This window comes from Amycolatopsis sp. CFH S0740 (genome assembly GCF_004522315.1).
Classification (GTDB): Bacteria; Actinomycetota; Actinomycetes; order Mycobacteriales; family Pseudonocardiaceae; genus Amycolatopsis; species Amycolatopsis nivea.
The window spans coordinates 57,672-113,443 of record NZ_SDLS01000013.1 but is presented as its reverse complement, the minus strand read 5'-3'; the positions used below and the strand labels follow the sequence as shown (position 1 = coordinate 113,443).

Annotated in this window: 51 protein-coding genes and 2 tRNA genes (1 of these 53 only partly in view); 25 read left to right on the top strand and 28 right to left on the bottom strand. The window is 69.5% G+C overall.

Features of this window, described 5'->3' with window-relative positions:
* A protein-coding gene (locus tag EIZ45_RS22580; protein ID WP_037813975.1) for an MFS transporter crosses the window boundary here: on the top strand, positions 1–110 show its final stretch. The gene continues 1,231 nt to the left of window position 1, outside the view; the window shows 110 of its 1,341 coding nt (coding positions 1,232–1,341); the start codon falls outside the window, past its left edge; its stop codon occupies positions 108–110.
* Between the two features lie 49 nt (positions 111–159).
* Here the strand turns inward: EIZ45_RS22580 and EIZ45_RS22575 are convergent, their stop codons facing one another.
* Positions 160–822, bottom strand: coding sequence for a fasciclin domain-containing protein (locus EIZ45_RS22575; protein ID WP_134663107.1), 663 nt, complete (start codon positions 820–822; stop codon positions 160–162).
* 64 nt (positions 823–886) lie between these two features.
* Entirely contained in the window at positions 887–2,404 is a 1,518-nt protein-coding gene (locus EIZ45_RS22570; RefSeq protein WP_167756526.1) for a molybdopterin-dependent oxidoreductase, read from the bottom strand.
* Between the two features lie 194 nt (positions 2,405–2,598).
* Between EIZ45_RS22570 and EIZ45_RS22565 the strand changes: the two genes are divergently transcribed.
* Positions 2,599–3,909 carry a PQQ-binding-like beta-propeller repeat protein gene (locus tag EIZ45_RS22565; protein WP_167756525.1) on the top strand — a complete coding sequence of 437 codons (1,311 nt, stop codon included), beginning with the start codon at positions 2,599–2,601 and terminating at the stop codon, positions 3,907–3,909.
* Here EIZ45_RS22565 and EIZ45_RS22560 read toward each other — a convergent pair.
* Positions 3,899–4,393 carry a DinB family protein gene (locus EIZ45_RS22560; protein WP_134663185.1) on the bottom strand — a complete coding sequence of 165 codons (495 nt, stop codon included), beginning with the start codon at positions 4,391–4,393 and terminating at the stop codon, positions 3,899–3,901. The two genes, EIZ45_RS22565 and EIZ45_RS22560, sit on opposite strands and share 11 nt — an antisense overlap.
* 50 nt (positions 4,394–4,443) lie before the next feature.
* On the opposite strand from EIZ45_RS22560, the gene EIZ45_RS22555 reads away from it, so the two are divergent.
* Positions 4,444–5,622 (top strand): DUF6236 family protein, encoded by a 1,179-nt coding sequence (locus tag EIZ45_RS22555; RefSeq protein WP_134663105.1) that lies wholly within the window; start codon positions 4,444–4,446, stop codon positions 5,620–5,622.
* Between the two features lie 12 nt (positions 5,623–5,634).
* Here EIZ45_RS22555 and EIZ45_RS22550 read toward each other — a convergent pair whose 3' ends face one another.
* From EIZ45_RS22550 to EIZ45_RS22535, 4 genes are all read right to left on the bottom strand, one after another.
* Positions 5,635–8,427, bottom strand: coding sequence for a BTAD domain-containing putative transcriptional regulator (locus EIZ45_RS22550; protein ID WP_240690632.1), 2,793 nt, complete (start codon positions 8,425–8,427; stop codon positions 5,635–5,637).
* Between the two features lie 62 nt (positions 8,428–8,489).
* Positions 8,490–9,317 carry a MarR family transcriptional regulator gene (locus tag EIZ45_RS22545; RefSeq protein ID WP_134663104.1) on the bottom strand — a complete coding sequence of 276 codons (828 nt, stop codon included), beginning with the start codon at positions 9,315–9,317 and terminating at the stop codon, positions 8,490–8,492.
* Between the two features lie 7 nt (positions 9,318–9,324).
* Positions 9,325–9,750, bottom strand: coding sequence for a HutD family protein (locus tag EIZ45_RS22540; protein ID WP_134663103.1), 426 nt, complete (start codon positions 9,748–9,750; stop codon positions 9,325–9,327).
* A gap of 58 nt (positions 9,751–9,808) precedes the next feature.
* Positions 9,809–10,387: a TetR/AcrR family transcriptional regulator gene (locus EIZ45_RS22535; RefSeq protein WP_240690640.1), complete on the bottom strand. Its 579-nt coding sequence runs from the start codon at positions 10,385–10,387 to the stop codon at positions 9,809–9,811.
* A gap of 103 nt (positions 10,388–10,490) precedes the next feature.
* Between EIZ45_RS22535 and EIZ45_RS22530 the strand changes: the two genes are divergently transcribed.
* Positions 10,491–11,444 carry a hypothetical protein gene (locus EIZ45_RS22530; RefSeq protein ID WP_134663101.1) on the top strand — a complete coding sequence of 318 codons (954 nt, stop codon included), beginning with the start codon at positions 10,491–10,493 and terminating at the stop codon, positions 11,442–11,444.
* A 30-nt stretch (positions 11,445–11,474) separates the two neighbouring features.
* Here EIZ45_RS22530 and EIZ45_RS22525 read toward each other — a convergent pair whose 3' ends face one another.
* A complete protein-coding gene (locus tag EIZ45_RS22525; RefSeq protein ID WP_134663183.1) occupies positions 11,475–12,299 on the bottom strand; it encodes an SAM-dependent methyltransferase in 825 nt (274 codons plus the stop codon).
* 259 nt (positions 12,300–12,558) lie between these two features.
* On the opposite strand from EIZ45_RS22525, the gene EIZ45_RS22520 reads away from it, so the two are divergent.
* From EIZ45_RS22520 to EIZ45_RS22510, 3 genes are all read left to right on the top strand, one after another.
* A complete protein-coding gene (locus EIZ45_RS22520) occupies positions 12,559–13,596 on the top strand; it encodes a M48 family metallopeptidase (RefSeq protein ID WP_134663100.1) in 1,038 nt (345 codons plus the stop codon).
* 365 nt (positions 13,597–13,961) lie between these two features.
* Complete coding sequence (locus EIZ45_RS22515; RefSeq protein ID WP_134663099.1) at positions 13,962–15,473, top strand: S1 family peptidase; 1,512 nt, start codon at positions 13,962–13,964, stop codon at positions 15,471–15,473.
* Positions 15,474–15,608: 135 nt separating this feature from the next.
* A complete protein-coding gene (locus EIZ45_RS22510; protein ID WP_134663098.1) occupies positions 15,609–16,565 on the top strand; it encodes an RNA polymerase subunit sigma-70 in 957 nt (318 codons plus the stop codon).
* Here the strand turns inward: EIZ45_RS22510 and EIZ45_RS22505 are convergent, their stop codons facing one another.
* Both EIZ45_RS22505 and EIZ45_RS46160 read right to left on the bottom strand, forming a co-directional pair.
* The gene (locus EIZ45_RS22505; protein ID WP_134663097.1) at positions 16,566–17,135 is read right to left on the bottom strand and encodes a dihydrofolate reductase family protein; all 570 of its coding nucleotides are present in this window, start codon (positions 17,133–17,135) and stop codon (positions 16,566–16,568) included. It abuts the gene before it with no gap.
* Positions 17,136–17,226: 91 nt separating this feature from the next.
* A complete protein-coding gene (locus EIZ45_RS46160; RefSeq protein WP_167756524.1) occupies positions 17,227–17,652 on the bottom strand; it encodes a hypothetical protein in 426 nt (141 codons plus the stop codon).
* Between the two features lie 299 nt (positions 17,653–17,951).
* On the opposite strand from EIZ45_RS46160, the gene EIZ45_RS22495 reads away from it, so the two are divergent.
* From EIZ45_RS22495 to EIZ45_RS22485, 3 genes are all read left to right on the top strand, one after another.
* Positions 17,952–18,413 carry a hypothetical protein gene (locus EIZ45_RS22495; protein WP_134663095.1) on the top strand — a complete coding sequence of 154 codons (462 nt, stop codon included), beginning with the start codon at positions 17,952–17,954 and terminating at the stop codon, positions 18,411–18,413.
* Between the two features lie 32 nt (positions 18,414–18,445).
* Positions 18,446–18,694, top strand: a complete 249-nt coding sequence (locus tag EIZ45_RS22490) for a hypothetical protein (protein ID WP_205669915.1) — start codon at positions 18,446–18,448, stop codon at positions 18,692–18,694.
* Positions 18,695–19,323: 629 nt separating this feature from the next.
* A complete protein-coding gene (locus tag EIZ45_RS22485) occupies positions 19,324–19,752 on the top strand; it encodes a hypothetical protein (RefSeq protein ID WP_043828275.1) in 429 nt (142 codons plus the stop codon).
* Between the two features lie 979 nt (positions 19,753–20,731).
* On the opposite strand, the gene EIZ45_RS22480 is transcribed toward EIZ45_RS22485, so the two are convergent.
* A tRNA-Pro gene (locus tag EIZ45_RS22480) sits at positions 20,732–20,805 on the bottom strand.
* A 125-nt stretch (positions 20,806–20,930) separates the two neighbouring features.
* Between EIZ45_RS22480 and EIZ45_RS22475 the strand changes: the two genes are divergently transcribed.
* Positions 20,931–21,004 (top strand) — tRNA-Gly (locus EIZ45_RS22475).
* Here the strand turns inward: EIZ45_RS22475 and EIZ45_RS22470 are convergent.
* Positions 20,956–25,611 carry a HAMP domain-containing protein gene (locus EIZ45_RS22470; RefSeq protein ID WP_051729026.1) on the bottom strand — a complete coding sequence of 1,552 codons (4,656 nt, stop codon included), beginning with the start codon at positions 25,609–25,611 and terminating at the stop codon, positions 20,956–20,958. The two genes, EIZ45_RS22475 and EIZ45_RS22470, sit on opposite strands and share 49 nt — an antisense overlap.
* Positions 25,612–25,853: 242 nt before the next feature.
* On the opposite strand from EIZ45_RS22470, the gene EIZ45_RS22465 reads away from it, so the two are divergent.
* Positions 25,854–27,365: a PP2C family protein-serine/threonine phosphatase gene (locus EIZ45_RS22465; RefSeq protein ID WP_043828263.1), complete on the top strand. Its 1,512-nt coding sequence runs from the start codon at positions 25,854–25,856 to the stop codon at positions 27,363–27,365.
* Positions 27,366–27,395: 30 nt separating this feature from the next.
* Here the strand turns inward: EIZ45_RS22465 and EIZ45_RS46155 are convergent, their stop codons facing one another.
* Positions 27,396–27,545 (bottom strand): hypothetical protein, encoded by a 150-nt coding sequence (locus tag EIZ45_RS46155; protein WP_158691356.1) that lies wholly within the window; start codon positions 27,543–27,545, stop codon positions 27,396–27,398.
* 96 nt (positions 27,546–27,641) lie between these two features.
* Positions 27,642–28,946 carry a serine/threonine-protein kinase gene (locus tag EIZ45_RS22460; protein WP_134663093.1) on the bottom strand — a complete coding sequence of 435 codons (1,305 nt, stop codon included), beginning with the start codon at positions 28,944–28,946 and terminating at the stop codon, positions 27,642–27,644.
* Between the two features lie 249 nt (positions 28,947–29,195).
* On the opposite strand from EIZ45_RS22460, the gene EIZ45_RS22455 reads away from it, so the two are divergent.
* Positions 29,196–29,648, top strand: coding sequence for a MarR family winged helix-turn-helix transcriptional regulator (locus tag EIZ45_RS22455; protein ID WP_037813922.1), 453 nt, complete (start codon positions 29,196–29,198; stop codon positions 29,646–29,648).
* Between the two features lie 200 nt (positions 29,649–29,848).
* Here the strand turns inward: EIZ45_RS22455 and aspS are convergent, their stop codons facing one another.
* Both aspS and xylA read right to left on the bottom strand, forming a co-directional pair.
* A complete protein-coding gene (aspS, locus tag EIZ45_RS22450; protein ID WP_134663092.1) occupies positions 29,849–31,093 on the bottom strand; it encodes an aspartate--tRNA(Asn) ligase in 1,245 nt (414 codons plus the stop codon).
* 289 nt (positions 31,094–31,382) lie between these two features.
* Positions 31,383–32,531, bottom strand: coding sequence for a xylose isomerase (gene xylA / locus EIZ45_RS22445; protein WP_134663091.1), 1,149 nt, complete (start codon positions 32,529–32,531; stop codon positions 31,383–31,385).
* Between the two features lie 79 nt (positions 32,532–32,610).
* Between xylA and EIZ45_RS22440 the strand changes: the two genes are divergently transcribed.
* The gene (locus EIZ45_RS22440) at positions 32,611–33,744 is read left to right on the top strand and encodes an ROK family transcriptional regulator (protein WP_134663090.1); all 1,134 of its coding nucleotides are present in this window, start codon (positions 32,611–32,613) and stop codon (positions 33,742–33,744) included.
* Here EIZ45_RS22440 and EIZ45_RS22435 read toward each other — a convergent pair.
* The gene (locus tag EIZ45_RS22435) at positions 33,741–34,463 is read right to left on the bottom strand and encodes a dienelactone hydrolase family protein (RefSeq protein WP_134663089.1); all 723 of its coding nucleotides are present in this window, start codon (positions 34,461–34,463) and stop codon (positions 33,741–33,743) included. The genes EIZ45_RS22440 and EIZ45_RS22435 overlap by 4 nt on opposite strands.
* 134 nt (positions 34,464–34,597) lie before the next feature.
* Here EIZ45_RS22435 and EIZ45_RS22430 point away from each other — a divergent pair, with 134 nt between their 5' ends.
* Entirely contained in the window at positions 34,598–35,827 is a 1,230-nt protein-coding gene (locus EIZ45_RS22430; protein WP_134663088.1) for an alkaline phosphatase, read from the top strand.
* On the opposite strand, the gene EIZ45_RS22425 is transcribed toward EIZ45_RS22430, so the two are convergent.
* From EIZ45_RS22425 to EIZ45_RS22415, 3 genes are read right to left on the bottom strand one after another with little or no spacing between them, the layout of a single operon-like run.
* Positions 35,822–36,451 (bottom strand): dihydrofolate reductase family protein, encoded by a 630-nt coding sequence (locus tag EIZ45_RS22425; RefSeq protein ID WP_134663087.1) that lies wholly within the window; start codon positions 36,449–36,451, stop codon positions 35,822–35,824. The genes EIZ45_RS22430 and EIZ45_RS22425 overlap by 6 nt on opposite strands.
* Positions 36,451–36,921, bottom strand: coding sequence for an SRPBCC domain-containing protein (locus tag EIZ45_RS22420; protein WP_134663086.1), 471 nt, complete (start codon positions 36,919–36,921; stop codon positions 36,451–36,453). The genes EIZ45_RS22425 and EIZ45_RS22420 overlap by 1 nt, the downstream gene beginning before the upstream one ends.
* The gene (locus EIZ45_RS22415; RefSeq protein WP_134663085.1) at positions 36,918–37,253 is read right to left on the bottom strand and encodes a helix-turn-helix transcriptional regulator; all 336 of its coding nucleotides are present in this window, start codon (positions 37,251–37,253) and stop codon (positions 36,918–36,920) included. The genes EIZ45_RS22420 and EIZ45_RS22415 overlap by 4 nt, the downstream gene beginning before the upstream one ends.
* 622 nt (positions 37,254–37,875) lie before the next feature.
* Between EIZ45_RS22415 and EIZ45_RS22410 the strand changes: the two genes are divergently transcribed.
* The gene (locus EIZ45_RS22410) at positions 37,876–39,330 is read left to right on the top strand and encodes an amidohydrolase (RefSeq protein ID WP_134663084.1); all 1,455 of its coding nucleotides are present in this window, start codon (positions 37,876–37,878) and stop codon (positions 39,328–39,330) included.
* Here EIZ45_RS22410 and EIZ45_RS22405 read toward each other — a convergent pair.
* Positions 39,327–40,328 (bottom strand): hypothetical protein, encoded by a 1,002-nt coding sequence (locus EIZ45_RS22405; RefSeq protein WP_134663083.1) that lies wholly within the window; start codon positions 40,326–40,328, stop codon positions 39,327–39,329. The genes EIZ45_RS22410 and EIZ45_RS22405 overlap by 4 nt on opposite strands.
* A 191-nt stretch (positions 40,329–40,519) precedes the next feature.
* On the opposite strand from EIZ45_RS22405, the gene EIZ45_RS22400 reads away from it, so the two are divergent.
* The 5 genes from EIZ45_RS22400 to EIZ45_RS22380 are packed head-to-tail and all read left to right on the top strand — an operon-like array spanning position 40,520 to position 47,082.
* Positions 40,520–41,512, top strand: coding sequence for a LacI family DNA-binding transcriptional regulator (locus tag EIZ45_RS22400; RefSeq protein ID WP_240690630.1), 993 nt, complete (start codon positions 40,520–40,522; stop codon positions 41,510–41,512).
* A 9-nt stretch (positions 41,513–41,521) separates the two neighbouring features.
* Positions 41,522–43,138: an FAD-dependent oxidoreductase gene (locus EIZ45_RS22395; protein WP_134663082.1), complete on the top strand. Its 1,617-nt coding sequence runs from the start codon at positions 41,522–41,524 to the stop codon at positions 43,136–43,138.
* A gap of 28 nt (positions 43,139–43,166) precedes the next feature.
* On the top strand, positions 43,167–45,299 hold the full coding sequence (locus EIZ45_RS22390; protein ID WP_134663081.1) for a hydantoinase/oxoprolinase family protein: 2,133 nt from the start codon (positions 43,167–43,169) through the stop codon (positions 45,297–45,299).
* Positions 45,296–45,808 (top strand): hypothetical protein, encoded by a 513-nt coding sequence (locus EIZ45_RS22385; protein ID WP_134663080.1) that lies wholly within the window; start codon positions 45,296–45,298, stop codon positions 45,806–45,808. Before EIZ45_RS22390 ends, EIZ45_RS22385 begins: the two co-directional genes overlap by 4 nt.
* Before the next feature lie 2 nt (positions 45,809–45,810).
* On the top strand, positions 45,811–47,082 hold the full coding sequence (locus EIZ45_RS22380; protein ID WP_037813899.1) for a transporter: 1,272 nt from the start codon (positions 45,811–45,813) through the stop codon (positions 47,080–47,082).
* A gap of 1 nt (position 47,083) precedes the next feature.
* On the opposite strand, the gene EIZ45_RS22375 is transcribed toward EIZ45_RS22380, so the two are convergent.
* A complete protein-coding gene (locus EIZ45_RS22375) occupies positions 47,084–47,848 on the bottom strand; it encodes an SDR family oxidoreductase (RefSeq protein ID WP_134663079.1) in 765 nt (254 codons plus the stop codon).
* 101 nt (positions 47,849–47,949) lie between these two features.
* Between EIZ45_RS22375 and EIZ45_RS22370 the strand changes: the two genes are divergently transcribed.
* Positions 47,950–48,789 (top strand): helix-turn-helix domain-containing protein, encoded by an 840-nt coding sequence (locus tag EIZ45_RS22370; RefSeq protein WP_134663078.1) that lies wholly within the window; start codon positions 47,950–47,952, stop codon positions 48,787–48,789.
* Here the strand turns inward: EIZ45_RS22370 and EIZ45_RS22365 are convergent.
* Positions 48,786–49,163 carry a helix-turn-helix domain-containing protein gene (locus tag EIZ45_RS22365; RefSeq protein WP_134663077.1) on the bottom strand — a complete coding sequence of 126 codons (378 nt, stop codon included), beginning with the start codon at positions 49,161–49,163 and terminating at the stop codon, positions 48,786–48,788. The genes EIZ45_RS22370 and EIZ45_RS22365 overlap by 4 nt on opposite strands.
* Positions 49,164–49,252: 89 nt before the next feature.
* Between EIZ45_RS22365 and EIZ45_RS22360 the strand changes: the two genes are divergently transcribed.
* Positions 49,253–50,095 carry an NAD(P)H-binding protein gene (locus EIZ45_RS22360; RefSeq protein WP_134663076.1) on the top strand — a complete coding sequence of 281 codons (843 nt, stop codon included), beginning with the start codon at positions 49,253–49,255 and terminating at the stop codon, positions 50,093–50,095.
* Here EIZ45_RS22360 and EIZ45_RS22355 read toward each other — a convergent pair whose 3' ends face one another.
* The 5 genes from EIZ45_RS22355 to EIZ45_RS22335 form a co-directional block, all read right to left on the bottom strand.
* Entirely contained in the window at positions 50,096–50,644 is a 549-nt protein-coding gene (locus EIZ45_RS22355; RefSeq protein ID WP_134663075.1) for a phosphoribosyltransferase family protein, read from the bottom strand.
* 40 nt (positions 50,645–50,684) lie between these two features.
* Positions 50,685–51,554, bottom strand: coding sequence for an SAM-dependent methyltransferase (locus EIZ45_RS22350; RefSeq protein ID WP_037814214.1), 870 nt, complete (start codon positions 51,552–51,554; stop codon positions 50,685–50,687).
* 32 nt (positions 51,555–51,586) lie between these two features.
* Complete coding sequence (locus EIZ45_RS22345; protein WP_240690629.1) at positions 51,587–52,465, bottom strand: helix-turn-helix transcriptional regulator; 879 nt, start codon at positions 52,463–52,465, stop codon at positions 51,587–51,589.
* Between the two features lie 140 nt (positions 52,466–52,605).
* Positions 52,606–52,872, bottom strand: a complete 267-nt coding sequence (locus EIZ45_RS22340; protein ID WP_043828224.1) for a DUF397 domain-containing protein — start codon at positions 52,870–52,872, stop codon at positions 52,606–52,608.
* Positions 52,873–53,451: 579 nt separating this feature from the next.
* The gene (locus EIZ45_RS22335; RefSeq protein WP_134663073.1) at positions 53,452–53,787 is read right to left on the bottom strand and encodes a hypothetical protein; all 336 of its coding nucleotides are present in this window, start codon (positions 53,785–53,787) and stop codon (positions 53,452–53,454) included.
* A 486-nt stretch (positions 53,788–54,273) separates the two neighbouring features.
* On the opposite strand from EIZ45_RS22335, the gene EIZ45_RS22330 reads away from it, so the two are divergent.
* Together EIZ45_RS22330 and EIZ45_RS22325 are read left to right on the top strand one after the other, a co-directional pair.
* The gene (locus EIZ45_RS22330) at positions 54,274–54,900 is read left to right on the top strand and encodes a maleylpyruvate isomerase family mycothiol-dependent enzyme (RefSeq protein WP_205669913.1); all 627 of its coding nucleotides are present in this window, start codon (positions 54,274–54,276) and stop codon (positions 54,898–54,900) included.
* Between the two features lie 556 nt (positions 54,901–55,456).
* The gene (locus EIZ45_RS22325; RefSeq protein WP_043828220.1) at positions 55,457–55,687 is read left to right on the top strand and encodes a zinc finger protein; all 231 of its coding nucleotides are present in this window, start codon (positions 55,457–55,459) and stop codon (positions 55,685–55,687) included.
* Positions 55,688–55,772: the final 85 nt, after the last annotated feature.

The following is a 55,772-nucleotide window of genomic DNA, read 5'->3' as shown; positions in this document are numbered from 1 at the left end:
CGACGATGTACATCGCCGCCGGGATCGCCGCGCTGGGCGCGATCGTGAGCGCGTTCATGGCCCCGGAGACCAAGAACGTCGATCTGCACGTGGCTTCTTCGCTCAGCTAGAGGTGGAAACCGGGCCCGGCGCCGGGGAGGCGCGCCGGGCCCGGTGGCTTCAGTTCTTGTTGGTGCCCGGGGTGAGGACCTTGTCGATGACGAAGACGGTCGCGTTCTTGGTCGGGATGTTCCCGCACAGGATCTTCGCGCCGTTGACGGTCATGTTGTCGCCCGAGCCCTCGATTTTCAGCGGGCCGCCCGCGGTGTTGAGCGAGGTCACGGTGCCCGCAGCGGCGAGGCCCTTGGCGTCGTAGCGCTTGCCGACGACGTGGTACTGCAGGATCGGCGCGAGCTGGTTCGGGTTGGCCGCCAGTTCCTTGAACTTCGCGTCGCCGAGCGCGTCGAACGCCGGGTCGGCCGGGGCGAAGACGGTGATGGCCTGCTGGCTGTTGAGGGTGTCGACCAGGTTGGTGGCCTTGACCGCGGCGACCAGCTTCGTGAGCAGCGGGTTCGTCGAGGCGGCGGACGCGACCGGCTGCGGGCCCATCGAGTCGAGCGAACCCGGCGCGTTGCCCTGCGGCAGCTTCGAGCAGGCCGGGCCGAACACGTCGGCGTTGGTGGTGACACCGGAGTCGCTGCTGGACATCGGCGCCGAGGACGGCATCGACGAGGGCATCGCCGACGGGGAGCTTCCCGAGGCGTTGTTGTCGGTGCTGGTGCCGCACGCGGTGAGGGCGAGGGCGGCAGCGGCGCCGATACCGGCGAGGCGAAGGGTCTTCACGGCAATTCTCCGTTCACAGTGGATTGTTCGACAGGGATTCGGCGCCGGACCGGCACCGGATTGGTCAGGAAGCGATAAAAGTCGTGGAATGCCATCCGGTCGCCCCGTCGGGCACGGTTCCGGCGCGGGCTTCGGTCTGGGTGTAGCCGGATTTGTCGGTCGCACGCACGAAAACCTGGTGCGTGCCGGGCTTGACGGAAATCTGGGTCCACCACATCCGCCAGGTGTTCCGGTTCACCTCGGCGGACAAGGTGGCCGGCTGCCAGGGCCCGCCGTCCACTTTGGTCTCCACCTTGGCGATCCCGGTGTGCTGGGCCCAGGCGACGCCGGCGATCCGCACCGCCCCGGCCGGAACGGTGGCGAATCCCTTGGGCGTGTCGATCCGGGATTCGGTCTTGATCGGCGCCTGCTCGCCCCAGCCCCGGCGAAGCCAGTACGCCTGCCGGGCCTTCCACGTGGTGACCTCGATGTCGACCACCCATTTGACCGCCGAGACGTACCCGTAGAGCCCGGGAGTGACCAGCCGCGCGGGAAAACCGTGCTCCAGCGGCAGCGGTTCGCGGTTCATCCCGATCGCCAGCATCGCGCCGCGCGAACGGTCCAGCGCGGCCGCGACCGGGGTGCCGGACGTCCAACCGTCCACACTGGAGCAGAACAGCTGCTCCGCGCCGGACTGGACCCCGGCTTCGGCCAGCAGATCCGCGAGATCGACGCCGACGAAGTTCGAAGTGGACACATAGTCGCCGCCGACCTCATTGGACACGCACGTCATCGTCACCGTGCGCTCGACCAGCGGCCGGTCGCGGAGATCGCGGTAGCGGTACCGGATTTCCCGGTCGACCATCCCGTGGATCCGCAGGCTCCAGTCCTCGGTGCGCACCTGCGGAACCGACAACGCGGTGTCGACGCGGTAGAAGTTCCGGTTGGGCGTGAGGAACGCCGGGGTGCCGAGTTTGGCGAAATCCGCGTCGGCGGGAATGGGCGGAGCCGAAACCGCGGGCACGAGCGGCCCGACCGCCTCCCGGGACGCCGCGGCATCTCTCGTTCCGCTGATGGCCTGCCCGGCACCGCCGAGAACTCCGGCCCCGACGACCGTGCCGACGCTGCCGAGCAAGAACGACCGGCGCGACGAGTCCGTCGCCTGCTGTCGCGCCGCGATTCGGTGCAGCAGCAGGAAAACCGCGACCCCGACGACGAGACTGGCCAGCGGAGCCAGCAACGCGACCGCGGTCAGATCCGGCCGCGCGGCGACTGCGACCCCGCCGATCAGTCCAAACGCGACAATGATCGCGACACCCGGCCACGGCTTCCGCCGGGACAGCAGCCCCGCCGCCGCGGAGACGACCACCAGCACCGCCGCCATGCCGCCGAGCAAGACGGCTTTGTCGTAAGTGCCGAAGGTCCGCACCGCGAAGTCTTTCAGCGGCAGCGGGGTCAGGTCGATGGCTCCGTTGCCGACCGCGAGGTACGGCGAGGCGTTGACGTTGCCGAACGATGCGGCAAGGTGCCCGGCGGCCAGCGCCGAGACCAGGGCGAGCACGCCGGACAGCGCTGCCGGAAGGAACCGCAGACGGGAGGTCATGCCAGGCATTCGCAGCCGGACCGGGCGCGGATGGGTGGGTGTGCGTCACCCGTCCGGGGGTCCGCTCGGGCCGGTGGCGCCTTTCTCGGCGCATTTGCGTGATTTCGTGCGCAAGCGGCTGTTCCGTCGGCTAAATTCCCGGACGACTCCGGATGGAGCAGTCATTCGGGAGAATGGGGACACCGATGCGGCGAATGTTGATCACTGCGGCCTGTCTGGGGGTGCTGGCAGCCACGGCCGCGTGCGGCGGCGGGGCGGCCCCGGCCCTGCCCACCGACCAGGCCGGACCGGCCGGGCAGCCGCCTGCCTCGTCCGCAGAGCCGGAAGCGGTCACCGCCGATCCGCCGATGGCGTTCGACACGAGCAAGGGCGTCGCGCTGCCCCGCACGGCGCTGCAGGCCAACATGGGCGGCTCGGTCACGTCGAAGTTCATGACGCTGCGCGACCGCACTGGCTACATCATCGCCCCCGAATCGCTGAGCGCGGTCGACGTCCTCACCGGCCGCGAGAAGTGGAACACCAGGATCGAGGGCCCGGCCGCCGACCCGAACGCGCACAAGGGCCCGTTCGTCGAGCAGAGCGGACCGCGTCCGCCGCTCGTCACCGACCAGCTCGCAGTCGGAGCCGTCCCGCTGCGGATGCCCGAGCAGGGCACGACGCCCGGCTACCTCGCGCTCGCCGTCATCGCGGTGAATCCGCAGACCGGGGCCAAGGTCTGGCAGACGAACACCAAGATCGCCGACGACCAGTACGGGATCAGCGGCGACCGTTCGGTCACGCACGTCGTCGCGGCCACCGGCAAGGCCGTGATCGCCAGCTTCGCGCAGTCGGAGGGCAACCTCACCGTCGCGCTGGACCCGGCGACCGGGAAGCAGCTGTGGGTGCGCAAGGACTACGACGCGGGCAGCGTGAACGGCGACGTCGTCGTCGGGGTCGACTCGAATGTCGCCGAGAACGAGTCGATGGTCCAGGCGACCGCGCTCGACATCGCCACCGGCCAGCAGAAATGGGTCGGCGCCGCCAAATCGAGCGCGGTCGAGATCCTGCCCGCCGATCCGGCGATGGTGGTCCTGAAGGCCAACGAGTACAGCAGCGGCCACGCCTTCCTGAAGTTCCTCGACGCGGCGACCGGCGCGGAGAAGTTCTCCGTGGAAGGCACCCGGAACCTGGGCCCCGACTCGTACGGCGACTGCCTGTACGACGAGCAGTCGGTGCTCGCCTGCACCGACTCCGGCGTGCTGACCGCGTACGACGCGAAGGCCGGGACCAAACTGTGGAGCCTTCCGGACCAGGCCGCGAACCGCGTCGCGCCGGGCGGCCTAACCGTCGCCTGGCACGGCGCGCTGTACGGCTACACCAACGGAAGGCAGCCGATCGTCCTCGACGCCAAGACCGGCAAGGACCTGTCCACCGAGGTGGGCTTCGTGCCGGACTGGGTCAGCAAGTACGCCGCGGCGGGCGTCGACCAGGACGGCTCGCCGAAGGCTTATCCGGTCAAGAAGTAGCCGATGCGCCGTCCTCCGCGAGGATCTGCTCGCGGAGGATGTCCGCGTGCCCGCAGTGCTGCGCGAGTTCCCGCAGCACGTGCAGGTAGACGAACCGCAGCGGCAGCGGGCCGCGGCGGTTGCCGGGCAGGACGTCGGTCAGTTCGAGCGGCGCGGTGGCTGCACGGGCGGCTTCGCACGCCTCGCGGTGCGCCTGCTGAATGGACGCGATGGTGTCGTCGTCGGTGAGGACGAACGATTCGTCGGGCGTCTCCGGGATCCCGATTTCGGCGCGCGAACGTCCGGTGACGGCCTCGTCGAACCAGACTTTCTCCACGAAGGTCACGTGTTTGACCAGCCCGAGCAGCGTGGTCTTCGACGGCACGAGCGACCGGCGGGCCTGCTCCTCGGTGAGCCCGTCGAGGCAGTGCTGGAGCGCTTCGCGGTGTTCGTCGACGAAGTAGTCGAACTGGGCCTTGGCGTGGTTGTCGATCGCTGATTCCATGGGCACGGACCCAGCTTGCCGGATGTCGGAATCCAGGTGAAGGAGCAGGCATGCCGTCGTTCGGCCTGTACTACCCGTGGACGCACTTCCAGAACGACAACTGGCTCAAGCTCGCGCTGCTGACCTGGGACCGGCTGGCCCGGATGCGCCCGCCCGCGGCGCCGGACCGCGACGGGGACCTGGTCCGCCGTCTCCGCGGCGAGACCGATTTCCTGGTGGAGACCGCGCCGAGCGCCGCCGTGCTGAACGTCGTCGCCGAGTCGTTCGGCGAGATTTTCGATGCCGACCCCGGCCGCCTGCTCGACCGATACGGGCTGGACGAGCCGCGGGCGTGCGACGGAGACCCGAGAGGGCCGGGCTGGCGAGGGTACGCGCCGCCGATCACCCAGCACATGGTGATGGGGCCGCCGCCGGTCGAGGTGCTGACGGCGGTCCCGGTCGGCGGGCCGGGCGCGAAAATGACCGGCGGGCTCCGGGACGGGCTGGTCCGGCTCGGCCTCGCGGTGCCGATGGACGGACAGTGGGTCGGTCTCGACCCGGAACTGGCTTCCATCTACCTCGCGGTGCTGGCCGACGCGATGAGCCACCGCGAAGCGCTGTCGCCGGTCACCGACGACCCGCGCATGCATCACGCGACCGGTGCGCTGGACCGGTTGGTGTCGCTGGTGTTCGACGAGCACGTTCCGGTGCCGGCGGTGGAGAACGTCTCCAGCGCCTACCTGCAGATCGCGCTCGAGACGGTGCTCGAACCGTCCCATGTGGACCGGGTTCCTGTGGACGAGCTCATCAGTTTCCGGGAAAAGCACCGGGCCGAACTCGCCGCGTTCCAGTCGCACGTGGCGAGCCTCGGCCCGGAGCTGCAAGCCGCCGCCGAAGCGGACAATCTGGAAGTGGCGGCGGCGCATCTGCGCGCGTTGTACGAAACCCGGACCCGGCCGCAGCTGGACGAACTCCGCAAAGCGTTGCGCGGCATGGGCATCGAGGCGTCCGCGGGAACACTGGTGCAGAAGATCGACCTCAACGCGGCGGCAGGCACCGTGCTCGGCAGCGTCGCCGCGGCGGGCGGACAGCTGGCGGTAGCGGGTGCCGCAGTCGCGGTGACGCTCGTGCCTTATCTCGCGGGGAAGACGAAGGCACGGCGGCAGCAGATGGCGAAATCGCCGGTAGCGTATTTGCTTGCGGCGGACCGCAAACTCACCGGACGCGCGCTGCTGCGGCGCGATCGCTAGGGGACGCGCGGTTCAGTGCGGCGCGGACCGGGTCTTCCCGGCATCGAGCCGAGCCAGCGCCGTTTCCACCGCGTTGACCTCCGCGAATCGGCCCTGGGCGCGGAACAGGTCGAGCGCCAGCTGCCACACCGAGCGAGCCTTGCCGGAGTCGCCCATTGCGCGGTGGGTGTGGCCGAGGTGTTCGAGGGTGTCGGCTTCCAGGTAGGTGTTGCCGGATTCCCGGTACAGCGCAAGCGCTTCGCGATAGTGCTCGATGGCGTCGATGTGGCGGCCGGTGTGGTGGGCGATGTGCGCGAGGCTGTCGAGGACGTCGGCCACCGCCGGGTGGTTCGCAGTCCGGTAAAGCTGGAGCGCGCGTTCGCAGTGCGGCCGGGCCTGCTCGTGCTGGCCGAGGAGGGTGAGATACCAGCCGACGCCGTTCTGGGCCTGCGCTTCCCACACCGGATTGCCGAGCGGGCGGAACAGCTCCAGCGAGCGCTGAGCGTGTTCGAGCGCGGCGCGCTGGTCGCCGTGCAGCTCCCAGGTTTGGGCGAGGTCGTGTTCGATGATCGCCCGCACGCGCTGGTCCTCGCCGCGGTCAGCCAGGTCTAGCGCTTCGGAGAGATGGGCGAGGGCGTCGTCGTGCCGGGCCCCGCGGGCGCAGGCCAGGCCGTAGCGGCGGTGCGCGAGGACGCGGGTTTCCGGAGTCCCGAGCGCGTCGGCGGCTTGCACCGCGATGGGCCAGACCGCGAGGTCTTCGTGCAGGAATCCACGCCGGTAGTGATAGGCGGTCAGCGCCAAGGCGATCTGCCACGCGGGTTCGTGCCACCCGTGTGCGGAGGCGACGCGCTGGGCGTCGAGAAGGCAATCGTGGTCCGCGTCGAACCAGTCGAGAGCTTCGCCGGTGCTCGTCGGCGGATGCGGATAGGGATGGTCGTGTCCGGTGTCGATGCCGGGCGGGAGGACGCCGTGCGGATGCAGGACGCGGTTTCCGGCCAGCGCGGTGCCGGTGTAGTAGCCGATGACGCGTACCAGCGCCGCGGTGCGCGCCTCGGCGGAAAGGCTGGTGTGGGTCCTCGCGAAGAGGCGGACCAGGTCGTGCATCCGGTAGCGGCCGGGCGCGTCCTGCTCCACCAGTGAAACCCGTTCCAGCGCAAGGAGAATCGCCGCAGTGGCGTTCGGGGACAAGCCGGTGAGGTTGGCGGCCGCGCGGACGCTGATGTCCGGCCCGGGGGCGAGACCGAGCAATTCGAACACCTCGGCGTGCTGCGGCGGGAGAGCGCGCAAGGACCACGACAGGACTGCGGCGACGCTGGCATCGCCGTCGTCGAGCGCGCTCACGTCGGTGAGTTCGGCGGCCAGCGCGGCCAACGGGAAATCGGGGTGTTCGGCGGCCCGGGCGGCCAGGATTCCCAGTGCCAGCGGAGAACCGGCGCAGCGGGTGACGAGTTGTTCGGCGGCGTCGGGGTCGGCGTCGAGGTAGTCCGGGCCGAGCCGGTCGATCAGGACGCTTCGGGCGTGTGCCGCGGGCAGCGGCCGGACCGCCAGCGGGGTGGCGCCGTGCGTGGTGGTCAGGCTGGTCATGCGGTTGCGGCTGGTCACGACGACGGCGCAGCTCGGCTCGCCCGGCAGCAGCGGCGTGATCTGGCTGGGGTCGCGGGCGTTGTCGAGGACGACGAGGACGCGTTTTCCGGCGAGAAGGGTGCGGTAGAGCGCGGTCTGCGCGTCGGGTTCGGCCGGGATGGCGGAGCCGGTGACGCCGAGCGCGTGCAGAAAACCCCGCAACGCGACGTCGGGCGCGGTCGGGTCGCCGTCCGGGCTGAAGCCGCGCAGGTCGACGTAGAGGCGGCCGTCCGGGAACGCAGTCGCTTGCCGGTGGGCCCAGTGCAGCGCGAGGGCGGTTTTGCCCATTCCGCCACCGCCGTGCAGGACGGTGATGGGCACCGTGGCGTGTGGTTCGGCGAGGGTGTCGAGGTGCCGGAGTTCGTCTTCGCGACCGGCGAATCGCGGCGGCGGGGACGGGAGTTGCTGGGGGACCGGCGCGGCCCACGCCCGGAGCGGTGCGGGGCCGGGAGTTTGGGCGGCGAGGATTTCCTCGTGCACCGCGCGCAGGTGCGGCGACGGGTCGGCGCCGAGTTCGTCGACGAGCATCGTGCGGGTGCGCTGGTAGCGCGCGAGGGCTTCGTCGGTGCGGCCGCTGTGGTGCAGGGCGCGCATGAGGGCGGCGGCGATGCGTTCGTCCAGCGGGTATTCGTCCGCGCGCCGGGCCAGGAGACCGAGGACGGTGCCGTGCTGTCCGCGACGCAGCTGCCGGTCGGCGTAGTCGAGTTCGGCGGCAGTGCGCTGGCGGGCAAGGGAATGCCGGACGTTGTCGGCCCACGCCGAATCGACCCCGAGCAACGCGTCGCCCTGCCACCTGTCGAGGGCGCGTTCGTACAACCGCGCGGCCTCGGCGTCGTCGGCGGTCGCGCGGGCCTGGCTGACCAGGTCGGTGAACTGGTGCAGATCGAGCGCGTCCGGACTGGGCAGCGGGATGACGTATCCGCCGGACCGCCGTTCGATCCCGCCGCCGTGCGGATGCAGGACCCGGCGCAGGCGGGCGACGTAGGTCTGCAGCGCGTTCGCGACGCGGGACGGCGGATGCTCGCCCCACACCCGGGTCACGAGCTGATCGGCCGGAACGACGCGCCCGGCGTCGAGCAGCAACGCGGCCAGCACGAGCCGCTGCCGCGCGTGCCCGACCGCCAGCACCTCGCCGTCCGCGGTCGCGCCGACCTCGCCCAGCACCCGGAACTCCAGCGCCATCGCGTAGCCTCCCCGGTCCACCGGACGAGGCTAAAGCATTGCCGAGCGGGCATGAATCGAAAATGAGCCGGACTCTTGCCGCGTCACCGCGATCCGGCGGCCACCAGCTTCTCCGTGATCGGTTCCAGCGCGGCGATCAACTCGTCGAGTTCGGCCGCCGACAGAGCTTCGTACGGCGCGGCGGCAAGCTCGTCGGTCAAGCTCTCGATGCGCTGCTTCACTTCACGGCCCGCGTCGGTGAACCGACCCTCCGCGTCGACGAGACCTCGTTCGCGCAAGCCGTCCATGATCGCGGCCAGCCGCTTCTTCGGCAGGTGATGCACGCGCCCGAACGACTCCGGCGGGTGGATGCCCATCTCCAGCGCGGACAGGATGTGCGCCTCCGCACCGCCGATCCGCGCGCTGACCAGCGCGGCGATGTGCCCGTCCCCGCGATGCTCGCGCAGCATGGTCGCGGAATGCCACAACCGGGCGACCGGATCGCTCGGCATCGGCAGGGTGCGCATCCCGGCGTACATCATCCGACCCACGGTGGGCGCGCTCGTCGCGGCCTTGGCGGTCAGGTCGGCGGCGCGCACCAGACCCGGGGAACCGGCGAGTTCGTCGCCGAGGATCCGGCGCACCGACGCGGCGCTGCCTCGTTCCCGCGCGGCGACGGAAGCCTCGGGCGGGATCGTCTCCCACGCGCTCGGGATGTGCCGCGCGGCCTCGCCTTCGGCGAAGTTGTAGAACGCCGCGTGGACGACCTCCGCCGGCACCCGCCCCAGCGGCGCGGCGCGGCTGGCGAAGTATCCGTCCCAATAGGTGCGGTGGCCGAGTGCGGCCAGTTCTTCGTTGCACTCGTCGGCGAAGAAGGTGACGAGGCAGATCGGCTCCAGGAGCTCGAACATGCGCCGGGCAGTGCTGGTCATCGCTGCATCATGCCAGCGTCGTGAGGAAAATATCGGCGATTTGCTCGCCGAGGTCGACCGACGCGACCGCTCCGTCCGGGTCGTTCTCCGCAGGGGAGCGAAGGACGACCTCCGCTCGGTACAGCCCGCGCCGGGTCATCACGTTGAGCGCGCGGGTCGGCTGATCGAGGGTGACGCTGACGGTGTCCTCTCCGGCGAACCGGAGCTGGTCGCCGCGCTCGAGGTCCGTCGTGGTTCCGTTGACGGTCAGCCGGAGCGGCCCGAGAGCGGTGAAAAGCCGGTCGATTCCGGGGAAAGACGAGAACGGCGCGTCTTCGAGAAGGTCCGCGACGCTGATCCGCCACCGGGAGGGATCGGCGTCGGCGGCGAGTTCGCGGGTGGTGCCTGCGCCGTTGCGCCAGGGGACCGGGGCGACTTCGGACGGGTTGAGCATCAGGGCATCTCACTCGTTCTCCGCGACAGATGCAAACCTGCCGGGTGCCAAGCGGGGTTCACTGCGGCAACAGCGTGCGGACCGCGTCCGGGAATCCGGCCACTCCGTCCGGTCCGGACAGTGCCAGGTTGAAGAGAAACCCGGGCAGGAGCGCCAAAATCGCCTGTGCGAGCGCCTCGGCCGGCACACCGGTCCAGGCCCCGGCCTCCTGGCGGCTGCGCACGAGACCGGCCACCTCGGCACTCATCTCGGCCGACGCGGCGGCGAGGCGCTCGGCGAGTTCCGGATTGCGCTGGGCTTCCGACCAGACCAGCACCGCCATGCTCGCCAGTTCCCGGTCGCGGTGCAGGCCAGTGACGGCTTCCAGCAGCTCCGCCATCACCTCGCCGACCCCGCGCTCGCCGCCGCGGGCGAGGGCAGCGCGCAGCACCCCGGTGACGTCGTCGAGGTTCTGCGCGGCGACCGCGACGATCATGTCCTCCTTCTTCGGGAAGTACCGGTAAACCGCGCCCGCGGACTTGCCCGCCTCGGTGAGGACGTCCTGCATCGACGTGCGGTGGAAGCCGTCGCGGAGGAAGCAGCGGCGCGCGGCCGCCAGGATTTCCCCGCGCTGGTCGTCCTTGTACTGCTGACTCACCCTCGGCAACGTCCGCTCCTCGCCTTGACACCCGTCGCCGGGGCAGCCTAGCGTAAAAGAAAAGCGGATGTCCGTCCTCTTTTAACGTCAGGAGAGCCCCGCCATGCCCATGACTCCCGTCCCGGACGTCACGCTGACCCCGGTCGCGTCCTTCCCGGAGAAGTACTTCCCGGAAAACCTCGCCGTCCGCTCCGACGGTTCGGTGCTGGTCACCGTCCTCCTGCAGCAGGAGCTGTGGATCGTGCCGGAGCCGCGGCGACCCGTTCTCGTGCACCGCTTCGACCACCCCGTGACGGGGATCGTCGAGGTGCGGCCGGACGTCTTCGTGCTCAGCCTGACCGAGGGCTACACCACCCACGAATCGCATCTGGTGCGGCTCGACCTCACCGGCTGGACGCCCGGCGAACCGGTCGCCCCGGAGGTCGTCTTCACCTTCGACGACCGGGTACGCGCACTCAACGGCAGCTGCCTGCTCGGCAGTGGAGTGCTGGCCGTCGCCGACTGCTTCGCCGGGCTGATCTGGCGCGTCGACCTCGATGCCGACGCCCGTAGTGCGCGGGCCGGGGTCTGGCTGGCCCACGACACCATGGCCGACGACCCGGACGCCGAGATCGCCCCGCCGCGGCAGCCAGGCGTCAACGGCGTCCGGTACAGCGCGCGGACCGGCTACCTCTACTACACGTCCACCGCGCAGAAAGTCTTCATGCGAGTGCCGGTCGACCCAGAGACGCTAGACCCGGCCGGTGGCGCGGAATTCGTCGCCGCGATCGACAACGCCGACGACTTCGCCCTGGACGACGAGGCCGGATTCGCTTACGTGACAAGGCATCGAGCCAACACGCTCGACCGGGTGCCGCTCATTCCGCGGCACGGCAGCGAAGTCCGGCACATCGCGGGCGAGCCGTTCGACGAACGCCTGGTCGGGCCGTCCAGCGCGGCCTGGGTTCCGGGTCAGGAAGGGCGAGCCTTCTACGTCACCACGGACGGCGGCACGACCGCCCCGCCGGACGGGATCCTTCGCAACGCCATGCTGCTGCGGGCTGACCTGCATCCGTGACGCGCTTGGGGGAGGCGGTTTCGACGTGGATCAAGGCTTGCGCGCGACCCCGGCCAGCATCGCCGCCTCGCTCGGATCCGCGAAGTCGACCACCGGCGTATTGACCCCGCTTTCCTCGGGATGCCAGGCGGCGGTCCAGGTGACCCCCGGGTCCAGCATCTCGAAATCGCCGAACAGCGCGCGGATTTCCGCGTTCGAGCGCAGCACGTGCTTGCTGACATTGGTGTCGTACAGCTGGATCACCGCGCGCAACTGCCTGGCGATGTCGTCCGGCAACCCTTCGTGGGTGATCTGCGACAGCACGAGATACGACCCCGAAGGCAGCATTTCCCGGTATCGCGCGATGGCCTCCGGCCCGAGGTCGCGCCCGTCCGGGCCGGGCTGCTGGATGTGCAGGACCGCGGTGACCAGCAGCGCCAGCGGCCGGGAGGGATCGATGACGCCGGTGTCCGCGACGGACTGCCACAGTTCGTCCGGTTCGCGAAGATCGCCCTGGATCACCGCGTGGCGTTCGGGATCCCCGTGGCGCTCCAGCAGGATCCGGGAATGCGCGACCGCGACAGGTTCGCGGTCGATGTAGACGACGCGGGAATCCGGCGCGACCTCGTCGGCGATCTGGTGGACGTTGCCCATCGTCGGGACGCCGGACCCGATGTCGACGAACTGGCGCACGCCGAGACGCACGAGATGCCGCACCGCGCGGTGCAGGAACGCGCGGTTGGCGCGGGCGCAGTACATCCCGGCCGGGAAGGCGGAGAGGACCATCTTGCCGAACTCGCGGTCGATGGCCCAGTTGGCCGTGCCGCCGAGATACCAGTCGTAAACCCGCGCCACGCTGGGCCGGTCGAGGTCCACGCCCGGGATGGGCTCTTCAGGTCCGTGCGCCACGCCGCCTCCCCCGCAGTCGTGGCCCAATCGTAGCCAATCCGGCCGATCCCGCCGGACGGGCACGGCGGCGACCGCCGGCCCGGCGAGGGCGGTGGTCTGGACAACCTGGATATTCCTTGCGTGATCCACTGCGTTTTCGTTAATGGGAAACAGCAGTTCAGCGCCGGGGAATCGGCCGGTGATCGTCATTGAGTAGGCTGCTGTCAACGACTTCATTGGGGGAGCGATGACTGAAGAAATCGAACCGGTGCGCCGGACCGCCGTCCGTTTTCCGGGAATCAGCCCGAGAGCCTACGAACACCCGGTGGACCGCGGCGCGCTCGCCACGCTGCGCGCGATGCCCGGATTCGCCCAGGTGATCAAGGCCGTCTCCGGCTTCTACAACGAACGCGGCGAACGGCTGATGGCATTGGCGTCGTCGATTCGCGTGGGGCCGAAGCAGTATCCGGAACTCGACCGGCTGCGCCACGAATGCGCCGAAACACTCGATCTCCCCGCCGTGCCGAATCTGTTCGTCTACCAGGACCCGCGGCTGCAAGCGTCCGCGCTCGGCATGGACGAGCCGTTCATCCGGATCAGCACCGCGCTCGTCGAGCGGCTGAGCCACGAATCGCTGCGGTTCGCCATCGGCCACGAAATGGGGCACGTGCTGTCCGGGCACGCGGTCTACCGCACGATCATGGTGCGCCTGATCAACCTCCAGATGTCGATGTCCTGGACGCCGGTCAGCGCGCTCGGCATCCGGGCGATCATCGCGGCGCTGAGCGAGTGGTACCGCAAGGCCGAACTGTCCTGCGACCGCGCGGGCCTGCTCTGCGGCCAGGACCCGACCGCGGCGCTGCGCGCGCAGATCCAGCTCGCCGGCGGCGTCGACCCGTCCCGCATCGACATCCCGTCCTTCCTCCAGCAGGGAGCGGAATACGAGGCGGGCGAAGACATCCGGGACAGCCTGCTGAAGCTGAAGTACGTCGAGACCGAAACCCACCCGTTCGCCGTGGTCCGGGCGACGCAGCTGCAGAAATGGGCCGCGTCCGAGGAGTACCGGGCGATCCTGACCGGCGAGTACCCGCGCCGGGACGACGACGCGCCCGCCACGGACTGGAAGGACGACCTGAAGTCCGCGGCGAAGTCGTACAAGGATTCCTGGACCGCCTCGGCGGACCCGCTGACGAAGGTCTTCACCGACGTCGGGGAGACGGTCGCGGACACCGCGAGCAAGGTGTGGGCCAAGTTCGGCGGGGGCTCGGAGAACGGCAACGCCTGAGCTCGGCTTCGCGCGGAAATTCGGAACCGGAAAAGGCCGCGGCGAAATAACTGACAATTCTTGTCTGCTCGGACGCTGACAAAGCACCGCATCTTAACCACGTATCCAGAGCCGGTGGAATGTGGGGTACGTCACCGCGTGCTGCGGTAATGGCGGCCTGATGTGCGCGATGGTATCTGCGGCGCGTCAGGGGATGGGGCGCGTCGGCAAACGGGGGAGGGGCATGCGGCAAACGGAGGAATGGCTTCCCGTGCCGCGGTGGATTCCCCGGCGTGGAGCGGCCGTAATCGGCGAGTGCGGAAAAGCCTCGCTGTTCTGTGGCCGGTAATCGGAGGAATTCAGCGTCCGAACGAAAGGGTTTCTTCATGGTGTTCAACCGGAAAGCTTCGCGCTTGGCCGGCTGTGTCGCCGGGGTGACCGCCGCGGGGCTGCTGGCCGCCGCGGCGCCGGCGAACGCGGTGGCCGGGGGTGCACCGGTCACCGGTGCCGCGGCGTCCTCGCTGGTCCGGCTCGCGATCGGGGGTGACGCGACCAGCGGCGGCCACGCCTGCACGGGAACCCTGGTTTCCTCGCAATGGATTCTGACGACCGCCTCGTGCCTCACCGGCAAGACCGGGGCGCACGCCGGCGACGGACTGGTCGACGGCGCGCCGCCTGCCGTCGCCGTGAACGCCGCGGTGACCGAAACCGGGAAGCCGACCCGGCAGATCGCCGTGGACCGCGTGGCGACGCGGACCGACCGCGACGTCGTGTTGCTGCGGCTGGTCGCGCCGGTTCTCGGGGCCAGCGCGGGGAATCTCGCCGCGACGCCGCCGCCGTCGAGCGGGCAGGTGACGGTGGCCGGGTTCGGCCGCACGGCGACCGAATGGATCCCGGACGCTCCGCAGTCGGCTTCGCTGACCATCGCGGCCGGCGCACCGGAGCACGGACTGGCCCTCGAAGCGTCCGGCACGAGCGGCGTGTGCCGAGGCGACGCCGGAGCGCCGGTGTTCACTGCCGACGGGCGGATCACCGGCGTCATCACCGGTTCGTATCAGCACAACTGCCTCGGCGAGACTGCGACCAACCCGGCGGTCAGCGCCTCCCGGGTGGACGACCTCGGCGACTGGGTCACGGCGCACACCGTCGCGGGACACCACGGCCTGTACCGCGTCGACGCCAACGGGGCGGTCCTCGCCTATTCCGGCACCGGCAGTGCCTGGACGACCCTCGGCACCGGGTTCGACCGGGTTTACGCCGGGGAAAGCGCGGTGGTCGCGACCCGCGCCGACACCCACGACGTCTACCGCTACACCGGGACCCCCGGCCAGTGGGCGAAGATCGGCGGCCCGGGCGACGGATTCGTGGTCAACGCCGACGGCGTCTACGGCTACAACGGCGGCGGCGTCCTGCGCTGGACCGGCACCGGCTGGGAAACGGTCGGCCCCGCCGGGACCGCGTTCTACGCGGCCGGCCACCTGCTCGCCCGGACCGTGCCCGGCACCGGCGACCTCCACCTGATGACCGCACCCGGCACCTGGGTCAAGATCGGCACCTCCGGCAGCGGCTTCGCGATCAACGACGACGGCATCTACGGAGCCAACGGCGGCGGCGTGTACCACTGGACCGGCAGCGGCAGCGCCTGGGCGAGCGTCGGCAAGGCGCAGAGCGCGCTGTACGCGGGTGCCCACACCCTGCTCGGCATCGAACCGGCCACCAAGGACGTCAACCTGCTGACCGGCAACGGCTGGACCCGGATCGGCGGCTCCGGCGACGCGTTCGCGGCCAACGCCGACGGCGTGTACGGCATCAACAGCGGCGGCATCTACCGCTGGAACGCCCAGTCCGGCGGCTGGGCGGCGATCGGTCCGGCCACCCGGGCTCTCGCCACTGACTGATCCCGCGCACCGGCCGTGAAGGACCCCTTGCGGGACTGGGATTCCCGCAAGGGGTCCTTCACGGACCGATGAGAAATCCTCCGCCCGGTCGTCAGTTCTGGTGACCCCCTCGCCGCGGTGGAAGGATCGACGACCATGAGCCCGCCGGACACCGACGACCCAGCGCGGTTCGCGCTGCTGACCGAGCGCCACCGGCGTGAGCTGCAAGTGCACTGCTACCGAATGCTCGCGAACTACGAAGACGCCCAGGACCTGACGCAGGAGACCTTCCTGCGAGCGTGGAACAAACGGGAGTCCTTCAACGGCCGTGCTGCGCTGCGAACCTGGTTGTACCGGATCGCGACCAACGCCTGCCTCGATTTCCTGGAAAAGCGCAACGACCGCACCCCCGTGCCGTCCGGCCTCGCGGGCGCTGAGCTCCCGTACCTGCAGCCGTACCCCGACCGGATGCTCCCCGAGGATCCGCAGGAATCGGTGGTAGCGCGGGAGACGATCGAGCTGGCGTTCATCGTCGCCGTCCAGCACCTGCCGCCGCGGCAACGCGCAGTCCTCATCCTGCGCGACGTCCTAGGCTGGCCAGCGCCGAAAGCCGCGGAAGCCCTCGAGCTGACCGTCGCGTCGGTAACCAGCGCACTGCAACGGGCGCGCGTGACAATGCGCGAGCAACTACCCGCCCGCCGCCTGGACTGGCGCAGCCCCACCACCCACGAACTGTCGCAAGACGAGCGCGCCGTGGTGAAGTCGTACATCGAAGCCCACGAACGCAACGACCTCGATCGCCTCATGTCCCTGCTCCGCGACGACCTGCGCTTCGCGATGCTGCCCGACCCCGGCACCGTGATCACAACGGCCCGGGACGCCGTCAACGGCTGGGTCTCCGGCGGCCTCTTCCAGCGCTACGACGACTGGCGCTGCATCGCCACGACGGTCAACCGCATGCCCGCCGCCGCGCTCTACCTCCGGACCGCCGACGATCCGGCGTACCGGCTGCTGAACCTCGCGGTCCTGCACATCGCCGACGGAAAGATCGCCGAACTCACCGGATTCGAGGTCGCCGACAAACCATGGCTTGGCCTGGCCCCGACCCTGTGATCACCGCCTGGTCGCGTAGCGGGTCAGCACTACACCGCCGGGAAACGTCCGCGTCTCCATGAGATTCAGGTTCACCCAGCTGTCCAGCGCGCTGAAGAACGGCGTACCGCCACCCACCAGAACCGGATGGGTGACCACCGCGTACTCGTCGACCAGCCCCGCCCGCACAGCCGCCCCGGCGAGCGCCGCGCCGCCGACACTCAGCGGTCCGCCGTCGCCTGCCTTGAGCCGCGCGATCTCGGCAACCGCGTCGCCAGCGAACAGCCGGGCGTTCCAGCCGACCTTGTCGATCGTCGAGGAGAACACCACCTTCGGAGTGTCCCGCCAGTTCCGCGCGAACTCGACCTCCGCCGCCGTGGCGCCCGGCTGCTGGTCGCCGGTCGGCCAGTAGGAACTCATCGCCTCCCACAGCTTGCGCCCGTAGAGCGACATGCTGTTCGCACGCTCCTGATCAAGCCACCACTGGAACAACTCCTCGCTCGGCGGCCCGCTCCAGCCGATGTCGTCTCCTGCCGCGGCGATGTAGCCGTCCAGCGTCAGGTTCATGCCGAAGATCAGTTTCCGGGTCATGCCAGCCTCCCTTGTGCGTCGATCGCAGACATACAGACGGGTGGGGCGCTAAAACCTCATCGGGGGCTGTCAGGGCCATGCTGGAGCTCCATCAGCCCCACCACGACCTGGTCGCCGAGCCCGGCTCACCCCTCCCGGCGTGTTGGCGAGCCAGCACAGCCCGAGCCGGGGTGTCCAGTTGACTGCTTGGCAGTTGCGAACGACGCGGTCCGCGGTCGTCTTCGACGGCAGCGGGCGGCCAGGGTTCGAAGCCGATCTCGCCCACGACCATCAGACCTTCGCGGAGCAGGTAGTCGAGCACGGAGGCGAAGAATCCGGTGAAGTGGTCGCTGTTTTCGGGAACCACCCGTGCTGTGTTGGCGATCAGCCAATCCAGCGGAACCCAGTCGTCGAGACTGTCCGCGATGGTGTCGACGACGACCCGCTCGACATCATTCCGTGAGAGCGGAAGCCTGCGCGCGGGAAACTGTTGCGATGAGCATCGCGACAATCGCAACGACGAGCCCGGCGACGCCACCCTCGACCTACAGCCTGAATACGGGAGCGCACCCCGTGTCCTCTTTTATTCTTGTATTCTTGATCAGCGGAACGGAGCGTAAGACACCCCGCGGGATCTCGCGGCGGGCAGGGCGATTTGTGTCGGTGCGCACAAACGCTTCAGTGGACCTCGCGAACGAATGCCGGAAAATTCCGAAGAAAAGGCGTGGCATCTGGGCTCACGACATGCACCGATCGCCGGGGTTTCGCGCTATCCTCGTACCCGATCCTGCTCCCTCCTCTGGAGTGGTTGCGTCAACGGCCAGGTTGGGAATGAAAATGACTAACTTTTCGAACTTCGACAGCCACGGCGACCTCTACTACGGAGGCGGCGTAGCTCGGTTCTCTTTCGGATTGCTGGTGGTTTCCTCCCCGAACAGTGTTGACGACCACTCGAGCTGGGACCCTGCACGCGAAAATGTGCACGCTGGCAAGGATTCAGTGCACGTGCCCGTTCGTCAGTCGGCCAGCGGGCTGGTTGCTGTCGCGTGTGTCGAAGAGCCCGCTATCCCGAAGGGGCTCGCGCTGGTGCATCGCGGCGTGATTCAGCTGGCTCGATCGTCGATAGTGCTCTATGACCCCAACGGCCAGCTTCGCTTGGAATTGCCCGTGGAACGCGACTTGAACGCGATATCCGTCTACGGCGACGACCCCGCAGAACCAGCCGAGGTCGTCGTGGTGCTAGGCGTTCCCCGACAACACCGTCCGGTGGCCGCTTCCTGGGGCCCAGGAAATAACTAGACAGCCTTGAGAGAATATTGATGGGAGCGAATGTGACGGATATCGAGCAGTTGATGGATAAGCTGTGCCGCGCAGGCGTCACGGTAATCCTCAAGGCGGACGACGACAGAATGAGGGAGGGCGGCAAGCCGTGGACGTTGGTGATGTCAGGCCCGGGCCTCGGCGGCCAGGGATTCATCCGCGCCGAAGCCGCCAGCCTCGACGACTGCCTGGAACAAGGCCTCAAGCGACTGCGCGCCGAGTGCGACGGCTTCGAATGGCTGGCTGAGGTCCAGCGCTGATCGGCCGTTAGCTATCAAAGATAGTGGTTAGACTGGAGAAAAATGACCAATCTATTCGCAGTGGTTGACGAGGCTGCCGCCTGGATATCCGATCGCCGCGCGAATTTGGAAGACCGTGGCATGAGGGTAATTGTAGATTTCGGCGGCGACCGCATCAATACCTCAATATCTATATCAATCGATTGCGTACATCGGATCAGTTAATTGATCTTATGGGCCAGCGGGGAGGCATCAGTTGATGCGCGCGGATATTCTTCAAGATATAGATCGAGATGACCACAGGGAAATCGGCTCGCGAGATGATCTGCAGCGCACGCTGAGCGAATTTGCGGCGTGGACCTCGTCGGGTGCATAGTCGAAACGGCCGCGGGTCGTCCGTGGACGAACTGAGTATTCGGCAGGCGACTGGGCTGGGCAGAGAGGGCGTCGCCATGGCTGCCGCGACCAAGCGCGAAATCAGGCCGTTGCGGTTTGGGGTAGCCGCTCCGACTGCGTCCGACCTGCCGCGATGACTTCACGGACCATGGCAGGCCGCAGAATCACCCGAATCCTCATCAGCACAACTACGAGCCCAATTCGACCGGCGGTTCGATGTCACGGTCGAAGAAGGCGACACCTTTGGAGTATCCGTGATGGAAATAGTTGAGAAGGAGCTTCCGGAAGACGGTTATCCGGATTTGCGTGATATTGTTCCGCTGATTCCGGACAATGACTGGTGTTGGTGGGTGCTGGAGGTCGAAGCGCTGGGGCTGGCTGATTCGGTGATCGAAGAGCTCTTCGGTGAATGCGCGTCATCGCAGCCCGTGCGGCCCGGAATCACCTGGCCTGACGTCGTTCGCCTGGCGGCGGCGATAAGACAGTCGATTGACATGTTGCTGGTCGCCACCCGTTCCGAAGAAGACTATGTCAAGGAGGAGCTGGATCGCGACGATTTCTCGCGTTGCCTGGTGATGTTCCGGATCTTCGATTCCGGCGAAGCTTCTCTTGGCGTCAGCGATGATTTGGCGGGCGGTAAAGAGATCCTCGAGAGCTTCCTGGCATTGTGGGATAAGCGCTGAGCTTCCTGTTTTCGGGGTTGCTCGGATAGTAAAACCATGATGGAATGACCTGAATTCGGCTGGGTGGGGCGTACCTAGTTGAGTTGTTTTACGTATTTCGGCAGCTCGAACTGGACGTACTTGCAGGTCGGCAGTGTGTAGCGGAATCAGCCGTGGTCCACGGCATGACTGTTGTGAGCTGAGTGCTACGACGGTCAGTCCATGATCGGAAAGGTGCGTAGGGCAATGGCTTGGCCCGTGCGCGAACGAGGGCTGACTGATTCTCGTAGCTAGGTCCGCGCTCGCTTCTGGAGAAAACCGGTGATGCATCCGGGTTAAGGGATGCATTACCGAGAGACCTAGCGAGGCAACGACGCAGTCGGCGTCGTTGCCTCGTCGGAGGAGCATGACCTTGATGCCGCTCGGCGAGAGCGGCGTGCTGCGGCGGCCGTCTCTGAGCCGCAGTCTGGTGGTGCTGTCGGTGTAGAAGTGGTGCGCGCGGGCATTGCCGGTCGCGGCGCTGAAGGGGCGGGTGCGCCATTTGCCGCCCTTTCCTCCTCTCCGCAAGCCAGTTGAACCACTCGCTCAACGCCAGGTAGTCGTTCGCGTTGCCAGACTGGTTGTGGAGAAGGCGATAGGCGATCCACCGCTTGACGTGGTTTCGGCTCGTAGTCCTCGGGTTCGTTCGGCTCCGGCGGAAAGGACGCGAGCCACGCGTCGGGGTCGTCGGCCTCCGGCGGTGCGACCGGATCGGCGAGCCAGATGTGGAAGAAGCGCACGGAGTCGCAGTAGCCGCGGATCGTGCGGGCTCTTGTTCTCTGCCTCGAGTGACATAGCCCACTCATTGACAACGCCTGCCAGGCCGGCGGAGCGAGAGTGAGGGCTCCGGTGCGCAGGTAAGAATCCTCAAATAGGAGTGTCACTGAGCGCTGTGCTAGCTCCCGCGCCGCGTCGGACGGCACGAAAAAGGGGCTGAACCCGCAGGTCCAGCCCCTCTCGGTCGGGATGACAGGATTTGAACCTGCGACCCTCCGCTCCCAAAGCGGATGCGCTACCAAGCTGCGCCACATCCCGGCACCCCCGAAGCCCGTGGTCCGGGAGCCTCATGAAGGCCTCCGGATCCCAGGTACCCGGGGGGTGTACGACCCACCCTAGCGGGCACGCTAAGCTTGCTTCGCTCCCGGGTCACCGAGGGCGCTGCGGGTGTAGCTCAATGGTAGAGCCCTAGTCTTCCAAACTAGCTACGCGGGTTCGATTCCCGTCACCCGCTCCAAGCACTTCCGAGTTCGAGGACGACGCCGCGTCCGCCTCCAGGCGGGCGGCGATCACGTCCAGCAGCAGGTCAGTGTCCACCGGCTTCGTGATGTAGTCGTCCGCGCCCGAAGCCAGCGTGCGTTCGCGGTCTTCCTCCGTTGCCTTCGCTGTGACGGCGATCACCGGCAGGTCTTCGTGGGCCGCTTCGGCTCGGATGGCTGCGATGGTGGCGTTGCCGTCCAGTTCCGGCATCATCACGTCCATCAGCACCAACGCGGTGTCCTCGTGGCGTTCCAGCGCCCGGATTCCGGCCACGCCGGTGTCGGCGTAGATGACTTCCAGGCCCGCTTGTTCCAGGACCGCTGCGAGGGCGAAGACGTTGCGCAGGTCGTCGTCGACGATGAGGACCTTTTCGCCGTTGAAGCGTTTCGGGGCGCTGTTCGGTTCGGCCACGGTGATGGTGCTCGGCAGGACCGGCAGCTTCGGGGTCGGGCGCACGGGGGTCGTCGGGGCGATCAGGTTCGCGGCGCCGACCGGCAGGTACAGCGTGAAGGTGCTGCCCTTGCCGGGGACGCTGCTGACGCGCAGTTCGCCGCTCAACAGCTCGGTCAGCTGCTGACTGATCGACAGGCCAAGGCCGGTGCCGCCGTACTTGCGGCTCGTCGTGCCGTCCGCCTGGCGGAAGGCGTCGAAGATGACTTCCAGCTTCTCCTCGGGGATGCCGATGCCGGTGTCCTCGACGCCGAACGCGATGATCCCGGCCGCCGAGCGCAGCGATTCCTGTTCGACTTCCTCGGGGTCTGCCATCCGGATGTGCAGGCGTACGCCGCCCTCGTCGGTGAATTTCGCGGCGTTCGACAGGAGGTTCCGGAGCACCTGCTGGAGGCGGTGTTCGTCGGTGTGGACGCTGCCCGGCACCGGCGGGTCGATCATGACGGCGAACTCCAGGCCCTTGTCCGCGGTCAGCGGGCGGCACAGCGATTCGACGTAGTTCACCAGCTCCGGCAGCGTCACGTCGGACATCTGCAGGTCCAGCTTCCCGGCCTCGACCTTCGCCAGGTCCAGGATGTCGTTGATCAGCTGCTGCAGGTCGGAACCCGCCGCCCAGATCGTCTTCGCGAACTGGATCTGCTTCTCCGTGAGGTTGCCCTCCGGGTTCTCCGACAGCAGTTTCGCCAGGATCAGCGCGCTGTTGAGCGGAGTTCGCAGCTCGTGCGACATGTTCGCCATGAATTCGTTCTTGTACTGCGACGCGACCGTCAGCTGCCCGGCCCGTTCCTCGAGCTCCTGGCGGGCCTGTTCGATCTCGATGTTCTTGACCTCGATGTCGCGGTTCTGCTGGGCCAGCAGCGCCGCCTTCTCGGCCAGTTCGGTGTTCGACCGGCGCAGTTCGCCCTGCTGGGCCTGCAGCTGCTCGGACCGCGCGCGCAGTTCCTGGGCCAGCCGCTGCGATTCGGTCAGCAGCGCTTCCGTGCGCGAGTTCGACAGGATCGTGTTCACGTTGACGCCGATCGTGTGCCGCAGCTGCTCCAGCAGGTCCAGGTGCACCGCGGAGAACTCGTTGACCGACGCCAGTTCCAGCACGCCGAGCACCTCGCCCTGGAACAGCACCGGCAGCACGATCACGTTGACCGGCGGGGCCGAGCCGAGCCCGGACGACACCAGCGCGTACTCCGGGGGAGCGCCGTTGACCAGTATCGTCCGCCGGTCCACCGCGGCCTGGCCGATCAGCGATTCGCCGAGCCGGAAGCGCAGGCCGGTGCGCGCCTGGGCGAGGCCGTAGGCGGCGATGCAGTCGAGCAGCTTGTCCGGGTCGCCGGCGTCCTCGTCGTCGTGCGCGATGAAGAACGCGCCCTGCTGCGCGCTCACCAGCGGGGCCAGCTCCGACAGGATCAGCGTCGCCACCGACGCGAGGTCGCGGTGGCCCTGCATCCGCCCGGACAGCCGCGCCAGGTTCGTCTTCAGCCAGTCCTGTTCGCGGTTCGCGGAGGTGGTCTCCTTGAGGTTCGCGATCATCTGGTTGATGTTGTCCTTGAGGTCCGCCAGCTCGCCGGACGCGTCCACGGTGATGTGCCGCGTCAGATCGCCCGCGGTCACCGCCGTCGCGACCTGGCCGATCGCGCGGACCTGCGTGGTCAGGTTGCCCGCCAGCTGGTTCACGCTCTCGGTCAGCCGCTTCCAGGTGCCGGACACGCCTTCGACCTCGGCCTGACCGCCCAGCTTGCCCTCGGTGCCGACCTCCCGGGCGACCCGGGTGACCTCCGCGGCGAACGCGGACAGCTGGTCGACCATCGTGTTCATCGTGGTCTTGAGCTCGAGGATCTCGCCCCGGGCGTCGACGTCGATCTTGCGCGACAGGTCGCCGCGCGCGACCGCCGTCGTGACCTGCGAGATGTTCCGCACCTGACTGGTCAGGTTGTGCGCCATGAAGTTGACGTTCTCGGTCAGGTCCTTCCACGTCCCGGCCACGCCGGGCACCCGCGCTTGACCGCCGAGGATGCCTTCCGTGCCGACCTCGCGGGCAACCCGCGTCACCTCGTCGGCGAACGCGCGCAGCGTCTCGACCATGTCGTTCAGCGTCCCGGCCAGTGCCGCGACCTCGCCCGCCGCGTCGATGGAGATCTTCTTCGACAGATCGCCGTTCGCCACCGCGCTCGCCATCGTGGCGATGCTCCGGACCTGCACGGTCAGGTTGTCGGCCATGACGTTCACGTTGTCGGTGAGGTCTTTCCAGATCCCCGCGACGCCCGGAACGCGCGCCTGGCCGCCCAGCCGTCCCTCGGTGCCGACCTCGCGGGCGACCCGGGTGACCTCGTCCGCGAAGGCGGACAGCTGGTCGACCATCGTGTTCAGGATGTTCTTGAGCTCCAGGATCTCGCCGCGCGCGTCGACGGTGATCTTCTGCGTCAGATCGCCGCGGGCCACGGCCGAGGTGACCTGGGAGATGTTCCGCACCTGGTCGGTGAGGTTGTTGGCCATGAAGTTGACGTTGTCGGTGAGGTCCTTCCAGGTCCCCGCCACGCCCGGCACGGTCGCCTGACCGCCCAGTTTTCCTTCTGTGCCAACCTCTCGCGACACCCGGGTGACCTCGTCGGCGAAGGACGAGAGCTGGTCGACCATCGTGTTCAGCGTCGTCTTCAGCTCGAGGATCTCGCCGCGTGCGTCGACCGCGATCTTCTTCGTCAGGTCGCCCCGCGCGACCGCAGTCGCGACCTGCGCGATGTTCCGGACCTGCGCGGTGAGGTTGTTCGCCATGAAGTTCACCGAGCCGGTGAGGTCGCGCCAGATGCCGGCGACCCCGGGCACGGTGGCCTGGCCGCCCAGCTGCCCTTCGGTGCCGACCTCGCGGGCGACTCGGGTGACTTCGTCGGCGAAGGACGAGAGCTGGTCGACCATCGTGTTCATCGTGGTCTTGAGCTCGAGGATCTCGCCCCGCGCGTCCACGGTGATCTTCTGCGTCAGGTCGCCCTTCGCGACCGCGGTGGTCACGTGCGAGATGTTGCGGACCTGGTCGGTCAGGTTGTCGGCCATCTGGTTGACCGAGTCGGTCAGGCCGCGCCACGTGCCGGCCGCGCCGGGGACCTCCGCCTGACCGCCGAGGCGGCCTTCGGAGCCGACCTCGCGGGCCACTCGGGTGACCTCGTCGGCGAAGGACGAGAGCTGGTCGACCATCGTGTTCAGCGTCGTCTTCAGCTGCAGGATCTCGCCCCGGGCGTCGACGTCGATCTTCTTCGTCAGATCGCCCGCCGCGACCGCCGTGGCGACCTGCGAGATGTTGCGGACCTGGTCGGTCAGGTTGTCCGCCATCAGGTTCACCGAGTCGGTGAGGTCGCGCCAGGTGCCCGCCACGCCCGGCACGCGCGCCTGGCCGCCCAGGCGGCCTTCGGAACCGACTTCGCGCGACACCCGGGTGACCTCGTCGGCGAAGGACGAGAGCTGGTCGACCATCGTGTTGATGGTGTTCTTGAGCTCGAGGATCTCGCCCCGGGCGTCGACGTTGATCTTCTGCGTCAGGTCGCCGCGGGCCACCGCGGTGGTGACCGAGGCGATGTTCCGGACCTGCTCGGTGAGGTTGTCGGCGAGGAAGTTGACCGAGTCGGTGAGGTCGCGCCACGTCCCGGCCACGCCGGGGACCTCCGCCTGACCGCCGAGGCGGCCCTCTCCGGCGATCTCCCGGGACAGCCGGATCACCTCGGCGGCGAACCGCGACAGCTGCGCGTTGAGGCCGTTCACGGTCTTCGCCAGCTCGGCGTACTGCCCGCGCAGCGGACGGCCGTCCAGCTGCAGCGCCATCGGCTGCGACAGATCGCCCTCGGCGACCGCGCCCAGCACCCGGTCCAGCTCCACGACCGGGCGGCTGACGTCCTCGATCAGCCCGTTGACCGTGTCGACCGCGGTGGCCCAGCCGCCGGGGCCGATCTCGGTGCGCACGCGTTCGGTGAGCTTGCCCTCCTGGCCCACCTCGCCGCGCACGCGCATGAGTTCCGTCACGAGCCGCTGGTTGCGCTCGGCGATGTCGTTGAACGCCGACGCGAGCCGGGCGGTGATCCCGTCGCCGTGCGCCACGAACCGCCGCCGGAAGTTGCCGTCCCCGAGGTCGTGGACCGCGGCGAGCAGCCGCTCCAGTGCCGCGACCTCGTTCGCCGGGACGGAATCCGGGTCAGGGGCCCCGGAGTTCCGGGGGCTCCCGGAAGCCTGGGGAGTCTCTGTCATCTCTGCCGACCTTCCCACCACGCGTGTGCCAGCCATGGTCGTCGACCCAGCCTGCCACGGTTCGCCCTACACTTCGACCCAGTCCGCCCGCGCACACTGTGCCAACCTGGAAGGACCAGGACCGTCAGGTCGACCCGGAGGCAGGAGGTTCGTGCATGGTGTCACGGCCCGCTCCGGCGTCGGCCCTGCCACCCGGCGCCGAGCTGCCCGGGCACGCCGGTTTCTGGCGCTCGGTGCTCGACGACGTCCGGGAGCCGGTGTATCTCCAGGATCCGGAAGGCGCCCTGCGCTGGGCCAACGCGTCCGCGCAGCGGCTCGGCCCGGCCGAACTCGTCAGCGTGACCGAGACCACCGGCAAGGTCGGCCACCGCCCGGCCAAGGTCCGCGCGCTGCCCGGCGGCTGGCGCGCCTGGACCGTGGTCGACGACGGCCGCCGCCGTCCGGAAGAGTTCCTCGCCGAGGCCGGTCCGAAACTGGCGCTCGCGCGCGGACGGCACGGCACGGCGCGGGTGATCGCCGAGCTGGCGGCGTCCGCGTTGGGCGATTGCGCCTTCGTGCTCCTGCCGACGACCCGCGGCCGCTGGGAATGGTGGAGCTGCACCGAGCACGGCGCGGCGGGCCACGGCCGGATCCGGCGGGTGCCGGCCCAGCTCGCGCCGGTCGTGTCCGATGCGATCACGGAAGTCGCCCGGCCCGAGGTCCGCGCGGTCCCGGCGACTGAAGTGGCGGCGCTTCCGGCCGCGGTCGCCGAGCCGTTCGAGGGGCACCTTGAGGTGTCGGTGGTCTCGTTCGGCTCCGGCATGGCGGGCGCGGTGCTGCTCGGCAGGCGCGGCGAGCCCGCGTTCGGCCTGGCGCAAGGAGAAGCCGTCGAGGCGTTCGCGGACGCGGCCGGCACGGCGCTGGCCAACGCGCAGCGCTATGCCCGCCAGGAGGAAGCCACGCGCGGGCTCGAATCGACGTTGCTGCCGACGCCGCCCGCGCAGGTCGAGGGCGCGAATTTCGAGCTGTGGTACGAACCCGCGGGCGGGGTGCTGGGCGTCGGCGGCGATTTCTACGACGTTCTTTCCCGCGACGACGGCAGCGCGTTCCTGGTGGTCGGCGACATCTGCGGCAAAGGCGCCGAGGCGGCCGCGCTGACCGGCCGGGTGCGGCATTCGCTGGCCGCGCTGCATCTGGTCGAACGCGACGGCCGGACGATGCTGCGGCTGCTCAACGAACTCCTCATCTCCGGCGGCAGCAACCGGTTCGCGACGCTCGTGCTCGGCTCGGTCGCGGCCGCCGAGTCCGGGCTCGACGTCACCCTTGCCTCCGGCGGCCATCCCGCCCCGCTCGTGCTGCGGCGCGGGGGAGGGGTCGAGGAGATCAGCGTGCCCGGCACGCTCGTCGGCGTGTCGCCGCAGGCCCGCTTCGCCGAGGCGACGACGCACCTGGACGAGGGCGACGTCTGCCTGCTCTACACCGACGGCGTGACCGAAGCCCGCAACCGCACGGAATCCACCGAACTGTTCGGCGACGAACGGCTCTACACGGTGCTGGAGGACTGCGTCGGGCAACCGGCGCGCGAGGTCGTGCGCCGGTTGCGCGAGGCAGTGCGGGCCTGGCTCGGGAATTCCGGCCACGACGACATCGCGGTGCTGGCGATCGAGGCCGCGCCGCGAGCGGAGTAAGCACCGTTTTCCTTGCCCGGCACCGGAAAGCTACTTCCCGGGCTGGGTCTCCGGCTCCGGCGCTCGCTCCGCTTCCGGAACTGCCTCGGCGTCCGGTTTCGGCTCGGCCGTGCGGGCGGGCTCCGGGCGCTCGAAGTGTTCGCGGCACTGCCGTCCGAACCGGCGCGAGTGTGCGGTCATCGGTTCCACCTCCCCGGCTCGCCACCAGGATCGCGCGCCGGGACGGACTTCGCCACCGAATTGCGCCGCGTCAGCCGACCGGGTGGTCCGGTCTGTCTAATGTGGAATCTTGTCGCTCGGCGGTCCGGTGACGGTGCTCCGGGGGCGCTTCGTCTGTCCTGGCGGGGTTTTCGGCGGGGTCCGGTCCGGCTGACTCGTTTGGCTGGCCTGGCTTTCCGATGCCGGCGTGGTCTGGGCCGTCGTGCCGGGCGGAACAGTCGTGGTCTGCGCGGGCGTCGCCGCGTTCGTCGAACGGACCGGCGGCGCGGACGGCGAGTGCCGGGGAGCCGAGTCCGGTGAATCGGACGGAGCGGAAGAGGGCGGAGAAGCCGGAATCGGAGCCGGTTCGAGGCCTGGCGCGGACCCGGTGGCGGGGCGGAGCGGAGCGGCGAGCAGCAGCGTTCCCGCCGCGACCAGCACGACCGGCAGGCCCGCCGCGAGCACCGCGCGCCGCCGCGAGACCCGGTGGCGGCGGCAGAAGACCGCCAGCCGGGTTTTGATCGGAAGCCGCAACGTTTCCGTGCCGCGCAACGCACGCGCCACGGCGGTCGCGGAGGGCCTTTCTTCCGGATCGCGCATGGTCATCGCGCGCAGAGTCCTCGCCAGCGGTTCCGGCGTGCCCGGCGGCACCCGCGGCGACCGATGCAGCCGCACCACCGCGGTTTCCGCCGCCGTGCCCGGGTATTCGCGGACGCCGGTGAGGCATTCCAGGAGGACGAGCCCGAGCGCGTACACGTCCGAAGCCGGGCCGGGGTGCTCGCCGAGCACCTGCTCCGGCGAGAGGTACGCCGCCGTCCCGACGACCGCGCCGGTGTCGGTCACGCGGGTCGCGTCCACGATGCGCGCGACGCCGAAGTCGGCGATCCGCGGGCCGTCCTCGGACATGAGGATGTTGGCGGGTTTGAGGTCGCGGTGGGTCACCTCGTGCGCGTGGACGTGGGCGAGCGCCTCGGCCAGCTGCGCGCCCAGTTCGACGACCCGGTCGGCGGGCAGCGGTCCGGAGCGCAGCCGTTCGGACAGGTTGGGCCCGTCCACGCAGTCCATGACGAGGTACGCGTGCCCCTCGTCGACCCCGGCGTCGACGAACCCGACCAATCCCGGATGCCGCACCGCGCGCAGCGCCGCGATCTCCTGGTCCCGGCGGTTGCGGCCCAGTTCGACCGCTCCGGCGTGGAACAGCTTCACCGCGACCTCGGCTCCGGTTTCGCGGTCCTCGCCTCGGTGCACACTCGCGGTCGCGCCTTCGCCGATCCGCTCGCCCACCTCGTACCGGCCGGCCAGGACCAGCGGAGCGGGCCCGTACCGGCCCAGCGCGAACCGTCTCGCGGTCGTGCCCGCGTCCGAATCGCCGGTGCCGGTCATGTGCCGCTCGCCTTTCCCCCGGGTAGCGGGGACAACTTACTCGCCGCCGGGCGAGGACAAAAGCTGAGCCGCGGTCCGGGGGAGGGCGCACGAGGTCACGCCGCCGGGGCGGACCTCCCGGCGTTTCGCGAGTACAGTGGCAGCTGAGTACTACCGGCGCGCGCAATACTTGCAATCACATTGACCTGCGCCGATGCTGCTCGGGGCCCGCGGCCGCCCGCAACCGGGGCCGTCTGGAGGAGGTGCACCATGTCGGTGTCGGACGACGCCGTCGAGGCGCGCGCGCAAGGCTGGCGGACGCTGGCGGCGCTGCACGCGCGGATCGAAGACCGGCTGAACCGCGCGCTGGAAAGCGAGCACGAGCTGTCGGTGAGCGAGTACACGGTGCTCGACGTGCTCGGCCGCCAGGACGGCTTCCACCTGCGGATGAGCCAGCTGGCCAACGCGGTGGTGCTGAGCCAGTCGGCGACGACCCGGCTGGTCACCCGGCTGGAGGAGCGGGGCCTGCTGTCGCGCTACCTGTGCCAGGACGACCGGCGCGGCATCTACACCGAGGTCACGCCGTCCGGGCAGAAGCTGCTGGCCGCCGCCCGCCCGACGCACGACACGGCGCTTTCCGCCGCGCTCGCCGAGGCGGAGGAGCTACCGGAGCTGGCGCCCTTGGTCACCGCGCTGGGGTCGCTCACCTTCGCTGCTCAGTGACGTTCCTTCACGACCCTCGCAGACACGCGCTCGCCAGCCACCGGAAGAGCGAAACTCTCCGCGTACGCGATGCGTGAAGCTGCCCTCGGTCCAGGAGCGCGGTTGAACTGGTGCTGATGTCGTGAGGGGAACCCTGACGGAATCTGATTCCCTCAGGGTGGCCCTCACGGACCGCGCACCCCGCGTACCAGGCCAGGAGATCAGGGCCGCAGGCGGTGCAGGTCCCGGGGGAAGAGCGTCGCCCCGCGCACGTTCGCCACGCCCAGCACGCGCGCGACCCAGCGCTCCAGCCCGATCGCGAACCCGCCGTGCGGCGGCATGCCGTATGCGAACGCGTCGAGATAGTCCGAGTACTGCCCGGCCGCCTCGCCGAGCACGGCGAGGTAGTCCGCGTGCCGGTGCAGCCGCTGGCCGCCGGTCACCAGTTCCAGGCCGCGGAAAAGCAGGTCGAAACTGTTCGACCGGGCCGGGTCCGCCGGGTCCGGATGGGTGTAGAACGGCCGTTTCGCCATCGGGTATCCGGTCACGAACAGGAATTCCGACCCGTGTTCCCGCTCGGCCCATGCGCACAGCCAGCGTTCGTGTGCGGGCGCGAGGTCCGGTTCGCCGCGCGGGTCCTCGCCGGTGTTCCGGGCCAGAAGTTCTTGCGCCGCGGCGAAATCGATCGACGGGATCTCGTCCGGCACCGTCGGCGCGTCCGGTCCGGCCGCGGCGGCCATCTCCGCTACGACGTCGCGCAGCATGGCCATGACGTCGCGGTGGTCGGCGATGAAGCCCAGTTCCGCGTCGAGACTCGTGTACTGGGCCAGATGTCGTGCGGTGTCATGCGGTTCGGCCCGGAAAACCGGCCCCACCTCGTACACCCGCTCGAACACGCCGACCATGGCCTGCTTGAAGAACTGCGGCGACTGCGCGAGGTAAGCGGGACGGCCGAAGTAGTCGAGCTGGAACACATTCGCCCCGGATTCCGTCGCGGTGGCGACGATCTTCGGCGTATGAATCTCAGTGAATCCCTGCCTGTCCAACGCCCGGCGGAACGCCGCGACACTGGCCGCGGCCACCTCGAATCGCCGCCGCAGCACCGGATGCCGCAACGCGACCGCGGCATTGTCCAGCACCACCGGCAAACCGGCGGCCACTTCGGGCCGATAGAGATCGAACGGCGGCCGCTTTTCCGGCGCGGACAGCACTTCTAAAACCGGTTCCCGCAGTTCGATTCCTTGCGGTGCCTGCGGATTGGCGACCACCTGCCCGGTGAGCCGCACGACGGTCTCCTCGGCGACCTCCGGCGGCTCGGCGAACACCGCCTGCGCGGTGCCGGACCGGTCGCGGACGACCAGGAACGCCACGGATTTCAGCACGCGCCGGCGGTGCACCCAGCCGGCGATCGTCACGGTGGAGCCCACGCGGTCACGCAGGCAGGCCACCGGGGTGCGGGTACTCATTCCTTCTCCTGAGCGCACTCGGCGACCCCTTGGGGGTGCGGGCGAGAAGGGACACTCGCGGTGCCACCGCACCTTCGCCGCCGAGTGGGCGGCCTCGTTCTGGCCGGGTGACGGCGGCCGGGCCGGCGGGGCATTTCCTCCCCGCACTCAGGAGTGTCTTCGCGCAGGGCCGCGACGCTGCCTTCTCACCGGCGGCAGCTCTCTGTCCCTCGCGGTGCCCTGCGCTACTCGTCTCCGTCAACGTGTTGCCCGCAACGGTAAAACACCGCCACCGCCCGTGTCGCCTGATTTACCGCACGCCCAGCAGGTGCTCCAACGCCAGTTGGTTGAGCCGGGTGAAGTGGTAGCCGCGGCGGCCGGCCGCTTCGACGTCGAACTCGTCGGCGGCCAGATCGTCCAGGGTTTCGCCCTCGGACAGCGTCGGCGTCGCCAGCTCCGGCACCCGCGACGCGGCGAGCGCTTCGGCGACCTCCGGATCGGCGCGGAACGCACGGGCTTTCTCGCGCAGGATCAGGTAAGTGCGCATGTTCGCCGCCGCGGAAACCCAGACGTCCTCGGGATCCTCGGTGCGCAGCGGTTTGTAGTCGAAGTGCCGCGGGCCGTCGTAGCCGCCGTGCTCCAGGAGGTCGACGAGGAAGAACGCGCTGGCGAGATCGCCGTGCCCGAAGATCAGGTCCTGGTCGTACTTCGGGCCGTGCTGGCCGTTGAGGTCGAGGTGGAACAGCTTGCCCTGCCACAGCGCCTGCGCGATGCCGTGCACGAAGTTCAGCCCGGCCATCTGCTCGTGGCCGACCTCCGGGTTCAGCCCGAACAGCTCGGGCCGCTCCAGTTGCGAGATGAACCCGAGCGCGTGGCCGATCGTCGGCAGGAGGATGTCGCCGCGCGGTTCGTTCGGCTTCGGCTCCAGCGCGAACCGCAGGTCGTAGCCTTGCGAAACGGCGTAGTCGGCGAGGACGTCGAGCCCCTCCTTGTACCGGGCGAGCGCGGCGCGGACGTCTTTCGCCGCATCGGATTCCGCGCCTTCGCGGCCGCCCCAAAGCACGTAGGTCTGCGCGCCGAGTTCGGCGGCGAGGTCGAGATTGCGCCGGACCTTGGTCAGCGCGTACCGCCGGATGTCGCGGTCGTTGCTGGTCAGGCCGCCGTCCTTGAAGACCGGATGGCTGAACAGGTTCGTCGTCGCCATCGGCACGCGCAGGCCGGTTTCCTCGAGCGCGCGCTTGAACTTGGCGATCGCGGTGTCGCGGTCCGGTTCGGTGGCGAGGAGGTCGTCGTCGTGGAAGGTGACGCCGTACGCGCCCAGTTCGGCCAGCCGGTGCACGCTCTCGACCGGGTCGAGCGGCGGGCGCGTGGCGACGCCGAACGGGTCGGCCGCGGGCCAGCCGACGGTCCACAGTCCGAACGAAAATTTGTCCTCCGGTGCGGGGGCGTAGTCGGCCATGCCCGTCCCTTCATTTAGTTCACGTTGTAGACTAAATACTGCGCTACGGTCGTCCCGGCCGTCAAGAGCGGAGGTCTGCATGGAACCGGTCCGGCACGACGCGATGCGGGCGCGGAACCTCGAACTGGTGCTCGGCGAGATCAGCCGCGGCGGCCCGCTGACCCGCGCCGCGCTGGCGGAGCTGACCGGGCTGACCAAGTCGACGGTGTCCACTTTGGTCGGCTCGCTGCTGGACGCGGGCTTCCTGTCCGAGACCGCCGCCGTGCGCGCGGGGGAGCGCGGCCGGCCCGGGGTCGAGGTTTCGCTGAGCGGCGCGCGGATGGCTTCGCTGGGGCTCGAGGCCAATGTGGACTATCTCGCCGCGTGCGTCCTGGACTTGACCGGCACGGTCCGCCGGTCGGTTCGCATCGAGCGGGACAACCGCGGCGTGCCAGCGGAAACTGTGCTGAAGGCGGTGCGGGAACTGGCTTCCGCGGAGTTGGCCGAGGCGCGCGGGCTGGGCTTGACGGTCGCCGGCGCGGTGCTCGCGGTGTCCGGCCCGGTGCGGGACGGCGTGGTGCTGAGCGCGCCGAACCTCGGCTGGCGGAACGTTCCGGTCGAGCTGGAGCTGCCGGTCCCGGTTTCGGTGGACAACGAGGCGAATCTCGGTGCGCTTGGCGAGCTGTGGTTCGGTGCCGGGGCGGCGGATTTCCTATACGTGTCCGGCGAGATCGGCATCGGCGCGGGCCTCGTCGTGGACTCGCGGTTGTTCCGCGGCACCGGCGGCGAACTGGGGCACGTGCTGGTTTCCCCGTCCGGCCCGTCCTGTCGCTGCGGTGCGGCGGGCTGTCTGGAAACCTACGCCGGGCAGGAAGCGATGCTCACCGCGGCCGAAGTGTCCACAGTGGACGCTCTCGCCGCCGCCTTGGCCGAGGGCGACGACGCGGCGTTATCGGCCGTCTCGGCGGCGGGGGAAGCTCTAGGGCTGGCGCTGGCGTCGGCGGTCAATCTCGTGGATGTGGACCGCGTGGTGCTCGGCGGCGTGTTCGGGCCGCTGTTTCCCTGGCTGGCTCCCGCTGCGGAGGCTGTGTTGCGAACGCGGTTGACCGGCCTCCGCGGTTCGGTGCCGGTGCTGAGCCCGTCCGCACTCGGCGATTCCGCCGCGACGCTGGGTGCGGCGGGCCGCACCATCCACGGCGTTTTGGCTGATCCGGGGCCGTTCCTCGCCCGTTAGCCGAGGTTGTCGGCAAGCAGGGTCACGACGTCGCGCCAGGCTCGCTCGGCCTGCACCGGGTGATAGCCGACGCCGGGGAGGAGCCGCTGCTCCGGGCCGATCGGCGGGTGGTGGAACGCGTGCTGGGCGCCGCCGTAGACGGTGAGCCGCCAGTCGACGCCCGCCGCCTGCATCTCGGCGGCGAACGCGTCCCGTTGCGCGGCAGGCACGATCGGGTCCTCCGAGCCGACGCCCGCCCACACCGGGCAGCGGATGTTCGCTGCCTCGCCCGGACGGCCGGTGACCAGTCCGTTGATCGTGCCGATCGCGCGCAGGCCGACGCCCGCGCGGCCGAGCTCCAGCACGATCGCGCCGCCGGTGCCGTAGCCGATCCCGGCGATCCGGTCCGGGTCGGTCCGCGGTTCGGCGAGCAGCACGTCGAGCGCCGCGCGGCCGATGTCGCGCATCCGGTCCGGGTCGTCGAGCAGCGGCAGGCAGCGCGCCAGCATCTCGTCGGGATCGGTGAACCAGCGGCCGCCGTGGATGTCGAACGCGAGGGCCACGTAACCGAGTTCGGCCAGCGCGTCGGCCCGTGCGCGCTGAAAGTCGTTGAGACCGGTGCCTTCCGGCCCGATCAGGACCGCGGGCCGAGGGCCGGTCCCGGCGGGAAGCGCGAGACGCCCGACCATGGTGAGGCCGTCGGCCGGGTATTCGACGGTGCGCGTCGTGACGGTCTCCATGAGAACCCACCGTAATGAGCGCCGGGGTTCGGCGGGGTGCTGTTCACCGTCGGTGGACACGGCCATTCAGGTGACCCTCTCGCGGCGCTCCCGGAAACATGTTAGGAAAGCTTCCTAACTAAAGGAGGATCCGGATGCGCAAGACGATGGTGCTCACCGCGGCCGTGCTCGCGGTGTCCGGAGCGGTGCCCGCGGTCGCGATGGCGGGGGACAGTCCCGCCGCGGATTCCGCTGGCTGGCATCCGAAAGCGCGCAACATCGTCTACATCCAGGGCGACGGCATGGGCGCGGCGCAGCGGGAGTTCGTCCGGCTCGCGACGACCGGCCGCAAGGGCGACCTGGTCATGAACCGGCTCCCGGTCACCGGCATGGTGCACACCGACCCCGACGACCCGGAAGAACTCGTCACCGACTCGGCCGCGGCAGCGACCGCGCTCGCCACCGGGCACAAGACCCGCAACGGCGCGGTCGGCCAGGACGCGCAGGGCCGCCGTCTGCTGACCGTGCTCGAGCAGGCGAAACGCGCCGGCAAGTCGACCGGACTGGTCACCACCGCGCAGGTCACCGGGGCGTCGCCGGCCGCGTTCGCCTCCCACGTGCCGTCGCGGGATCTGCAGAGCGACATCGCGAAGCAGTACATCACCGAAAGCCGTCCGGAAGTCCTCCTCGGCGGCGGCGAAGACTGGTGGCTGCCGAAGGGCGATCCCGGCGCGTGGCCGGACAAGCCGGGCGAGGAAAGCCGCAGCACGCATGGAAACCTGATCGAGCAGGCGAAGCGCTCCGGCTACACCTACGTGCGGAACGCCAGCGAACTCGCCGCGACTCGCGCGCCGCGGCTGCTCGGCCTGTTCGCGAACGAGGACATGGTCGACTACGGCCCGGACGGCAAGGGCGCGTACCAGCCGAAGGTCGCGTTGCCGGTGATGGCGAAGAAGGCGCTCGACACGCTTTCCGCCAACCCGCGCGGCTTCTTCCTGTTCCTGGAAGAAGAAGGCATCGACGGAATGTCCCACGAAAACAACGCCCACGGCGTCCTCGACGCGGGCCGGGCGCTCGACGCGGCTGTCGCCGAGGTGCTGCGCTTCACCCGCTCGCATCCGGACACCCTGGTGATCATCGGCGGCGACCACGAGACCGGCGGACTGGCCATCGAGAACACCGACGGCGCGCCCGAAGGCAACGAGGACGGCCCGTTTCCCGTTCCCGGCACCAAACTTTCGCTGACCGTCGACTGGACGAGCGGCGACCACAGCGGCGTGCCGACCCCGGTCACCGCGACCGGCCCCGGCTCGGACCGGCTCGACGGGACGCTGGACAACACCGACGTCTACCGCGCGATGGTCTCCGCCGCGCACCTTTCATGAGGCGAGGTTCGTGACTCCGTCGTAGTCGTCGAGCGCGGCTGCTCCGGTGACGTCGTACTCCAGCAGCACCAACCCGCTGGGCGTGGCTTCGTGCCGGACAAGCCGCAACCCGGTCGCCGACACCGGATGCGGGAACTGCAGCCGTCCCGCCCCGAGCACCGTCGGCGTCATGACCAACCGGACCTTGTCCACGACCCCCGCGGACAACAGGGTATTGCCGAGCCGGGCGCTGCCGTGAATCTGCAGCTCCCGGCCCGGCTGCGCTTTGAGCTCGCGCACCGCGGTCGCAGGGTCGCCGCGCAGCACGGTGGTCGGGGCCCAATCGCCGGTTTCGAGCGTGTTCGACACGACGTACTTCGGCAGGGCGTTCATCCGCTCGGCGAACGGATCGTCCGGATCCGTGACGGCGGGCCAGTCCCGCGCGAACGACGTGTACGTGCGGCGGCCGAACAACAGTCCGTCCGCCAAATCCAGCCACTCCGACGCCCGCTGGACGAACGCCTGGTCGAGATGCGGAACGAACCAGCCGCCGCGGGAGAACTCGCCGCTGGTGTCCTCTGTGGACGATCCGGGCCCTTGGCTGACGCCGTCGAGCGTGACGAACGCGGTGAGGGAGATCTGCATCAGGCCCCGCCCTCCGCGACCCGGGCGAGCTGAGCCGTGACCGTGCCCCAGCCGTCCGCGAACCCGAGATCGGCGTGCCGTTCCCGGGCCGCCGGATCCCCGTGCCGGACGACGACGCGGTAATCCGTCCCGTCCGGATGATCCCGGAGGACGATCTCCGCCGTCATCGCGACCGGCTGCGGGTTCGCCGGCCGCCACGCGCTGTCGAGGGCGTTCGTGAAAACGATCCGCTCGAAGTCCTCGACGACGAGGAAACAGGCGTCGAGATGCGGGACGAAGATGTCGCCGTCCTCGCTCATCCGCGTGACGAACGCACCCCCGGCGCGCACGTCCAGCTCCTCGACGCGGCACCGCAGCGGGGAGGGAATCCACCACTGGGCGAGGCTGGCCGGGTCGGTCCAGGCGTCCCAGACGCGTTTGCGGGGCGCGCGGATGACGCGGCCGAGGGAAAGATCGAGGTCGGGGTTCACGGCTGGTCCTCCTGGCTGGTGACGAACTGCTCGAGCCGGTCGGTGCGCCCGGCCCAGACGCGCCGCTGCTCGGCGAGCCAGTCCTCGACGAGCGCGAACCGCTCGCGGTTGAGGACGCACGTCCGCACCCGCCCGGACTTCTCGGTGCGGATCAGCCCGTGCGACTCGAGCATCCGCACGTGCTTCATGAAGGACGGCAACGTCATCGGCGCGTCGCCCGCGAGCTCCCCGACACTCGCCGGGCCCACCCCGAGCCGCCGCACGACAGCCCGCCGGGTCGGATCGGCGAGGGCGGAGAAGACCCCGTCGAGCGTGGTCGAATACTGAGCCATGGGGCTAAGTATTGCGGGCGGGGATGGTTAGCGCAAGAGCTAAGTGTTTCGGGCCGCGGCGAGGCGTGCTCACAGTCGGAGTTTGAAGCGCTGGTGGCCGCCGGGCGGACGGGAAACCCTGCGCGAAGCGGGGTCAGCTGCTCGCGCTCTGTGAGGAACTCGGGAGTGTGGCTAGCCGAAGCTTCCGCTGCGTCCGGGCCGGGCTGGGCAGCCGATCCCGCCACCCGGGCCGGTCGCGGCGAGCGGCGCGGTAGGTGGCGTTGAGACCGCGTCGGCGCGCAAAACCCAGCTCGCGCCGATGAACCGGGTCGCGGCGTGTGGCACCGTAACGGGCATCGAGCGGACCCCAGCGCGCAAAACCCCATCCCGTGCGAGGGCGCCACAGCCGTATCCGCGAACCAAGACAACTTCGCCCGACCCGCGCCTACGCACGCGGTCCAGCGGAACAAAGCGGCAACCGAGGGAGTCGAACCCTGCGCGGCTTGTGAAGGCGGCGCTCCTGACCGGCCCTGACCCTTCGGCGGGCGACGGCTGCCATGCATTGCGTGTACCCGTTTCAACGCCCGCCCCAGCATCAGAATTCCCGCTTCACCCGAACGGGGCCTGCTGGCAGGCTGGGCGCATGGACGATCTTCTCCTCCGCCGCGTCCGGGTCGGGTTGCAGGGGCCGCTGGCCGACGTTCGGGTGCGCGACGGTGTCGTATCGGCTGTCGAGGAACCGGGCGCTGGGACCGGGTTCGCCGCCCGCGTGCTCGACGGGCACGGCGGCACGCTTCTGCCCGGGCTCGTCGACGCGCACGCGCACCTCGTGCAGTGGGCCGGATTCCGCAGGCGCATCCCGCTGGACGGTGCGCGATCCGCGGTGGGCGCGGTCGAATTGCTGATGGAGAAGCTGCTCGGTGCTCCGGCGGGGGAGCTCGTCGTCGGCGTCGGGTTCCGGGACGGGCTCTGGCCGGACCGGCCGCACAAGGATCTGCTGCAGCGCGCGCTCCCGGGCCGCGCGGTGGCGTTGTTCAGCGCGGATTTGCATACGTTGTGGCTCAGCCCGGCCGCGTTGAAGCTGATCGGCCGTGAGCATCCGACCGGCGTCCTGCTGGAGAACGACTGCATGAGCGCCACGGCCGCGTTGCCGTCCGCGCCGGTCGAGGTTCAGGACGCTTGGGTTGCCGACGCGCTGGCTGCCGCCGCGAAGCGGGGCGTGACGTCGGTGGTCGACTACGAATACGCGGACACGGTCACGGATTGGACCCGGCGGGCGGCCACGGCAAAGCCAGCGACGAGGGTTTCCTGTGTGATCGCAAGGTATTTGCTGGACGAGACCATCCAAAGAGGACACCGGACCGGTGATGTGCTCGAAGCAGGCGAAGGACTGCTCACGGTCGGCCCGTTCAAGCTGTTCGTCGACGGTTCGCTCAACACCCGCACCGCTTACTGCCACGATTCGTACCCGGGATCCGGCGAAAACGGCCTGCTGGAGCTGCCGCCGGAGGAGTTGGTGCCGTTGATGCGCCGCGCGCACGAGCACGGGCTGATCCCGGCGGTGCACGCGATCGGCGATCACGCCAACACCATCGCGCTGGACGCGTTCGCCGAGGTCGGCTGCCCGGGCCGGATCGAGCACGCGCAGTTGCTGCGGCCCGAGGACGTGCCGAGGTTCGCCGCGCTCGGGCTGGTCGCGAGTGTGCAGCCCGCGCACCAGCCCGACGACCGCGACGTCGCCGACCGGCATTGGCACGGCCGCACCGACCGCGCGTACGCCTACCGCGCCCTGCTCGAATCCGGCGCCCGGCTGGAACTCGGCTCGGACGCGCCGGTCGCGCCGCTCGATCCGTGGGACGGGATCGCCGCCGCGGTCGGCCGGACCGACGACGAGCGGTCGCCGTGGCATCCCGAGCAGGCCATCCCGCTCGCCGACGCACTGGCCGCGTCCTCGGGCGGCCGCCGCGGCGTCCAGGTCGGCGACGTGGCCGATCTGGTGCTGACGGCGGCCGACCCGAGTGGACTGTCCACGAAGGAACTGCGGGAAATGCCGGTGTCCGCGACGATCGTGGCCGGGAGGCCGACGTATCTGGCCTAGACCGCGCGGGCGATGGCGATCGCGCCCTTGAGCCGTTCGCCCGCCTCGTAGAACATGTACTCCTTGCCGTTCATCGTGCCGAACGACGCGGCGGCGCACCGGCCGTTGTCCGGCGCGCCCGCGAGCGGAGCGTGGAAGACGCCGAGGTGCTCGCGTTTGCCGAAGTCGTTGCCGACCTCGGTGATCAGCATGTTCCCGCCGGCCTCGATGTTCTCGTGGTACACGACGTAGGTGGAATTGTTGCGCCGCACCACGGTCGGCGCGCCGATGTTGCTCGCGCCGACTTCTTCGGGACGGATCAGCGGCGTCTGCGAGAACGTCCAGTCGCGAGCGTCGGCCGACCAGCCCCATCCGATGCTGCGGTGGTTGGCGGTGGTGTTGATCATGAACACCATCACGTACTTCGCGCCGCGCGAAGGCAGGTCGTGCTCGAACACCTTGGCGTAGGAGGTTTCGGTGGTGCCCTTGGGCAGCATCGACGTCGACAGCACCGTTTTGTCGTAGGTGAAGTGGATCCCGTCCTTTGACCGCGCGAGGCGAGTCGTGGTGTTCTCGCCGTGGAAATACAGCCACAGTTCGCGGGTCTGCCCGTGCCACAGGACGAACGGCGACGACACGTGCGACACGTCGTAGTGCGGCTTCCAGACGTTCTTGACGATCGGGTTGCGCGGGTATTCGACGAACGGCCCTTCGAGACTGTCCGCATAGGACAGGCAGATGCCGCCCGGCGCGTCGTGCGGGGCGTAGTAGAGGTAATAGCGGCCGAGCGGGTTGGCGAGCTTGTCATAGACGCCGCGGATGCACGGGAAGATCACCTCGCGCCTCGCCGGCGGGTACTGCAGTTTGCTTTTGTCGAACGCGGTGCGCACGAAACGGTACTCCGGGAATCCGGCGGGCGCGGCGCTCGCGGTTCCGGTGCCGAGCAGGGGCAGCGCGGCCAGTGCGAAGCTCGCTCCGGCTGCGCCGCGCAGGGCGGTGCGGCGGGAAAGTTCGGTCATGCGGACGCTCCCTTTCATCGGCGGTTACCGGGAGCGACTCTTCGGGCGCCGCTGAGGCGCTGTCAAGGTGCTAATACGTATTAGTCCCTCACTCCGGCAAAACAGGACAGAAACATCCCGGAAGCCTTGACGGTGCCGGGCCCGGCGCAGATCCTCGCCTAATCCGCATTAGCGCTCCTCGGAGGTGACCCGTGCCCGGCCGCAACCGCATGCCTCGCCAAGCCGACATCGCCCGCATCGCCGGGGTGTCCCAGGCGACGGTTTCGGTCGTGCTGGCGGGCAACCGGACCGTGCGGATGGCCGAGTCGACCCGCAGCCGGGTGCTGCGGGTGGCCGAGGAACTGGGCTACGTGCCGAACCCGGCGGCCACCCGGCTCGCGTCGGCGCGGGCGAATCTGCTCGGGCTGTACACCTTCCGCACGGCGTTCCCGACCGACGAGGCCGACGCGTACCACCCGATTCTCTCCGGCGTCGAGGAGGAAGCCGCGGCGCTGGGCCAGGATCTGATCCTGTTCACCGGCACGAGCGGGCCGCACGCGCGGCAGGAGGAGGCGATCCGCCGGACGCGGATGGCCGACGGCTGCCTGTTTTTCGGCAGGCACGTCCCGGAGGGACCGGTTTCGCGGCTCATGGCGTCCGGGTTCCCGCTGGTCTACATCGGACGCCGGCCGGAACTGGACGGACAGATCCCGTACATCGGCGCGGATTACGTCACCGCTTCGGCGCAAGTACTGGAGCGGCTGATCGACCTCGGCCACCGGGAAATCCGGTACGTGCGGGAGGCGGACGAGGCACCGTCCTCTGCGGACCGTCAGCTCGGCGTGCTGCGCGCGGCTCCGGACACGAAGATCGTCCGGCTCAACGGAAAGCCGGTTCCGATCCGGAAATGGCTCGACGAAGGCGTCACCGCGGTGGTTGTGGAAGGAACCGACACCGGTGCCGCGCACCGTGCGGTGCGGGCCGCGATCGACCAGGCCGGACTGTCCACTCCGGACGACCTGTCCCTCGCGGTGCTGGGCGGGACGGCGGGGACGAGCGGATTCGAGGTCCCGATGCGGGAAATGGGCCGGTTGGCCGTGCGCCTGCTCGTGGACCTCGTCACCGAGAAGACGACCACGCGGCAGCAGCTGCTGTGGTGCCCACCGGTGGCCGGCGAGGACGTCGGCGCACCACGATCCGATTAGGACAGAGCAATGGCTGAACTCGGCACGGAGATCCTCGTCGCGGGCGGCGGGGTGGGCGGCGTCGCCGCCGCGCTGGCCGCCGCGTCGGCAGGACACCGCGTCGTGCTGACCGAGGAGACCGACTGGCTCGGCGGCCAGTTCACCGCGCAGGCGGTGCCCCCGGACGAGAATCCCTGGATCGAACAGTTCGGCGGCACCGCGACGTATCGCCGGTTCCGCGAAGGGGTGCGCGACTATTACCGGCGGCATTACCCGTTGCGGGCCGAAGCGGCCGCGCTCACCGACCTGAACCCCGGGGCGGGGCGGGTCAGCAAGCTGTGCCACGAGCCGCGCGTCGCGCTCGCGGTGCTGGAATCGATGCTGGCCCCGCATCGCTCGTCCGGCCGGCTGACTGTCCTTTTGCGACACCGGCCGGTCGCGGCGGACGTCACCGGCGACCGTGTCGAGGCGGTCACCTTCGAAGGGCCGGACGGGAACCGCACGACGGTTCGCGCCGAGTACACATTGGACGCCACCGAAAACGGCGACCTCTTGCCCCTCACTGGAACCGAGTTCGCGATCGGGGCCGAAGCGCAGTCCGAGCACGGCGAACCGCACGCGCCGGAGCAGGCCGACCCGGGCAACCTCCAGGGCATCACCTACTGCTTCGTGCTGTCCCATCACGCGGGCGAGGACCACACGATCGACCGGCCGGAACTGTACGGCGTCTGGAGCGAATACCAGCCGGACTTCTGGCCCGGCCCGCTGCTCGGGTTCCTCGCCCCGGATCCCCGGTCGCTGGAGCCGGTGCCGCGGACCTTCGACCCGAACCCGGAGACGGATCCGCTCGCGGTGAGCGCCGACCAGAGCGCCGACGCCGGGGACAAGGAATTGTGGGGGTTCCGGCGGATCCTCGCGCGCAAACTGCACCAGCCGGGTGCGTTCGATTCCGACCTCACCCTGGTCAACTGGCCGCTCAACGACTACTGGCTGCGGCCCGCGCTGGAGATCGACGGGGTCACGACCGCCGCGGACGTGGCCCGCGCGCACTACGAGGCAAAACAGCTTTCGCTGTCGGTGTTGTACTGGCTGCAGACCGAGGCACCACGGCTGGACGGCGGCACCGGTTTCCCCGGCCTGAAGCTGCGCCCGGACGTGGTCGGCACCGACGACGGGCTGGCGAAGTCCGCGTACGTGCGCGAAGCGAGGCGGATCCGGGCGGTCACCACGGTCGTCGAACAGGACGTGTCGCTCGACATCCTCGGCCCGACCGGCCGCAAGCGGCGCGAGGATTCGGTCGGGGTCGGCAGTTACCGGATCGACCTTCACCCGTCGACCGCCGGGGACAGTTACCTCGACGTGCCGAGCGTCCCCTTCGAACTGCCGTTGGGCGCGCTGCTGCCGCAGCGGATGCGCAACCTGTTGCCCGCGGGAAAGAACATCGGCACCACGCACATCACCAACGGCTGTCACCGGTTGCATCCGGTGGAGTGGAACGTCGGCGAGGTCGCCGGCCACCTCGCCGGTTTCGCGCTGCGCGAAGGGCTGCAGCCGCACCAAATCCGCGAGGACCGGTTCGACGAGTTCGCCCGCGTGCTGGACCGCGCCGGGGTCGAACGGCGCTGGCCCGACGTCCGCGGCTACTGATCACGATTTCCCTCAGGAGGTGCGGACAATGGCGTTCCATCCCGGTCCCGTGCGCGTCGGCATCGACGTCGGCGGCACGTTCACCGACGCCGTCGCCGTCGACGCGCGGACGTTCGAACTGCTCGGCCAGGTGAAAGTGCCGACCAGCCACGACCACGAAGACGGCGTCGCCCACGGCATTCTCGAAGCGCTGGAGAAACTGCGGGCGGAGGTCGGCGCGGAGGACGTGTCGTTCCTCGCGCACGGCACCACCCAGGCGACGAACGCGTTGCTGGAAGGCGACGTCGCCACCGTCGGCATCGCCGGCGTGGGCACCGGTTTCGACGCGTTCGCCACCCGGCGGCTCACTGCGCTCGGCAAAATGGAATTGGCTCCCGGGCGGCGGATGCCGGTGCGGTTCGCCCCAGTCGCCGACCTCTCGGCGGCCGGGGACGCGGTCGACGACCTGGTCAAACAGGGTGCCGAGGTGATCGTCGCCGTCGAACCGTTCAGCGTGGACGATCCCGAGGGCGAGCGGGCGGTGACAGCCGCGGCGAGGGAACGCGGAGTCCTCGCGACGGCTACGCACGAGATAACCGGGCTGTACGGGCTGACCAAACGAGCCCGGACGGCCGTGCTGAACGCCGGGATCATGCCACGGATGGTGTCCACCGCGGACGTGGTCGAGGCCAGTGTGCAGCGGGCCGGGATCACCGCGCCGCTGATGGTCGTGCGCGGTGACGGCGGGGTGATGTCGCTGCCGGAGATGCGTCGCCGTCCGTTGCTGACGGCGTTGTCCGGCCCGGCCGCAGGCGTGGCCGGCGCGTTGATGGGGGAGAAGCTCAGCGAGGGCGTTTTCCTGGAAACGGGCGGGACTTCTACGGACATCAGCGTGATCCGGCGTGGTCGCGTCCAGGTACGGCACGCACATCTCGGCGGGCACGAGACGTACCTGCCCGCGCTCGATGTGCGGACGGTCGGCATCGGCGGCGGCTCGCTGATCCGGTTCTCCGGGCGTGCGGTGACCGAGGTCGGGCCCCGCAGCGCGCACATCGCGGGGCTGCCGTACGCGTGTTTCGAGCCGGTTTCCGCGTTGGCGGGGGCGAAGCTGGTCACGGTGTCGCCGAGGCCGGACGACCCGTCGGACTACGTCGCACTGGAGCTGTCCGGCGGTCGTCAGTGCGCGCTGACGCTCACTTGCGCGGCCAACGCGCTCGGCGTGGTCCCGGATGACGCCTATGCGCTCGCCGAGCGTGAATCGGCACGGCTGGCGATGGAACCGCTGGCCGCGGCGCTGGGGGTGACGGTCGACGAGGCCGCGCGGACGGTGCTGGAGCAGGCGGTCAAACCCGTCCGGACGGTCGTGGACGGACTGGTCGCCGAATACCGGCTGAACCGGCCGACGCTCGTCGGCGGCGGTGGCGGAGCCGCGGCAGTCACGCCGTTCCTCGGCGCGCAATCCTCCCACGACTGGCGGATCGCCGCGCACGCCGAAGTGATCAGCCCGCTCGGTGCGGCGCTAGCGCTGGTGCGGGAATCGGTGGAACGGATCGTGCCGAGTCCGTCCAATGCGGACATTCTCGCCGTGCGCACCGAGGCGGAATCCGCCGTCGTGGCCCAAGGCGCGGATCCCGCGGGCGTCGAAGTGGACGTGACAGTGGACCCGCAGCGCAACCTGGTGCGTGCGGTCGCCACCGGGGCTACCGAACTGCGCACCAAGGATCGAGCCTCCACTGTGGACGAAACAGCGGTACGGGCCGAGGTCGCGCGCAGCATCGGGGTCCAGCCGGGCGAAGTGCGGGAACTGGACGGCACCGCGAGGCACCGCGTCTTCGGCGCGAAAGCGCGACGTGCGGGATTCCTCGGACGGTTCGCCCGGCCCGTCGAGCAGATGCGCGTGGTCGACGGCGAGGGGGTGATCCGGTTGCACGGCACCGGCTCGGTCATCGAGCACACGGACGCCGGCTCCGCGCAAGCGCGCCTGGCGACGCTGGCCGACCAGCACACCCGTTACGGCGACGGCGGTTCCCAGGCGCCGGCGGTGTGGCTGCTGGTCGGGCCGAAGATCGCGGACCTGTCCGGCGTGCTCGACCGGGACCAGCTGGTCGCGCTGGCCGGAGCCGAGGTCAAGACCCGAGCGGCGGACGAGCCGGTCGTCCTGATCCTGGAGGACCGCCGGTGAACACCGATCTGGACCTGGCCGTCGACCTGCTGCGCGCGACGCCCACCCACGAGAACCGCAGCGAGGACCAGCTCCGCGAATGGGCCGCGATCGCCCTCGCCTACGGCGACGAACTGGCCGCCGGAACCGACGAAGACGTGCACGTCGTGGAGCGCGAGGGAGGGGTTCGCCGCGACGAGATCCTGGTCGCCGAACACCACGGAGGCACCGTCACGGTGTACACGGATTCCTTGACCCGACTGGCAAAACTCGCCGCTGAGCACGGGTACCAAGTCTCGCGCGAAGCGTTGCGAAAGGCTGCCGTCGCCCACGAGACGGCCCACCACCGCCTCGACGTCCGCGAGCTGAACCGGCGGCTCGGCCACACCGCGCTGCGGCTCGGCCCGTTCCGCGTGCGCGGCCACGTCGCCGGGGCCGAAGAGATCGCCGCACACCGCTTCGCCCACCGCCGCAGCGGCTTGAGCGTCAGCCCGCTGCTGCTCACCACCGCACTCGCGGGAGGGAACTGACCATGGGTATCGCGATTCTGGTCCTGATGGCGGTGGGGGTGGTGCTGATGCTCACCCGGGTGCTGCCGACGGCGTTCGCACTGGTGTTCCTCGCGATCGGCATCTCGCTGCTCGCCGGCGCGCCGCTGGCCGAGGGGAAGAACAGCATCCTCGCCGGCGTCCTGCAAACGGGCGCCGCGGCGTTGGCGTCCACGATGATCGCCGTCCTGCTCGGCTCGTGGCTCGGTACGCTGATGGACGAAACCGGCATCGCCGGCACGCTGGTGCGCAAGATCGTCGAATTCGGCGGCGAACGGCCGTCTGTGGTGGCGCTCGGCGTGTTCGCGGTGTCGATCCTGTGCGGCAGCATCACCGGCTCGGCCCCCGCCGCGATGCTCGCCGGGGTGGTCGGCATCCCGGCGATGATCGCGGTCGGCGTGCGCCCGGTCGCCGCGGGCGGCACCGTCCTGATGGGCATTTCCGCGGGCTCGCCGCTGGAACTTCCGGTGTGGCAGTTCCTCTCCGACGCACTGGGCGCGCCGGTCGCCGACGTCAAGTCCATCATGATCAAACTGTTCCCGATGGCGCTGATAGTCGGCATCGTCTACGTCCTCGTCCAGACCCGCCGCGGCGCGCGGCATGCGTGGGCGGTGAAACTCGACCGGCCGAAGGCGCGCGTCCGGCGCGGCGACGCGCCCTGGTACGCGCTGCTCACGCCGTTGCTGCCGATCGTGCTGGCGCTCGGGTTCGCGGTGCCGATCGTCCCGTCGTTGCTGGCCGGAGTGCTGTACGGGCTGGTCGCCACCACGAAATGGGGCGAGCTCAATGGCCGCGCGCTGCGTTCGCTGTACAAGGCGTTCGACGTCGCCGCCCCGCCGATCGCGCTGTTCGTCGCGATCGGGATGCTGCTCGCGGCGGTGAAACTTCCCGGCGCCAAGAACGCGCTGACGCCGATCGTGTCGGCGATCAGCCCGTCCGGCGCGGTCTGGTTCGTGGTGGTCTTCGTGCTTCTCGTGCCGCTGTGCCTGTTCCGCGGGCCGCTCAACGTGTTCGGCCTCGGCGCGGGCGTCGCGGGCGTGCTCGTGACCGGCGGCATCTACCCGCTGCCCGCCGTGGTCGGGCTGATGGCGTCGTACAACCAGGTGTTCGGCGTGTCCGACCCGACCAGCACCCAGACGGTGTGGGCCGCGCAGTACTCCGGCGTGCGCCCGGAGCGGGCGATGGCCTCGACGCTGCCCTACACCTGGGTGGTCGCGCTCGGCGGCATGGTGCTCACCGCCGTGCTGTACCTGTGAATCACTTCCCGTGCGGGTCCGCGGCGTTGAGCATCGCCACCACCTGGTGGTAGTCGCCGCGGGCCTCGCCGTGGCGGAGGAACTTGACGTTCTCGACCTGGATCTCAGTCGCGTCCGGCTGGGTTTCGAGCAGCGTCATGACCTCGGCGACGAAGGCGTCCAGCGGCATCGCGAACTCGCTTTCCTCCTGACCGGGCAGGAGCGCGGTGCGCACGGACGGCGGCTCCAGTTCGACGACCTTCACCGAGGTGTCGGCCAGTTGCAGCCGCAGCGATTCGCTGAGCATGTGGATCGCGGCCTTCGACGCGTTGTAGCTCGGCGTGGCCTTCAGCGGCGCGAAGGCGAGGCCGGACGAAACGGTCAGGATGGTGGCGTCTCGACGCGTTTGCAGGTGCTCGACGAACGCGGCGATGAGCCGGATCGGGCCGAGGACGTTGGTGGTCACGGTCGCTTCCGCGCTGTCCACAAAGGACTCCGGGTGGTGCCAGTCCTCGACGCGCATGATGCCTGCCATCGGCACGAGCACGTTGAGGTCCGGATGCTTCGCGAGCACCTCCTTGGCCGCGGCTTCGATGCTCGCCGGATCGGTGGTGTCGATCTGGACGGTGTCGAGACCGGGGTGGTCGGCGGCGATCTGCGCGAGCAGTTCGCTGCGCCGCCCGCCGACGATGACGGTGTTGCCCTTCGCCCGCAGTTCGAGGGCGAGAGCGAGTCCGATGCCGCTGGTCGAGCCGGGGATGAAGACGGTGTTTCCGGTGATGTTCATGCCACTGAGTTTCGGCCGCCCGGCGTCGCGGCGGCAGAGAGCGCATATCGGGGGATCGGCGATCCCTGGCTGAGGCGCCGGACCGAGCCGATACTGGACCCATGGATCGAGCTGAGCTGGCTGCCTTCCTCCGCAGCCGTCGCGAGGGATTGCGGCCCGAGGACGTCGGGCTGCCCGCGGGCGCGCGACGGCGGGCAGCGGGACTGCGGCGGGAGGAGGTCGCGGCGCTGGCGGCGATGTCCACCGACTACTACACGCGGCTGGAGCAGCAACGCGGACCGCAGCCGAGCGAGCAGATGCTGGCCGCGCTGGCCAGGGCGTTGCGGCTCACCGACGACGAGCGCGACTACCTGTTCCACCTCGCGGGCCGCAACGCCCCGTCGCCGATCGTCGCGGCCACGCACGTCGCGCCCGCGCTGATGCGGGTCCTCGACCGGCTGTCGGACACGCCCGCGCTCATCCTGTCGAACCTCGGCGAAGTGCTGGTGCAGAACCGGTTCGCGGAGGCGTTGTACGGGGACCGCTCGCAGTACACGGGTCTGGCGCGCAGCGAGATCTACCGGTGGTTCACCGACCCGGACGAGCGGCTCGTCTATCCGGCGCACGACCGGGACCGGCAAAGCCGTGCGCTGGTGGCGAACCTGCGGGTCGTGCACGGGTCGATGGGGCCGCGATCGCGGGCGGGCGAACTGGTGCGCGCGTTGACCCGGGAGAGCCCGGAGTTCGCGCGAATCTGGGAAGAACACCAAGTGGCGAAAAGGTTCGAGGACCACAAGGTGCTCGTGCATCCGCAGCTCGGCGAGATCGAGGTGGACTGCCAGGTGCTGTTCACCGAGGACCAGTCGCAGGCGTTGCTCGTGCTGACCGCGCCGCCGCGCAGCGAGGCGTTCGAGAAGATCCAGCTGCTCGGCGTGCTGGGGAACGAGCAGTTCGCCGGTTAACGCGGCAGCGGGCCGGTGTAGGCGTCGCGGGCCTTCTCGACGGCGGGCAGATGCTCGTCCGTCCATTCGGCGAGCGCGGCGAAAACCGGCGACAGGCTCCGGCCGAGTTCGGTGATCTCGTACTCGACGCGCGGCGGCACCTCGGCGTAATAGCGCCTCTCCACCAAGCCGTCGCGCTCGAGCTGCCGAAGCCGTTGCGTGAGGACCTTCCCGGTCGCGCCGAGCCGCCGTTCCAGTTCCACGAACCGCACCGGACCGGATTGGCTGAGCGTCCACAGGATCGGGGTCGTCCACCGGCTGAACAGCAGGTCGACGGCAGGGCTGATCCGGCACGCGGCGAGCGGATCGGCCCCGGTCTGCGCGGTGGTGGTCATGCGGCTCCAATACTTTCCCTGGGGAACCTACTGTACGGCGGCTTTTAGCCTCGCTGTGTCGCTTTCGACCCCTAGCTGAGGAGCAAGTCATGATCGTCGTCACCGGTGCCACGGGCAACGTCGGCCGCATGCTGGTCGAGTCCCTGACCGAAGCCGGGCACGCCGTGACCGCCGTTTCCCGCGGCGTGACGTCCCCGCCGCCGTCGCGGCCCGGCGTGACCCCGATGGTCGCGGACCTGGCGGACGCGGGCAGCCTGGTCCCTGCGCTGAAGGGCGCGGAGGCGCTGTATCTGCTGGTCTCCGGCGCGGGCGCGCACGTCGATGGGGAAGCTGTCCTGCGGGCCGCCGCCGACGCTGGCGTCTCGCGGGTCGTCCTGCAGTCGTCGCAGGCCGCGGGAACCCGGCCGGACGCGGTTTCGCACGCGCCGCTCGCCGCGTTGGAGGAGGCGGTGCGGTCTTCCGGTCTGGAGTGGACAGTCCTTCGCCCCGGCGGGTTCACCACCAACACCTTCGCGTGGATCCCGACGATTCGGGCCCAGCGCAAGGTTTTCTCGCCGTTCGGCGACGTCGCGCTCCCGGCCGTGGACCCGCTCGACATCGCCGAAGTCGCCGCGGCCGCGCTGATCGGGGACGGTCATGCCGGACAGACTTATGTCCTTACTGGACCGGAGGCGACGAGCCCGCGACAGCGCGCGGAGATCCTCGGTGCTGCCCTCGGCGAGCCGCTGGAATTCGTCGAGCTTGACCGTGCACAGGCACGCGAGCAGATGGTGCAGCAGATGCCGGAACCGGTCGCCGACGGCACGCTCGACATCCTGGGCCAGCCGCTTCCGGAGGAGCTCCGCAGCAGCCCCGATGTCGAGAAGGTGCTCGGCCGTCCGGCGACTTCGTTCGCTTCCTGGGCCAGCCGCAGCGTCGACGCGTTCCGGTGATCAGAAGTCGCGCGAGTGCAGGAGGGAGCGCACGCGGAGTTGCCGGCGGGGCTCGTGGCGACGCAGCCCGTCGACGACCACGGCGACGCCGATCCACGTCGCCCCGGCGTCGGCGACCAGGGCTTGTGCGGCGAAGGCTTGGCCGCCGGTGTCGATCCAGTCGTCCACGAACAGCGCACGGTCGCCCGCTTGGAGCAGACTGCGGCGGAAGCCGAGCCGAAGGTGCCGGTCCTGGTAATCCGGCGGCGAGGTGCGCTGGAACCACCGGTCCGAATCGCAGGTCGGGTACCGGTTCTTGCGCACCTCGACGAAGCCCGCGCCGAATTCCACCGCGACCAGCGGACCGAGCAGGCACCCGCGGGATTCGGGGCCCAGCACGACATTCGGCTGCTCGTCGGCGAACAGCCCGGCGAGCGCCGGACCCAGTTCGCGCAGCAGTCCGGGCGCACGCCACCACCCCGTCGGGTCGGGGAAGCGGTGGCGGTCCGGCCCGTCCCCGAGCAAGACGGTGGCTTCGCGGATCCGGTCCGCCACAGTGCTCGTGCGCATGCGTCGATGGTCGCAGCGGCGTCCGCCCGAAGCGAGCGAATTACGGCTTGCGCGCCGCTCCGGCCAGGATCACCGAATGCGCCGGCGTCTCGAACTCCACCTGCGGCGCGCCCTCGCCGGACTCCTCCGGATGCCACGACGGCGTCCAGGTGAGCCCCGGTTCGAGCATCTCGAAAGACCCGAACAGTGCCTGGATCTCCTCGCGCGAACGCCAGATCACCGGGCTGCTCGACCGGTCGTACAGCTGCTTCAGCTCGACCAGCCCGGCGTCCACGTCGGGGGGAACGCCCTGGTCGGTGATGTGCGAGATGCCGAGGAACGAGCCCGGGGCGAGCAGATCGCGGTAGCGCGCGACGATGGACGGCCCGAGGTCCTCGGTGCCGCCGCTGTCCTCGGCGGGCGGCTGCTGGACGTGCAGCACCGCGATCAGCAGCAGCGCGAGCGGTTTCTCGACGTCGATCACGCCGGTCGCCGCGATCTGCTCCCACAGCCGTTCCGGGTCGCGCATGTCGGCGTGGATCACCGCGTGCCGGTCGAGGTCGCCCGACTCGCGGAGCAGGGTTTCCGAATGCGCGACCGCGACCGGTTCATAGTCGACGTAGCAGACGTGGCTCTCGCCCGGCGCGAGTTCGTCGGCGACCTGGTGCGCGTGGCCCATGGTCGGCACGCCGGAGCCGATGTCGACGAACTGCCGCACGCCCTTTTTGACGAGGTGCCGCACGAGCCGGTGCAGGAACAGCCGGTTGGCCTTCGCGATGGGGCGGATCAGCGGGAACTCGCGGATCACCTCGTCGGCGAACTCCCGGTCGATCGTCCAGTTGGTGGTGCCGCCGAGGTAGTAGTCGTACACCCGCGCGACGCTCGGGTGGTCGAGGTCGACCCCGGGAGGCGGGAAGGGTTCGTCGGCCACCGGTGGCTGTTCCTTTCGTTCGGGACTGCGGGTCAGCGGACGGGCGTCGCGCAGCGGCTCGCCCATTCCTTCAGGTACTGCAGGGACTGGTCGCGCGACAGGGTGGCGGCGAGCTGGGCTTCCCACGACTCCTCGTAGGAGGCGAACTCGTCCTGCCCCTGCGGCACGGTGATGAGCTTGACTTTGCTTTCCTGGTAAGCGAAATCGGGCAGGTCGGGATGGCCGAAGCGGAGGATGGTGAAGTCCTCGTCCGGGTAGGCGGCCGCGTCGCGCGGGAGGATCCGGACCTCGGCGAAGGGATGCGTCTCGACGATCCGGATCATGTGCTCGAGCTGATCGGTGGCGATGCTGGCCTTGGTGCCGTAGACGAGTTTCTCGATGCAGCTGTACTCCAGCATGAAGACCGTCCGCGGACCCGGGCAGGCGTCGAAAAGCCGTTGCCGCGCCTTGCGTTCGGCGACCCGGTCGGTGACCCGCTCCTGGCGGCTGGCCTGGAATTGCGCGAGCATGTAATACTCCGATTGGAGCAGTCCCGGGATGCGATTCCCGGTCCAGCTGAGGATTTCCGCCGCCGCCTGCTCGCGTTCCAGGATCTCGCGGAACCACTGCGGCGTGATCATCCTCCGCTCGGCGCGGCGCGCGGACGGATCGTTGGCCTGGTTGAGTTCCCGCAGCTGATCGGCCTCGGCGGGCGGGACGGCCAGCACCTCGATGATCCGCTCGAGGTCGTCGGGCCGGGTGCCCGCCTTGCCGGACTCGATCTTCTGGATCTTGGGCTGCTTGCAGCCGATCCCGTCGGCGAGGTCGACCTGGGTCAGCCCGCGAGCGGTGCGCCACTTGAGGATCCGGGACCCCAGCCGGGAACGCTGGGTCCGCAGAGACGGCGGGGGCTGCCGGATCGGGGTGGTCACCAGGGGCTCCGTCATTTCGTCCAGGGGCCGATGTGAGAACCTCCGATGATAATGCGCCGACCCGGCGGGCAATACTCCGGGTCGGCGCCTTTTTCGCAAGGTTCCCGGCGTTTTCGGCAGAGCTGCGTTGTCGTGCCTGGTCAGCCGTCGAATTCCCCGCGCCGCACGGCCTCGACGAACCGCGCCCACTCGCCCCGGTCGAAGACCAGGACGGGAGAGTCGCCGATCTTGCTGTCCCGCACCCCGACCAGCCCGTGCTCGGCCAGGTTCACTTCGACGCAGTTGCCGGAATTAGGCCCGCAAGCAGCGGGTTTCCGCCAGGCGTGGTCCGGGAAGCGCGCCGCGGGCCCGGCCGCCGGGGCGTGGGTCGGGTGCTGCTCGTGCTCGTGCGGGTCGTAGGCGTCCACTGCAACCCCTCGTTTTCTCGTTTTCGATGAGTGAATGGAATATTCCGCGAAGTACGGAATGTGTTCGGAATATTCCTGAGGGTAGTGGCCTGGTGGATCAATGGCGCGGTGTGCGGCGGGGATTTCACCTGAATGGACACTTCTCGTGCATTGGGTGGTGCTTTCGCACGTGCAATTTCGGGTTGTTGTTGTGGATTTCGTTGTTGAGGTGGGGTGGGGGTGCTTTTTTCGTGGTTTTTGGCGGAGTGGAGGGGGTTGGGTGTCTGCAGTTGATGACAGGTGGGGGCGGTTGAGGGACTGAGGTGTTCGGTGGAGTCCTGTTTGCGCCACTTCGGGCGGTTTCCCTGGGGTGCGGGGCCAGCGGGACCGGGATCGTGGGGCCGAGCCGAGCTCGCGTAATCCCGAAGCGGCAGCGATCTCGGCCGCCGAGCCGTCACCCGTCGCCAGCACTCGGCGCGACCCCAGAGTCAATCCCGGAACGGCAACCTCGTCTCCCGGTGCCCGGCCCTGCCCGGCCGGGCACCGGGAGCGCAGAACGCGGGCAGCCTGAGCCGCCGCCGGCGTCCGCTTCGAGGGTGGTCAGGTGCCCCGGTTCGCGGTGTGCCGCTTGTGCAGCACGGCACCGGCGACGTGGACGAGGGCGACTCCGCTCGCGGTAGCCAGACCGGCCAGCACGCCGGCGGTCGCGAAGACGATCGCGGTCGCCCCGGCGAGCAGCACCAGCAGGAGCGCGATCAGCTGCCACGGCTGAGTCCCGCCGTCCCGCTGGGCGGCCAGTTCGACCGCCGTCCGCGCGGTCTTCCACGACGGGTAGGCCGGTCTCGTAGTCGGCCGCGGCGACGGTACGACCGGGGCTGGCTGGGCCATGCCCGGTTCGTGAAACGTCACGGTCACCCGGCCGGGGCGTTGACTCACGGCAACGGCATACGGTCTGTCGCCGCGGATGTCCGGTTTTTCTGTCCGACGGCATGCCTGGCCTGCATTTTCCGCGCCAGGAACGGTCATTGCGCTTCCTTTCTTCTCCGCCGGAAAAGTGCCGGAACACAGTTCCCAGCCCGCCCTCGAGGGGAACTGGTTCCGGCGGCCGCGGCGGGCGTCCCGGGTATGGAATATTCCACCCTTTTAACCCCTCCTGCCTGCGGTGATGCCATCTTTGCATGCCCGTTGCCGATCGCGCTAACCCGGGGCGGAAAATTCTTCGCCGAAGCCGCCGTTCGTGGTGTTTGCGGAACGGGTATTCGCGATCTGCCGGACTATTCCAGGTGTTATCTGTCCGCACATATTCGACCCGATCGGATGAATGTGCGCCGAGGTCCACTTTGGGGTTCGCCACCTTGATCAACCCGGCGAACGCGAGGGGTGCGCTGCTACGGTGAGTGTCCGTCGCAGATGGGGGAGGGCATGGACGTACGGACCCCGGCTCGCGAGGAACGCGCCGACTTCGCGGACTTCCTCGAGACGCTCACGCCAGAGCAGTGGGACCAGCCGACACTGTGCGCGGGCTGGAACGTTCGCTCGGTCGTCGCGCACGTCGTGAGCTACGACGAACTAGGCGGACGCCAGCTGGCGCAGCGGCTCGCCCGCGCGAGGCTGTCGCTGAGCCGGGCCAACGAAATCGGCCTCGCCGAATACCGGGTGCGCGCGCCGGAGGAGTTGATCGGCGTCATGCGTCGACACCCGCAGCCGGGACGGCTCCTGGGGAAATTCGGCGGGATGATCGGGTTTCTCGACGGTTTGATCCATCAACAGGACATCCGCCGCCCGCTCGGGCTGCCGAGGACGATCCCGGCGGCGCGGTTGCGCCGGGCGCTGGACCTGTCGCTGCGAGCTCCGCCGATCGGGGTGTCGCGCCGGCTGACCGGTCTGCGCGCGGTCGCGACCGACCTGGACTGGACGTCCGGGACCGGCATCGAAGTCCGCGGCCCGGCGGAGGCTTTGCTGCTCGCGCTGGCAGGCCGTCGCGCGGCGGCGGACGATCTGAGCGGCCCGGGTCTCGACGTGCTGATCAGCCGCACCACCGTGGCTTGATCCGGCTGGCGTATCCACGCTGCATGACCGCGAGGCCGCTTCCGGCGTGCCGATCAGACTCCGCTGCTGTGACGCCTTGCGCTACGGCCCTGGCCCAGACACGGCTCCCGGCGTCCTGATCGAACCCACCATCGTGTCGTGATCGAGCCCGCATCCTGGCAATTCGCGCCACGGTCGTGTGACAACCCGCGCGCGGGGGTTGCGTATGCGCTTGGCGACAGCAGTCATAGCGGCGACCGCACTCCGGAAAGCGAGGTGATGCCCGCGCGGACGCTCGCCGCCTTCCCCCTCGCGGCGCCCGTGACTGCTGCCGCGCCTCGCATCGCTGAAGCAGCACGGGCACCGTAACGCTCGCGGCGGCGTCCGCCCTCCCGGGGGTGTCACCATCTGGTGACACCTAACCCGGCGGTAACCCGCGCTCGTTCCCCGGCGTGCGCGGAAAGCCCTGGTGGCTAAGGGGAAATCCCGGTTCCGATGATCACCCGGAACGGGGGCTTGCGTTACGCGGCGGCGACATCGGAAATAGGACTCCAAGCACCACAAGGGGAGGAGTCCGGTGTTCAGATGGCAGCAGGCGGAAGGAAAACGGCACGCGCTGGACGGGCCGTTCGCGCCGCGACCCGGGGAAACGTTCACCGCACTGTGCGGAGCCGAAGTCACGGTCGCCCGCAGCGACGTGCCACAGCTCGGCGGCCACTGGTTCGATCCGACGTGCTCTGACTGCGCGGAGGAATGGCTCCGCCAGGAGGGGCAGGCCCGCTCGAGCGAAGAACGGTGCCTGGTGTGAACAGCGCGATGCCGGTCTTGCGCGTGCGGTTCGCGGCGGGGCTGGATTTGGTGTGTGTGGTGCGAGCGGCATTGCGGTCGGGAGC

Excerpts from the sequence above, each read along its gene's own strand:
- EIZ45_RS22570 (WP_167756526.1), bottom strand. The coding sequence starts at position 2,404 with ATGACCTCCCGTCTGCGGTTCCTTCCGGCAGCGCTGTCCGGCGTGCTC.
- EIZ45_RS22565 (WP_167756525.1), top strand. The coding sequence starts at position 2,599 with ATGTTGATCACTGCGGCCTGTCTGGGGGTGCTGGCAGCCACGGCCGCG.
- EIZ45_RS22560 (WP_134663185.1), bottom strand. The coding sequence starts at position 4,393 with ATGGAATCAGCGATCGACAACCACGCCAAGGCCCAGTTCGACTACTTC.
- EIZ45_RS22555 (WP_134663105.1), top strand. The coding sequence starts at position 4,444 with ATGCCGTCGTTCGGCCTGTACTACCCGTGGACGCACTTCCAGAACGAC.
- EIZ45_RS22545 (WP_134663104.1), bottom strand. The coding sequence starts at position 9,317 with ATGACCAGCACTGCCCGGCGCATGTTCGAGCTCCTGGAGCCGATCTGC.
- EIZ45_RS22540 (WP_134663103.1), bottom strand. The coding sequence starts at position 9,750 with ATGCTCAACCCGTCCGAAGTCGCCCCGGTCCCCTGGCGCAACGGCGCA.
- EIZ45_RS22530 (WP_134663101.1), top strand. The coding sequence starts at position 10,491 with ATGCCCATGACTCCCGTCCCGGACGTCACGCTGACCCCGGTCGCGTCC.
- EIZ45_RS22520 (WP_134663100.1), top strand. The coding sequence starts at position 12,559 with ATGACTGAAGAAATCGAACCGGTGCGCCGGACCGCCGTCCGTTTTCCG.
- EIZ45_RS22515 (WP_134663099.1), top strand. The coding sequence starts at position 13,962 with ATGGTGTTCAACCGGAAAGCTTCGCGCTTGGCCGGCTGTGTCGCCGGG.
- EIZ45_RS22510 (WP_134663098.1), top strand. The coding sequence starts at position 15,609 with ATGAGCCCGCCGGACACCGACGACCCAGCGCGGTTCGCGCTGCTGACC.
- EIZ45_RS22505 (WP_134663097.1), bottom strand. The coding sequence starts at position 17,135 with ATGACCCGGAAACTGATCTTCGGCATGAACCTGACGCTGGACGGCTAC.
- EIZ45_RS22495 (WP_134663095.1), top strand. The coding sequence starts at position 17,952 with ATGACTAACTTTTCGAACTTCGACAGCCACGGCGACCTCTACTACGGA.
- EIZ45_RS22465 (WP_043828263.1), top strand. The coding sequence starts at position 25,854 with ATGGTGTCACGGCCCGCTCCGGCGTCGGCCCTGCCACCCGGCGCCGAG.
- EIZ45_RS46155 (WP_158691356.1), bottom strand. The coding sequence starts at position 27,545 with ATGACCGCACACTCGCGCCGGTTCGGACGGCAGTGCCGCGAACACTTC.
- EIZ45_RS22460 (WP_134663093.1), bottom strand. The coding sequence starts at position 28,946 with ATGACCGGCACCGGCGATTCGGACGCGGGCACGACCGCGAGACGGTTC.
- EIZ45_RS22455 (WP_037813922.1), top strand. The coding sequence starts at position 29,196 with ATGTCGGTGTCGGACGACGCCGTCGAGGCGCGCGCGCAAGGCTGGCGG.
- aspS (WP_134663092.1), bottom strand. The coding sequence starts at position 31,093 with ATGAGTACCCGCACCCCGGTGGCCTGCCTGCGTGACCGCGTGGGCTCC.
- xylA (WP_134663091.1), bottom strand. The coding sequence starts at position 32,531 with ATGGCCGACTACGCCCCCGCACCGGAGGACAAATTTTCGTTCGGACTG.
- EIZ45_RS22440 (WP_134663090.1), top strand. The coding sequence starts at position 32,611 with ATGGAACCGGTCCGGCACGACGCGATGCGGGCGCGGAACCTCGAACTG.
- EIZ45_RS22435 (WP_134663089.1), bottom strand. The coding sequence starts at position 34,463 with ATGGAGACCGTCACGACGCGCACCGTCGAATACCCGGCCGACGGCCTC.
- EIZ45_RS22430 (WP_134663088.1), top strand. The coding sequence starts at position 34,598 with ATGCGCAAGACGATGGTGCTCACCGCGGCCGTGCTCGCGGTGTCCGGA.
- EIZ45_RS22425 (WP_134663087.1), bottom strand. The coding sequence starts at position 36,451 with ATGCAGATCTCCCTCACCGCGTTCGTCACGCTCGACGGCGTCAGCCAA.
- EIZ45_RS22415 (WP_134663085.1), bottom strand. The coding sequence starts at position 37,253 with ATGGCTCAGTATTCGACCACGCTCGACGGGGTCTTCTCCGCCCTCGCC.
- EIZ45_RS22410 (WP_134663084.1), top strand. The coding sequence starts at position 37,876 with ATGGACGATCTTCTCCTCCGCCGCGTCCGGGTCGGGTTGCAGGGGCCG.
- EIZ45_RS22405 (WP_134663083.1), bottom strand. The coding sequence starts at position 40,328 with ATGACCGAACTTTCCCGCCGCACCGCCCTGCGCGGCGCAGCCGGAGCG.
- EIZ45_RS22395 (WP_134663082.1), top strand. The coding sequence starts at position 41,522 with ATGGCTGAACTCGGCACGGAGATCCTCGTCGCGGGCGGCGGGGTGGGC.
- EIZ45_RS22390 (WP_134663081.1), top strand. The coding sequence starts at position 43,167 with ATGGCGTTCCATCCCGGTCCCGTGCGCGTCGGCATCGACGTCGGCGGC.
- EIZ45_RS22380 (WP_037813899.1), top strand. The coding sequence starts at position 45,811 with ATGGGTATCGCGATTCTGGTCCTGATGGCGGTGGGGGTGGTGCTGATG.
- EIZ45_RS22375 (WP_134663079.1), bottom strand. The coding sequence starts at position 47,848 with ATGAACATCACCGGAAACACCGTCTTCATCCCCGGCTCGACCAGCGGC.
- EIZ45_RS22370 (WP_134663078.1), top strand. The coding sequence starts at position 47,950 with ATGGATCGAGCTGAGCTGGCTGCCTTCCTCCGCAGCCGTCGCGAGGGA.
- EIZ45_RS22365 (WP_134663077.1), bottom strand. The coding sequence starts at position 49,163 with ATGACCACCACCGCGCAGACCGGGGCCGATCCGCTCGCCGCGTGCCGG.
- EIZ45_RS22360 (WP_134663076.1), top strand. The coding sequence starts at position 49,253 with ATGATCGTCGTCACCGGTGCCACGGGCAACGTCGGCCGCATGCTGGTC.
- EIZ45_RS22355 (WP_134663075.1), bottom strand. The coding sequence starts at position 50,644 with ATGCGCACGAGCACTGTGGCGGACCGGATCCGCGAAGCCACCGTCTTG.
- EIZ45_RS22330 (WP_205669913.1), top strand. The coding sequence starts at position 54,274 with ATGGACGTACGGACCCCGGCTCGCGAGGAACGCGCCGACTTCGCGGAC.